The following is a 55,057-nucleotide window of genomic DNA, read 5'->3' on the forward strand; positions in this document are numbered from 1 at the left end:
GCCCGAGCCGCGCCAGCACCTCGGGGTCGGTCAGCGCGTCGGCGTCCGACGTGGGCAGCAGCACCTGCCGGGGCCCGATGGTCGTCCGCCCGTCGGCGAGCGGCACGGGCAGCCCGGAGAGCCGGTCGGGATCGACCCCGGCGAGGCTGTCGTAGAGCCGCTGCCACCAACTGGGCTCCTTCTCCAGGCCGGCCAGCCGGTCCACGGCGTCGGTCAGCGGCACCCGGGCCACGCCCAACGTCCGCAGTTCCACCCGCCGTTCGAGCCCGGCGGGCAGCAGCGTCGGCAGGACCTCCGCGAGCACGCGCACGGTGTCGTCCCCTGCGCCCTCGACGATCTCGGCCTCGCGCGGACGCAGCGCCTCCGGCAGCTCGGAGTCCCGCTCGTCGACCACCGGGAGAACGGCCGGCTGGGCGGGCGGAAGGAACGCGGTCCGGGGCAGCCGCTCCAGGATCGCCGCACGCAGGGTCCCGTCCAGCTCCCCCTTGCCGAGCGGCCCGGGCACCAGGCCGATGATCCCCTCCCCCACCGGCCGCCAGCCGGCGAGGAGTTCGACGTAGGCGTCCGCCGCCCGCTGCACGACGAAGTCGGTCAGCGGACCGGGTGCGGCATGCCGGCGGGTGGTGTCCAGCGGGAGGGAGGCAATGAGCAGCGCGGGCACGCCGAGCGGCTCGTCGCTGGGGGTCGGGGCATGGACGTAGGGACTGGTCCGGGGACGCTCGGGCGCGCCCTCGGCGTCCACCGGCACCGCCCACGTCACCGACCAGAACGGCCGCAACCGCTCCTCGACCGGCCGGTCGGCGAGCAGCTCGGGCGTGAGCGGCCCGTTCGCGGCGACGGTGCGCCAACGGGTGCTCCCGTGAAGGGAGTCCTCCACGACGGTGAGGGCGCCGTCGCTGCCGCGACGCAGCGGGCGGACGGTGTCGGTCTCGATCACGACCTCCGCGAGGCCCGGCAGGGCGAGCAGCAGGGCGTCGTCCACGGCGGCCAGGAGCCGCTCGGTCAGGTCGGCGGCGGCCGCGTCCCGCAGGGGCAGGATGACGGCGGTGTCGTAGGGATCCGGCGCGGTGCCCTCGGCGGCGAAGGGCAGCCGCAGCAGCGGTACGTGCCCGTCCCGGCGCCGAACCTCGTCGCCGAGTCCCGGACTGTGCCGGGCGGTCTCGGCGGCCTGCTCGCGGGCCTCCGCGAGGGACCAGCGCACTCCGCCGTGCCGCCCGACGACGGCGGGCTCGTCGGTGACGGCGAGGACGGCCGCGAAGCCGACGCCGAACCGGCCGACGGAGGGCGTGTCCCGCTTGGCGCTCGCGCGGAGGGTGGACAGCGATTCGACGCCGGCCGCGTCGAGGGGGGCGCCGGTGTTGGCAGCGACGAGGACGCCGTCGCGGAGGGTGAGCCGGAGCCGGCCGGGAACGCCTGCCCGGGCTGCCGCGTCGGCGGCGTTCTGGGCGAGTTCGACGACGAGGCGGTCGCGGTAGCCGCCGAGGACGAGGTCCTCCTCGGCGTTCGCGTCCTCGCGGAAGCGGGCGGGGCTGGTGGCCCAGGCGTCGAGCACGCCCCGCCGCAGGCGCGCGGTGCCGAAGGGGTCCGCTCCCTCGGGGGCCGGCCGCACGAACTTGCTCACGTTCACTCTCCTCGTCGACGTGAGGACGAAGGTACAGCCCGCGCGGTACGGCGATGGAAAGCGGTGGTCGGCGTTCGGGGACACGGGGGTGGACGGTGATGAACGAAGCGCCCCGGTCCGTGGCGGCGGACCGGGGCGCTGTGGCCTGGCGTCAGTGGACGGACCTGGCGGCATCCAGGATGAGGTCGGCGACGGCCTTGGGGTGACTGAGCATCGCGACGTGGGAGGAGCGCGGCACTTCGACGACCTTGCGGGCGTTCGCGCGGCTGTACATCCAGCGCTCGGCGGCCGGCGGGATCGCCTTGTCCTGGCCGGCGACCAGGCCCCAGACCGGGATCGTCTTCCAGGCCGCGGCCTTGGTCGGGAAGGTGAAGGAGTCGGCGTCGAACGGCCGCTGCGTGGCCTGCAGAACGCGGAAGTCGGCGGTGGAGATGTCGGCCGCGAAGGCCGCCTGGCCGTCCTTGCTCAGGTACAGATCGGTTCCGGTCGTGCCGTCGGCCTTCGTGTACGGGACCGGCACGCTCACCGGCAGGACCTCGCTGCCGGGGAACTTGTCGATGAGCTGACCCTGCGTCTCGCCCACGTCGGGCACGAACGCGGCGATGTAGACCAGCGCCTTGACGTTGGCCTTGCCGGCGGCGGCGTTCGTGATGACCGTTCCGCCCATGGAGTGCGCGACCAGCACGACCGGTCCGCTGATGGAGTCCAGCAGACTCGCGACGTAGGGGGCGTCGGTCGGGATGCCCCGCAGCGGGTTGGCCGCGGAGATCGTGGTGTAGCCCTTGTCCTGAAGCTTCGCGATGGTGGCGTTCCAGCAGGACGAGTCGGCGTAGCCGCCGTGCACCAGCACGATCGTGGGCTTCACCTTGGACTTCTCCGTGCCGGTGCCGGCGGGGGCCGTCGCCGCGCCGGCCGTTCCTTCCGAACCGGCGATCAGCGCCGCGGACCCGGCCAACGCCGCTCCGGCGGCCAGTACATGACGGCGCGAAACCTCGGTACTCATGGGACTCCTCAGGCATGGGGTGGGCTCGACCGCACACGGGCCACTCGCTCGATGTGGCCTGTTCTGTGCGGCCTGCGATCGACCCTATGAGGAGCGCTTTCAGGCTGGCATCCGCTATATGACCTAGCCGCGCCCGGAACGCGCGGCTCCGTTAGGAGTGCTCAACTCCGTACAGAAGTGCTCGGCTCCATACGCAAGTGCTCGACTCCGTACGGAAGTGCCCGGCTCCGTTAGGAGTGCCCCAGCTCTTCGCCGTCCTCGTCGGAGACGACCGGCACCGACCCCGAGTCCGCCGCCGGTCGCAGCGGGAAGGGGTCCACCTGGGTCTCGTCGATCACCGGGAGCGCCGGCTGGGGCGGTTTGGGCATGACCGCGGCCTCGGAGTGGCCGCCGCAGCCGTAGGCCAGCGACACCACGCGGCCGTCCGCCGGGGAGAACTCGTTGGCGCAGACGCCGAAGGCCTGGCCCAGCGAGCCGCCGATGGGCTGGAGGAAGCCGCAGCTGACACAGGCGGCGGGGGCGGCCTGTGCCATCGGGGTCTCGGAGCCGAAGGACTCCTCCCAGCGGTCGGCGGCGACGTGCAGGCCGTAGCGCGACAGGACGCGGGCCCGGCGCATGCCGAGCTCCTCGGCGACGGCGGCGATCGAGCCGCGGGTCGGCGCGACGGGCAGGTCGGCCGGGACGCCCTCGGTGAGTTCGATGTCCTCCGCGTCGACCAGCTCGGCCATCTCCTCGGAGACGGCGGAGTCGGGAGCGGGGTCCTCCACGCCGGTGTAGCCGGGCTCCAGCCGCAGGTCCTCGGCGTCGGTCGGCAGCAGATCGCCGGGGCCCATGTCGCCGGGGCGCAGCCGCTCGCTCCACGGCACCCACTCGGGGGCGAGCAGGGCGTCGGGGCCGGGCAGCAGCACGACCTCGTCCAGCGTGACGAGCTTGGCGCGGGAGGCGCGGGCGACCGTCACGGCCCAGCGCCAGCCCCGGTAGCCGAGCTCCTTGCACTCGAAGAAGTGCGTGACGACCCGGTCGCCGTCGGCCTGGAGGCCCGAGTGCTCGCCGACCACGCCGGGCGCGGCGGCCTCCTCGGCGGCGGCGCGGGCGAGGTCGACGGCCTCGGCGCACAGGCGGTCGGTGGTCCGGCTTCGCGTGGTCGCTGCGCTCACAGGTATCGCTTCTCTCCTACGCCGTCACTCGGGTGCGCCGGCCTGAAGGCGGCGGATGCGGACGGAGCGGACCGAAGGACCGCGTCGACGTCCACACCCGATCGCGCTCGGGCGCACCTCATCGTCCATTCTGCGGGATGACAGAGAGGCGCGCGGCCGAGAACGTTCGCCACGACGCGCTACGCACGCTACCTTCTCGCGACCTCTCGGCCTACACCGACGTGATGGTTCATCGCTTCATAAGCGTTCATACGCGCGGTAACCGCACTACCCACAGCTTTCTCGGGGCACTATGACGGGGTGGCAACCGCGAGGACGCCCCACGGAGCCACCGGTGTCGGTGGGGTCAAGGGGAAAGGTCGAGGTGGCGGATCGGGCCGGATCGGCGGACCCGTCCGCGCGGTCGGTCGTGCCCTGCACTTCCCGGTGACCGGCACGGCCCGGGGGATCAGGAAGGCGACCCACGCGCACGGCGCCGGTGAGTCCGGCCTCGGCAAGCTGATCGAACTGCACGGTGTGAACGGCGCGGGCGATGTGATGATCACGGTCGCCCTCGCGTCCACGGTCTTCTTCTCCGTGCCGACCGACGAGGCCCGCGGCCGGGTGGCCCTCTACCTCGCCATCACGATGGCGCCCTTCACGGTCCTCGCCCCGGTCATCGGGCCGCTCCTGGACCGCCTCCCGCACGGCCGGCGGGCCGCGATGGCCGGTTCCATGCTGGCCCGCGCCCTGCTCGCACTGATCATCTCCGGCGCGGTCGCCACCGGCAGCCTGGAGCTGTACCCGGCCGCGCTCGGCGTGCTGGTCGCGTCGAAGGCGTACGGCGTGATCAGAAGCGCCGTGGTGCCCCGGCTGCTGCCACCCCGTATCTCCCTGGTGAAGGCGAACTCACGGGTGACCCTGGGCGGGCTCCTCGCCACCGGCGTGGCCGCGCCCATCGGGGCCGGGCTGCAGGCGATCGGACCGCGCTGGCCGCTCTACGGCGCCTTCGTGATCTACGTCGCCGGTACGTTCCTGTCCTTCACGCTGCCGCCCAAGGTCGACTCGGCCAAGGACGAGGACGTGGCGCTGCTCGCCTCGGACGAGGAGCACCTGCACGGCCCGCATCTGCGGCCGGTCAAGCGCCCGGGGCTGCGCACGGTCGGCAGCGCGGTCACCCACGCGCTCGGCGCCAACGCGGCGCTGCGCTGGCTGTCGGGCTTCCTGACCTTCTTCCTCGCGTTCCTGCTGCGCGAGCATCCGCTGACCGGGTCCAGCGCGGCCGTGTCGCTGGGCATAGTGGCCGTCTCGGCGGGCGTGGGCAACGCGCTCGGTACGGCGTTCGGGGCCTGGCTCAGATCCCGGGCACCGGAGATCATCATCGTGGTGATGCTGGCGTTCGTGCTGGGCGCCGCGATCGTCGCCGCGATCTTCTTCGGCGCGTTCCTGGTGGCCTGCCTCGCCGCGGTCGCCGGGTTCTCGCAGGCACTGTCCAAGCTGTCCCTGGACGCGCTGATCCAGCGGGACGTGCCCGAGACAGTGCGCACCTCCGCGTTCGCGCGCTCCGAGACCATGCTCCAGATGGCCTGGGTCCTGGGCGGCGCGATCGGCATCGTGATGCCCCTGAACGGCACCCTCGGCCTGTGCGTGGCCGCCGCCGTCCTCGCCCTCGGCTGGCTGACCACGACCCGCGGCCTGCTCTCCTCGGCCCGCCACGGCGGCTCCTCCAAGCCCCGCGTGGCGTAACCCACAGGCACGCCGCACCCCACTTGGGAGGCGGCCCGGACCGGCCCGATAACCTTCGCCCCATGACCTCGATGCCTCGCGGCGAAGCCGCCGACATGCTCCGCGCTGTGCGACGCCGTCGCGCCGTCGCCGCCGCCGGCGCGGTATCCGCCGGACTGCTCGTCCTCTCGGCCTGCGACAAGCCCACGCCGCTGTCGACGATCACGGTCGGCCGCTCCTCGGTCAGCGAAGAGGCCACCTGCGGCGGCGAGGGCAAGGCCCTGAAGTCCGCGGACCTCGCCGCGTGCCTGAAGGACGACGACATCAAGTCCATCAGCGTCGACCCCGACGAGACGGTCCGCTTCGGCGTCGACCCCGACGTCGCCGACAAGCGCTGGACGATCCTCATGAACGGCCAGCCGCTCACCGAGGACAGCGACAAGACATACCGCACGATCCCGGGCAGCGTCTTCTTCAACGCCCAGTACGGCGCCCAGGGCAACTCCACCCTGGTCTCCATCAAGGCCGCCGACGGCAAGAAGAACAGCAACACGGTCACCGGTCTGTGGTCGTTCAAGCTGAAGAAGGACGACTGATCACGTCCGCCGCACGCGCGTTCCGCGTCCTCGTGGCCACCGCCGTCCCCGCCGAACGGGACGCGGTGGCACGGGCGTTCACGACCGGCACCACCGCTGACCTGACCGTCGACGTCATCGCCGCAGGCGTCGGCCCGGCCCTCGCCGCAGCCTCCACCGCGACGGCCCTCACCACCGCGGCCCTCGAAGGCGCCCCCTACACCCTGGTCGTCTCCGCGGGCATCGCCGGCGGCTTCCAGCCCGAGGCGCCCGTCGGCTCCCTCGTCGTCGCCGACGAGATCACCGCGGCCGACCTGGGCGCCGAGACCGCCGACGGCTTCGTCCCGGTCACCGACCTCGGCTTCGGCACCGTCACCCACCGCCCCCCGGAATCACTCGTACGAGACCTCACGGCCGCGGCCGGCGCGCGCACCGGAGCCGTACTGACCGTCTCCACGGTGACCGGCACCGCCGCCCGCGCCGCCGAACTGCGCGCCCGCCACCCCAGCGCGCTGGCCGAGGCGATGGAGGGCTTCGGGGTGGCCGAGGCGGCCGCCTCGCACGGCGTGCCCGTCCTGGAAGTACGCGCGGTCTCCAACCCCGTGGGCCCGCGCGACCGCGCCGCCTGGCGCATCGGCGACGCCCTCGCGGCCCTGACCGAGGGCTTCGGGAAGTTCGCGCCCGTCCTGGAGAGTTGGAACCCGTATGACGACCCACACGACCGGTGAGCAGCGGCTGCAGATCGCGTACTCGCCCTGCCCGAACGACACCTTCGTCTTCGACGCCCTCGCGCACGGCCGCGTCCCGGACGCCCCCGCGCTGGACGTGACCTTCGCGGACATCGACATCACCAACGGCATGGCCGAACGCGGCGAGTTGGACGTCCTGAAGGTGTCGTACGCCGTCCTGCCGTACGTCCTCGACGAGTACGCGCTGCTGCCCTGCGGGGGCGCGCTGGGCCGGGGCTGCGGGCCGCTGGTGCTGACCCGTGAGGCGGGCGTCGACCTCACCGGCCGGACGGTCGCGGTGCCGAGCGAGCGGTCGACGGCGTATCTGCTGTTCCGGCTCTGGGCCGCGGACACGATCCCGGGCGGAGTCGGCGAGATCGTCGTGATGCCGTTCCACGAGATCATGCCGGCCGTGCGGGACGGGAAGGTCGACGCGGGGCTCGTCATCCACGAGGCGCGCTTCACGTTCCAGAACTACGGGCTGCACAAGCTCGCGGACATGGGCGAGCACTGGGAGGACACGACCGGGCTGCCGATCCCGTTGGGCGCGATCATCGCGAAGCGTTCACTGGGCGCGGAAAGGCTGGAAACGCTCGCCGAGTCGATCCGCGTCTCGGTCCGCGCCGCGTGGGCCGACCCCGAGGTCTCCCGCCCCTACGTCATGGAACACGCCCAGGAAATGGACCCGTCCGTCGCGGACCAGCACATCGGTCTGTACGTCAACGAATTCACCGCGGACCTCGGCGAGGACGGCTATGCGGCAATCCGGGGCCTGTTGACGCGCGCGGCGGCCGAGGGACTGGTTCCGCCCCTCGGCCCGGACGCGCTGAATTTTCCGTGACGGACGACTTGTCCGTGACTTACGTGGCTTATACGTCGAGTTGGTCGGCGACCGCGCGCAGCAGACCGGCGATCTTCTTGCCGGCCGGCTTGTCCGGATAGCGACCGCGCTCCAGCATCGGCGTGATGTTCTCCAGGAGCGTCGTCAAGTCCTGCACGATGGAGGCCAGTTCGTCGGGCTTCTTGCGGGTCGCCGCCGCGACGGAGGGGGTCGGGTCGAGAACGGTCACCGAAAGGGCCTGGTCGCCGCGTTGGCCTGCGACCACTCCGAACTCCACCCGCTGACCGGGCTTGAGCGTCTCGACTCCGGCGGGGAGGACCGAGGAATGGACGAAGACGTCACCGCCGTCGTCGCGGGAGAGAAAGCCGAAGCCCTTCTCGCTGTTGAACCACTTGACTTTGCCGGTGGGCACGTCTGTCCTCGTCCTCGTACTCGTCGGAAAACTGCTTCTGAAACGGCTCTTGATAGCACTGGGGCGGGTCGTCGGGACCCGCCGGTACCAAGGCTAATGGTCTTCAGGCCGGTGACAAGACGTCGCCCGGTTGTTCCTTCGCGCTGGGAACTACCCTGGTCCGGTGCGTGACAAAACCCAAACGAATTCCGCCGGGCCCGGTGACCGACTGATCCGTGCCGGTGCCATCGTGTTCTTCATCGGTGCGGTGGCCACACTCGTCACAGTGGCTCCGCTCTTCCTCCATGCGAAACCATTTCCGACGTACATGTTCGGACTGAGCATGCTCATGGGCGTCGGCTTCCTCGTCGCCGGTGCCGGAGTGCTCCAGTCGATTGCGGCGGGCCGCCGTCAGGCGCGCGCCGGACGGTAGTTGGCGAGCCACTCGGGGAACTCCGTCAGATCCGCGAGGACCACGTCCGCGCCGGCCGCGGTCAACTCCTCGGCGTCGCACGGCCCGGTCGCCACGGCCACGGACAGGGAACCGGCCGTGCGGGCCCCGCGGACGTCTCCGACGTGGTCACCGACGTAGACGCTCGCGTCGTGCTCCCGCAGCGCCTGGGCCTTCTGCTCGGCCCACAGGTCGCCGACGACCTCGTCGGGGGCCAGGCCGAGGTGCTCCAGGTGCAGCTTCGCGTTGGGCTCGTACTTGGCGGTGACGACGATCGCCCGCCCACCGGCGGCCTGCACGGCGTCGATCGCCTCGCGGGCGCCGGGCATCGCGGGGGTCGCCTCGATGGCGAACGAGGGGTACATCGAACGGTAGAGATCCCCCATGGCCTCTACCTGCTCCGCCGGGAACCAGTGGATCAACTCCTGGGCGAGCGGCGGTCCCAGCCGGGTGATCGTCAGGTCGGCGTCGATGTACGTCCCCGTCCGCTCGGCCAGCGCGAGGAAGCACGCGCGGATGCCGGGCCGGGAGTCGATGAGGGTCATGTCGAGGTCGAAGCCGACGGTGAGGGGGGCGGAGTCGGGGGCGCGGTCGGGGGCGGAGCTAGTGGAGGCCATATCGGCCATTGTGCCCAGGTCGGGGGACGGGGAGACCTCTGGCCGGTGTGACCTACATCTGGTCGGCGGCGGCGGGCGGCGCCTGCCGGTCGACGAACGGCGGGCGGCGCGCCGCGGGGACGGCCGCATCGGCGGACAGGCGCCGGACACCGCGGCCGGGCGTGACGGAGCCACCGATGCCGGCGGGGCGCACCCGCCACCGTTCTGCCGCCGGACGGCTACCGGTTGCGCTGCGAGCGCCAGACCAGGAACAGGGCCGACAGGACCGCAGCGCCCCGGATCACCCAGGGCCAGGTCTCGGCGATCGCGTCGTTCATGTGGTTCTGGGCGATGGGCTCGCCCCAGCGGCCCTCGTTGCGGCCCCAGAGCCAGACGATGCCGGCGGTCAGGGCGAGGGAGGGCATGCCGATGACCGCCCACTTGGACTCGTTGGGGGTGAGGCGGCGGGAGGCGTAGGCGATGACCCAGCCGAGGAGGAGGGCGAAGAGGTTGCCGAGGATCGCGCCGGCCACGAGGAGGGCGGCGGCGAGCAGGAGGAGCGGGTTGCTCCAGCGGGTCGGGGTGCGGGGCAGGAACCGGCGCCGGGCGGCCTTCGGCGCGGGCTCCTCGACGACCTCCTCGACGACCGGTGCCTTCTCCAGGACCGGTTCCTTCGGCTTCTCCTCCTCCTTCGGCGGCGGAGGCTTGAGCAGTTCCGGGATCTCCACACCGCCGACGAACCCCGGCACGCTGTCGTCGAGGGGCGTGCCGCCCACCCGCCACCAGTCGGGCCGCATCGCGCTGTCGCCGAGTTCCTGCGCGCTGGCGAGGTGGGGCGGGGCGGGGGCGTCGGAGGGGTCGGGCGGGGCGGGTTCGGTGGGGCGGGGGCGCGGTACGACGCGGCGCAGGCCCTTGGGGCGCTGCTCGGGTTCGTCGTCGCGCTGCACGGGCACGTGGGCGCGCGGCACCTGGGGTGCCGTCGAACTCGTACCGCCCGCGGCGGTGACGACCTCGTCGGGGCTGCCGAGCCGGTCGATGATCTTGCGGACGGCGGCGGGGCTGTCGACGGTGGCCTTGGCCCGGCTGCGGTCGATCTCGTTGCGCAGCTCGGAGACGAGCCGCATGCGCGTGCCGGACGGCAACTGGCGCTGCTGCGCGACGTCGCCGACGCGGCTCAGATACTCGTAGACGACCTGGTCGCTCTCGATGCCCAACGAAGTCCCTCCGGGATGGGCGCCGTTGAAACCCCGTTGGACGAAGGTACCGCGTGGGGACGGGTTCCGGCCTCGTCCGCAAGAGCCGCAGGAGCCGTGATTGCCCTACCGTAGGTCGGATGAGCGACCCGGCAACACCGCCCCGTTCTCTCGCGGAGGCGCTCCGACACAGGGACGACGTGTCCCTCGGCGCGCTGCTGCGCGCGCGGCCCGATCTCATCACGCCCGTCCCCACGGACCTCACGCAGCTCGCGACCCGGGCCGGTACCCGGGCCTCGGTGGTGCGCGCGCTGGAGCGTCTTGACCGGTTCGCGCTGCAGACCGCGGAGGCGCTGGCGGTGGCGGCGGAGCCGGCCGCGTACGGGGAGTTGCTCGGGCTGATGGCCGGGGACGGGCGGGACGCGGCCGTCGTGGAAGCGTTGCCCCGAGCCCTCGGCACCTTGCGCGAACAGGCCCTGGTGTGGGGTGGCGACGACCGGCTGCGGCTGGTGCGTACGGCCCGTGAGCTGCTGGCGCCCTCGCCGCAGCACCCCTCGCCGACGGGCCTCGGGCCGACGGTCGCGGAGGCGACGGCGGGCATGTCGCCGGGGCGGATCCAGGAGATCGTGGGCGCGGCCGGGCTGCCCTCGACGCACGACGCGGTCTCGGCGGTGGCCGCGCTGACGGGGCTGTACGGCGACCGCGCGCGGATGACGGCGCTGCTGGAGCAGGCGCCTGCGGAGTCGCGGGAGGTGCTGGCGCGGCTGGTGTGGGGGCCGCCCTACGGGCAGGTCACGGCGGATCCGGCACCCCGGCTGCGGTGGCTCCTCGACCGCGGGCTGCTGCTGCCGACGGCGCCCGGCACGGTCGTACTCCCCCGCGAGGTGGCCCTCCATCTGCGCGGCGGTCATGCGCACCGCACCACCGAGCCGCTGCCGCCGGTGGTGGAGCCGACGGCCGCGCACCGTCCACAGGTTGTGGACGCGGCGGCGGCTGGGCAGGCGTACACCGCGCTCGCGACCGTGGCGGAGCTGCTGAAGGACTGGCACGAGGGCGGGCCCGCGGTGCTGCGGGCGGGCGGGCTGAGCGTGCGGGACCTCAAGCGGACCGCCGTCGCCCTCGACCTGCCCGAGCCCGTGGCCGCGTTCTGGGTCGAACTCGCCTACGCGGCCGGGCTGTTGGCGTCCGACGGCGAGGCCGACGAGCGGTACGCGGCGACCCCGGCCTACGACGAGTGGCTGGAGCGGCCGGCCGCCGAGCGGTGGGCCCGGCTCGCGGAGGCGTGGCTGACGGCGACGCGGACATCAGGCCTGGTCGGGGGGCGGGACGCGAAGGACCGTTCGCTGGCGGCGCTGGGGCCCGGCCTCGACCGCTCGGCGGCGCCGGAGGTACGGCACCGGGTGCTGAGCCTGCTGGCCGGGCTGCCGGTGGGCGCCGCGCCGACCGCCGACTCCGTGCTCGCCCGACTGCGTTGGGAACGCCCGCCGCGCGGCGCCCAGACCGGCGACGACCTGCGCGCCCGGCTGGCCCGGTGGGCGCTGTCGGAGGCGGAGATGCTGGGCGTGACGGGCAGGGGCGCGCTCTCGGCACACGGCCGGGCGCTGCTGGGTGCCCCGGCACCGTCGCCGTCGCAGACCCTGCCGGAGGGCCCGGGCGACAAACTCCCCGTCCACCACCACGCCCCGACCGCGACCCCGCCCCTGGAACCCCTCACCCCCGCCGAACAGGCCACCGCCTCGGCCGCCGCGATCCGGCTCCTCACCCCCCTCCTCCCCGAGCCGCTGGACCACGTCCTGCTCCAGGCCGACCTGACCGCGGTGGCGCCGGGGCCGCTGGAGCGCCCGCTGGCGGACATGCTGGACGTGCTCGCGGACGTGGAGTCCAAGGGCGGGGCGACGGTGTACCGCTTCACCCCGGGTTCGGTACGCCGGGCCCTGGACGCCGGGCGGGCGGCCACCGATCTGCACGCGTTCCTGGCCGCGCACTCGCGGACGCCGGTGCCGCAGCCGCTGACGTATCTGATCGACGACGTGGCCCGCAGACACGGCCGGCTGCGGGTGGGGGCGGCCTCGGCGTACGTGCGCTGCGACGACGACGCCGTGCTGAACGAGATCCTCGCCGACAAGCGGGCCGCCGGGCTGCGGCTGCGCCGCCTCGCGCCGACCGTGCTGGCCACCCAGGCCGACCCGGCGGCGCTGCTCGACGGGCTGCGCGCGATGGGCTTCGCGCCGGCCGCCGAATCGGCCGACGGCGATGTCCTGATCACCCGCGCCGACGCCCACCGCACCCCGCCGCGCACGGCCCCCGAGCCGGTCCCCGACGGTCCCCCGACCCCGGACGCCACGCTCCTGTCGGCCGCGATCCGCGCCATCCGCGCGGGCGACCTGGCCTCCACCACCCCGCGCAAACCGTCCGCGGCCCCCGCCTCCTCCGGCGCCCTCCCCCGCACCGGCCCCGCCGAGACCCTCGCCACCATGCAGGCCGCCGTCCTCACCGGCGAGACCCTCTGGATCGGCTACGTCAACGCGGAGGGCTCCGCCAGTCAGCGCGTCATCGCCCCCATCCGCGTCGAGGGCGGCTTCGTCACGGCGTACGACCACACGGCGGACGAGGTACGGACGTATCCGCTGCACCGGGTGACGGGAGTGGCGGAGCTGGCGGACGAGGCGGAGTAGCCGGGCCCGGCGGGGCGGTCAGCAGTCCCTGATCGGGGCGTTCGCCGGGAGGTCGAAGTGGGTGCGGGCCGCGGCTGCCAAGGGGGCGTGCTGCACGGAGTCGGCCGTGGCCGGTTCCGTGGCGAGGCTGAAGTGGGCGTTCAGCCAGTCCCCGTAGCCCTCGCCGTCCGGGGGTTCCTCGCGTGAGGTGACCCGGTACGTGCCGTCGGGGGCCCGTTCCAGGCGGACGACCTGCGGGATCGCGGCGCCGGCGCACTCCAGGAGGGCGCCCGCGCGGGTGCCGTACTCAAGGCACAGGGTGTTCACGCCCGCCCGGACGACACCGTCGTGCTCGTCGAGGTCCAGGGGCTCGGCCCGGCAGAACCAGCGGGCGCCCCGGTACGGGTACCCCGTGCCCGCCGAGTCGGCCACCAGACGGGCCTCGATCGCCGGCCGCACCTCGCCCCACAGCCGCGGGTCCACGTCGGCCGGCCACACCACCCACGCCCCCGTCGCCACCAGCACCCCCGTGGCTCCCAGGCCGGTCCCCCACCTGCGTACCGACATCACCCCACGCTCCTCCCCGGACCGCGCGTTACCCGCGGCTCCCGCCGGTCAAGACAGTCGGCGGGGGCTCGGGGTTGCACCGGGAGCGGATCCGGTGTGAGCCGCGCCCCACCGTGAACAGGGGCCGGTAAGGCACACTGGACGTTTGGCCATGCCGCCGAAGGGATGTACGTACGTGAACGGTCCGCTGATCGTCCAGTCCGACAAGACGCTGCTCCTTGAGGTCGACCACGAGCAGGCCGACGAGTGCCGTCGGGCCATCGCGGCGTTCGCGGAACTGGAACGGGCGCCCGAGCACATCCACACCTACCGGGTGACCCCGCTCGGGCTGTGGAACGCGCGCGCGGCCGGGCACGACGCCGAGCAGGTCGTGGACGCGCTCGTGCAGTACAGCCGCTACCCCGTGCCGCACGCGCTGCTCGTCGACGTCGCCGAGACCATGGACCGGTACGGACGGCTGACCCTCAGCAAGGACCCGGCCCACGGGCTCGTCCTGACCACCACCGACCGCCCGGTCCTCGAAGAGATCCTGCGCTCGAAGCGGATCGCCCCGCTGGTCGGCATCCGGATCGACCCCGACACCGTCGCCGTGCACCCCTCCGAGCGCGGCCAGATCAAGCAGGCGCTGCTGAAGCTGGGCTGGCCCGCCGAGGACCTCGCCGGGTACGTGGACGGCGAGGCGCACCCGATCGAGTTGGACGAGAACGGCTGGGCGCTGCGGCCGTACCAGAAGCAGGCCGTGGAGAACTTCTGGCACGGCGGGAGCGGTGTCGTCGTCCTGCCCTGCGGGGCGGGCAAGACCCTCGTCGGCGCCGGGGCGATGGCCCAGGCGAAGTCCACGACCCTCATCCTCGTCACCAACACCGTCTCCGCCCGGCAGTGGAAGCACGAGCTGGTGAAGCGGACCTCGCTGACCGAGGAGGAGATCGGGGAGTACAGCGGTACGCGCAAGGAGATCCGCCCGGTCACCATCGCCACGTACCAGGTGCTCACGACGAAGCGGAAGGGCGTCTACCCGCACCTCGAACTCTTCGACTCCCGCGACTGGGGTCTGATCCTCTACGACGAGGTGCACCTGCTGCCCGCGCCGGTCTTCAAGTTCACGGCGGATCTTCAGGCGCGGCGCCGGCTGGGCCTGACGGCGACCCTGGTCCGTGAGGACGGGCGTGAGTCGGACGTGTTCTCGCTGATCGGGCCGAAGCGGTTCGACGCGCCGTGGAAGGAGATCGAGGCGCAGGGGTACATCGCGCCCGCCGACTGCGTCGAGGTCCGGGTCAATCTCACCGACTCCGAACGGCTCGCCTACGCGACGGCCGAGACGGAGGAGAAGTACCGGTTCTGTGCGACGACGGAGACCAAGCGGAAGGTCACCGAGGCGATCGTGCGGCGCTTCGCGGGCCAGCAGATCCTCGTCATCGGCCAGTACATCGACCAACTCGACGAACTGGGCGAGCACTTGAACGCCCCCGTCATCAAGGGCGAGACCTCCAACGCGCAGCGCGAGAAGCTCTTCGGCGCCTTCCGTGAGGGCGAGATCAGCGTGCTGGTCGTCTCGAAGGTCGCCAACTTCTCCATCGACCTGCCGGAGGCGACGGTCGCCGTGCAGGTGTCGGGGACCTTCGGGTCGCGGCAGGAGGAGGCGCAGCGGCTCGGCCGGGTGCTTCGCCCCAAGGCCGACGGCCACCAGGCCCACTTCTACTCCGTGGTCGCCCGCGACACCCTCGACCAGGACTTCGCGGCCCATCGGCAGCGGTTCCTGGCGGAGCAGGGGTACGCGTACCGGATCATGGACGCGGACGAGCTGCTGGCGGAGGAGAGCTGAGCGAGCGGCCCGGGAGGGGCTGCCGGGTCACTTGCGGAGGATGCCGGCTTCCTCGCCGTACTCGCCGAGTATCACGACGCTGAAGGCGGCGCCGGCGAAGACCTTGATCGCGCGCAGGGCGTTGCCGACGCGGTGGGGGTGGCTGCCCTCGACGGCCGTGGCACCGCTGGGGCGGGCCTGCCGAGGGGCGGGGGCTGGGGTGAAGGTTGCTGCACTCATGTCTCCATGGTGGCTTTTGGCACATAAGGAGGGCATCGGTCTGGGGGGCGAAGCGCGGTCGTCATCTCGTACGACCCTGGACCGACCCCGTCCCCCACAGAAGGAGGGCGGATCCCCTAGGGGATGGGCGTCTGCCCGACGAGGGATGGGGCGTCCGCACGTTGAGAAGTGAGGCGCCCGCACGTTGAGAAGTGAGGCGCCCGCGCGTCGAGAGGTGAGGCGCCCGCCGATAATCCGTTGGCCTCCGCCTGCGCGCCTGACCTAGAATCTCCGCTCTTGCCCGCCTCCCTTCCCGGAGTGCCGTCGGCCGGACGGAAACCGGTCGGCATCCCGCACAGCCGCGCAGCTCCCCGCGCCGGTCCACACCGCAGGCCCTCGGAGGCACCCCCTTGTCCACGCCCGCCCACGACCCTCTCGACGACCCCCTCTCCCGGGAACGCACCCACCTCGCCTCCTCCCGCGCCGCGCTGCGTGCCATGCGGGAGGACGTCGAGTCGCTGGACATCAGTGACGTCACCGCGAACTGGGTCAACGCCGAGGTGCTGTCCCGCCAGATCGACGACCGCATCAAGGCGCTGGCCGACCTCAGCGACACCCCGCTCTTCTTCGGCCGCCTCGACTACCTGCACGCACCCGGCGCCGACCAGGCCGAGGGCGCGGAGGGCGAGCGCTTCTACATCGGGCGCCGGCACGTGCACGACCACGACGGCGACCCGATGGTCATCGACTGGCGCGCGCCGGTCTCGCAGCCGTTCTACCGGGCGTCCAAGAAGGACCCGCTGGACATCGGGCTGCGCCGCCGCTTCGGGTACACCGGCGGCGACCTCACCGCGTACGAGGACGAGCACCTCTCCGACCCGGCGGAGGCGGCCCGGACCAGCAAGCTGCTCCAGCGGGAGATCGAGCGCCCGCGCGTGGGTCCGATGCGGGACATCGTGGCGACGATCCAGCCCGAGCAGGACGAGATCGTGCGCAGCGGGCTCGGCGGGACGGTGTGCGTGCAGGGCGGTCCGGGGACGGGGAAGACGGCCGTCGGTCTGCACCGGGTCGCGTATCTGCTCTACGCCCACCGCGAGCGGCTCGCCCGCACCGGCACCCTCGTCATCGGGCCGAACCGGTCCTTCCTGCACTACATCGAGCAAGTGCTGCCCGCGCTGGGCGAGTTGAGCGTGCGGCAGGCGACCGTGGACGACCTGGTCGCGGGGGGCGCCGAGGTGCGGGGCACGGACGACGCGGCGGCGGCGGTCATCAAGGGCGACGCGAGGATGGCGGAGGTGCTGCGACGGGCGGTGTACGCGCACGTGACCATGCCGACGGAGCAGGTCGTCGTGGTGCGCGGGTCCCGCAGGTGGCGGGTGCCGGCGTACGAATTCGAGGACATCGTGCGGGAGTTGCTGGACCGGGGGATCCGCTACGGCGCCGCCCGCGAGGCCCTGCCGCAGCGCATCGCGCACGCCGTGCTGGTGCAGATGGAGCGGTCGGGCGAGGCGCCGGACGACCGGGTGCAGGACGCGGTGGCCCGCAACAGCGCGGTCAAGGCGGCGGTGAAGGCCGTATGGCCGCCGGTCGACCCGGCGAAACTCGTGCTGCGGCTGCTCACGGACGCGGACTTCCTCGCCGCGCACTCCGACGGGATCCTCACCGAGGACGAGCGCAAGACGATCCTGTGGGCGAAGCCCGTGCGGTCGGTGAAGGCGGCCAAGTGGGCGCCCGCGGACGCGGTGTTGATCGACGAGGCGACGGATCTCGTGCAGCGCACGCACTCGCTGGGGCATGTGGTGCTGGACGAGGCGCAGGACCTGTCGCCGATGCAGTACCGGGCGGTGGGGCGGCGCTGCACCACCGGTTCCGCGACCGTGCTGGGCGACCTGGCGCAGGGCACCACGCCCTGGGCGACGCGGAGTTGGGACGAGGCGCTGGCCCACCTGGGCAAGACGGAGGGCGTGATCGAGGAGCTGACGGCCGGTTTCCGCGTGCCGACGGACGTCATCACGTACGCCTCCCGGCTGCTCCCGCACATCGCGCCCGGTCTCACCCCGGTGGCGTCGGTCCGGGAGAACCCGGGCTTCTTCGCGCTCCGCCCGGTCGCCGGCACGGCCGAAGTGGTCGCGGCCTGCGAGGAGTTGCTGGCCCACGAGGGCTCGACGGGCCTGATCGCGGCGGACGCGCGCGTCCCGGAGCTGGCCGAGGCGCTGACGGCGGCGGGCCTGACGTACCTCGCCCCGGGTGAGGAGACGACGGCAGAGACCCGTCTCACCCTGGTCCCGGCGTCCCTGGCCAAGGGCCTGGAGTACGACTACGTGGTCCTCGACGAACCGCGGGCCGTGGTCGACGGCGAACCGGACGAACGCACCGGGCTGCGCCGGCTGTACGTGACGCTGACGCGAGCGGTGTCGGGGTTGATCGTGACCCATGCGGGGGCGCTGCCCGCGCAACTCGGCTGAATCGGCGGGGGTTTCGGCGGGTGCGGGCGAGGGCGCGGAGGTCTGCGGGGGCGGGCGGGGGCGCGGAGGTCTGCGGGATTCCAGCGCGGGGGTCTACGGGATTCCCGCGTCGAAACCGGCCCGACGTGCCCCGGCACCGGCCCCGGCGCGCTCAGTTCCCGTCCAGGACAGCCGCTCACTTCCCGTCCAGCCCCGGCATGGGCCCCGCTCACTTCCCGTCCAGCACCGCCCGCCACTCCGCGACCGCCGCCGGCGACACCGGTTCGTCCCAGCCCGCGGGGCGGGCCGCGCCGCCGATGTGGAAGGCGTCGAGGCCGGCGGCGCGCAGGGCGGGCACGTGGTCGAGGCGGAGGCCGCCGCCGACGAGGAGTTGAGGCTCGTAACCGGGCTCCCCGCGGTGCTTCGCCTCGGCGAGCAGCGTGGGCAGGCCCTCGTCGACCCCGGCGGCGGACCCCGCCGTGAGGTAGGTGTCGAGGCCGGGCAGGTCGGCGAGCTGCTTGCGCAGGGCGGCCCGGTCGGCCGCGTGGTCGATGGCCCGGTGGAACGTCCACCGGCACCCGTCCAGCTCCCCGGCCAGCCGCTCCACGACCCCGAGATCCACCCCGCCCCCGGCGTCGAGGAAGCCGAGCACGAACTCCTCGGCGCCGGCGTCCCGCATCTCCAGCGCGATCCGGACCAGCCGCTCGACGTCCTCGGCGGGGCCGGCGGCGAAACCGTCGGTGAGTCGCAGCATCACGCGCAGATCGATGTCGACGGCGGCCCGGATCCCGGCGAAGGTCCGCACCGACGGGGTGAGTCCGTCGGCCGCCATGTCGGTGATCAGTTCGAGGCGGTCCGCGCCTCCGGCCTGGGCGGCGACCGCGTCCTCGACGTCGAGGGCGATCACCTCCAGGACTGCACGCGTGCTCATAGGACCCCTTCCGTCGTGTTGCCCTGGGAGCGGCTACAGGTCTAGTCCAATCTCAGGGTAGCCGGGCGGGCAGGGGACCGCGAGATCGCCCCGTCTCCCTCGTCACGCTTGTCACGTTCGTCACGTGAAGTCGTCGGCGGGGGCGCCTGATTCCGGTCACGGCAAGACCCTGACCGGTCAACGACAGGCCCCTGCCCGGTCACCGGAAGATCTTCAGCTCCCCTTCCTCCGCCCCGGCCAGCTCGTACGACGCCCCCTCCGTCACCGGCCGCCCCGCGTACAGCCGTACGAGCGTGGCGGCCTCGCCGATGTAGCGGGCGGGCGGTCGCGGCGCGGTCACGGCGCCCAGGCGCAGCGGCTCGTCCACGTCGTCGAGGTCGGCGTGCAGCGGGAGGTGCCCCCGCTCCCGGGTGATGCGCACGAGGAGGGTGAGCGCGTCCGGCAGCCCGGCCCCGGCGTACGCCCCCGGCGCCCCGAGGACCTCGCGCACGTCACCGGCGTGCACCCACTCGCCCAGCGCGATCATGTCCAGCGACCCGCCGGCCTTGGCGATCACCGGTCCGGCCTCGGTCATCCCGCGCTCCAGCTCGTCGACGACCTGCGCGTTCGTCCACTCGGCGCGGTCGGCGATGTCCCGGTCGTTGGCCTCGGGCGAGAAGACACCCTGCTCGAACCGGCTCTCCACCACCCGCATCAACGCGGCCGAACAGTGCGCGAGCACCTCCCGCACCGTCCACGCCGGACAGCCGACCGTCGGCAGCGCGAAGTCCGTGTCGGGCCGGGCCCGCAGCAGGGGCACGAGGTCGTCGCGCTCGGTGCTCAGCAGCCGACCGGGGAGTTCGGGGTCCCGTACCTGGTATGGATCAGTCATGGATCCACGCTAGGGGGCGCACCGGCACGGGGTCACTGGGGCGCGGGGAGACAGCGGCGCTGGGGAGATCGCGGGGACCCGGGGACAATGGCGCCATGGCCGACCTCGATGCCCTCCGTCTGCGCTGGTCCCGTGCCCTGGACGGCGCCCGTGCCGCGGGCCCCGACCCGCTCCCCTACGCCGACGACCTGCTGGCCCGCTGGCAGGAACCGCAGCGCCGCTACCACACGCTCACGCACCTCACGGCGGTCCTGGACCGCATCGACGTACTGACGGAGTACGCCAAGGACCCGGACCTCGTACGGCTGGCCGCGTGGTTCCACGACGCGGTGTATCTGCCGGACCGTTCGGAGAACGAGGAGCGGTCGGCGCGGCTCGCGGAGCGCGCGCTGGCCGAGGCGGGGGCGTCGCCGGAGGGGACGGCTGAGGTGGCCCGACTGGTCCGGCTGACCGTGACCCACGCGCCCGAGCCCGCCGACGCGAACGGCGCGGTGCTGTCCGACGCGGACCTCGCGATCCTGGCGGCGCCCCCGTCGGCGTACGCGGCCTACACGGCGGAGGTCCGCGAGGAATACCACTTCGTGCCGAACGAGGCGTTCAGGGAAGGCCGTTCGGCGATCCTCCGCCAACTCCTCGATCTTCCGCAGCTGTTCCGCACCCCGCACGGCCTGCGCGAATGGGAGGCGACGGCCCGCTACAACCTCGCCGCCGAGCTGGAAATGCTGTCGACCACGACGGACCCGGCCACCTAATCTGCGAACCATGCGTGAATGGGGCGTGGAACGGGTGGAAGAAGCCGTCGCGGGCTGTGCGGCGACGCTGCGGATGGCGCTGGACCGGGACTGGGAATCGGTGCCGGCCGGCGGCCTGGAGTGGGACTGTCGGCGCACGGCGTTCCACATCGCCGAGGATCTGATCGCGTACGCCGGGCAGTTGGCGGGGCGCGCGCAGGACGCCTACGTGCCCTTCGAGCTGGTGCCCGAGGAGGACATCGACAACGCGGGCGTCGTGCAGGTCATCGAGACGACGGGCGCCCTGTTCGCCGCCACGCTCCGCACCACCCCGCGCGAGGTCCGCGCCTTCCACCCGTACCCGTTCCGCAGCGCGAACCGCGAGGGCTTCGCCGCGATGGGAATGGCGGAGGTGCTGGTCCACACGTACGACATCGCGGAGGGCCTGGGCCTGCCCTACCAACCCCCGTCCGCACTGGCCGAGTTCGTCGTCACGCGCATCTTCCCGCACGTCCAGCCCGACCCCGACGCGTGGCGCACGCTCCTCCACGCGACCGGCCGCATCGCCCTGCCCGGCCGTTCCCTGCGCACCGAATGGCGCTGGAACAACAACCTGGTCCTGCACTCCGACCGCCTCACCCTCGAAGGCGCCACCCCCGCGGCCGTCGCCGACCTGGCGGCGGGCGGCGACGGCGGCTTCAACTGGGTGGTGGGCGGCCCCTATTCAGGCACCCGGGAAGCGGCCGGAATGATCCTCAAGGCCTACGAAGCCGGCGTGCACCGCCCCGAGTTCGGCCTCTTCGTCCTCATCCGCGAGGACGGCCTCGCGGTCGGCGGCATGGGCTTCCACGGCGTCCCCGACGAGGACGGCCGCGCGGAGGTCGGCTACGACCTCGTCGAAGGCGCCCGCGGCCGCGGCTACGCGACGGAGGCCCTGCGCACCCTCTCCCAGTGGGCCCTGGCCCGCGACGACGTGAACGCCCTCCTCGCCACGATCGACCGGGACAATCTGGCGTCCCAGGCGGTGGTTTCCCGGGTGGGGTACACACGGGTGAGCGCGGACGAGGAGGGGCTGGCTTTCGAGCTGCGCTGACCTGGTTCAGTCCGGTCGGACCCGATTCAGCCCGGTCGGATCTGATTCAGATCGGTCGGACCTGGTTCAGTCCGGTCGCCCCGGAGCCGCCCGTCCCTTCGGTCGGCGCAACCCCGCCCCCGTCAGCAACCGCACCACCTCTCGACTGCTGACCTCCACCGCTCCCGCCCCCACCGCATCCCCGTACCGATGCGACGGCAGGTCGTAGTGGTCCCGTTCGAAGGCTCGCCTCGGGACGCCCAACGCGTCGGCGAACACGTGCAGTTCGTCGTACGAGACGTCGCTGACCAGATGGGACCACATGCGGCCGTGGCCCGGCCAGGTCGGGGGGTCGATGTAGATCGTCACGGGCGCCTCGCGCGGTTCGTCACGGGCGGCCTCATGAGGTGGGCGTCCCGCCCGTCGCCGGGCCCAGGGTGCCGACCGCCGCGACCTTCACGCCCGCCTGGTGGCAGACCCAGTGCGGGTCGGGGCCCAGTTCCGGCTCGACCTCCAGGGCGTGCGGGTCGCCCGCGCCGCACACCGGGCACAGGGGCCAGCGGCCGTACCGTTCCAGCAGGGCGTCCTGGACGTCCTGGGCGATCAGGCCGGCGACGTACTCGACGCCCTCCGGCCACTGCTCGACCCACCAGCGCCGCTGGACGACGGAGTCCTCGACCAGCGACACCACGTCCGCCTCGGCGACCGCGCCCGCGGCCAGATCGGCGAGCACGAGGGCGCGTGCCGCGTGCAACGCCTGCTCCAGGGGGTCTATGGGGGCGACGGGGTCGTCGGGGTCGATCGGATCCATGTCCCCATTGTGCGCACTCTTGACCACCACACCGCGCCGAAAATATCTTTCATACGTGACCCAGGAAGTGAAGGAAATTTTCGCCGACCGAGCCGGGCCCGCCCCCGCCGCTCTCGCCGCCAAGGTCCGCACCCTCGCGCCCTCGATGACCCGCTCCATGCAGCGCGTCGCCGAGGCCGTCGCGAACGACCCCGCCGGCTGCGCGGCCCTGACGGTCACCGGTCTCGCCGAGCTCACCGGCACCAGCGAGGCGACGGTCGTACGCACCGCCCGCATCCTCGGCTACCCCGGCTACCGCGATCTGCGCCTCGCCCTCGCCGGCCTCGCCGCCCAGCAGCAGTCCGGGCGCGCGCCCGCCATCACCACCGACATCGCGGTGGACGACCCCATCGCCGACGTCGTCGCGAAACTCGCCTACGACGAGCAGCAGACCCTCGCGGATACCGCTGCGGGGCTGGACACGGTGCAGTTGGGGGCGGCCGTCACCGCTGCGGCGGCGGCCCGGCGGATCGATGTGTACGGGATCGGTGCGTCCGGGCTCGTCGCTCAGGACCTCACGCAGAAGTTGCTGCGGATAGGGCTCATAGCCCACGCGCACAGTGATCCGCATCTTGCCGTCACCAACGCCGTGCAGCTCCGGGCCGGGGACGTGGCCATCGCCATCACTCACTCCGGGTCCACCGGGGACGTCATCGAGCCGTTGCGGGTCGCCTTCGAGCGGGGCGCGACGACTGTGGCGATCACCGGGCGGCCCAACGGGGCGGTGGCTCAGTACGCGGATCATGTGTTGACGACGTCCACGGCTCGGGAGAGCGAGTTGCGGCCCGCGGCGATGTCCTCTCGGACCAGTCAGCTGCTTGTTGTGGACTGTCTGTTCGTGGGGGTGGCGCAACGGACCTATGAGGCGGCGGCGCCTGCGCTGGCCGCGTCGTACGAAGCGCTGGCTCATCGGCACCGTCGTTAGACCGCACCTTCTCCGTCACCGCACGATTGAAAGAGCCGCACCTCATGACCTCCACCTCCAACCATCGTGATCTGCAAGCCCAGTTGGAGTCCCTGACCACCGAGGCCTTTCGGCCCGATCTCGCCGAGATCGATCAGCTCCCCACCCTCGACATCGCCCGGCTCATGAACGGTGAGGACACGACCGTGCCCGCCGCCGTCGCGCGGCGGCTGCCCGAGATCGCCGCCGCCATCGACGCCATCGCCGAACGCATGACCCGCGGCGGGCGGCTCATCTACGCTGGTGCCGGGACCGCCGGGCGGCTCGGCGTCCTCGACGCCTCCGAGTGTCCGCCCACCTTCAACACCGACCCGGACGAGGTCGTCGGGCTCATCGCGGGTGGGCCGGAGGCCATGGTGACGTCGGTGGAAGGCGCCGAGGACTCCGTCGAGTTCGCTCGGGCCGATCTGGATGCGCTCACCCTCACCCCCGCCGACACCGTCGTCGGCATCTCCGCCTCCGGACGCACCCCGTACGCCATCGCCGCCGTCGAACACGCCCGTGGGCTCGGCGCGTTGACCGTCGGGCTGTCCTGCAACGAGGGCAGTGCGCTCGGCGCCGCCGCCGAGCACGGGATCGAGGTGGTCGTGGGGCCCGAGCTGGTCACCGGGTCGACCCGGCTCAAGGCGGGGACCGCGCAGAAGCTCGTACTCAACATGCTTTCTACGATCACGATGATCCGGTTGGGCAAGACGTACGGGAATCTGATGGTCGACGTCCGCGCCTCGAACGAGAAGCTGCGGGCCCGTTCGCGGCGGATCGTCGCGCTCGCCACCGGTGCCGGGGACGAGGAGATCGAGCGGGCGCTCGCGGCGACCGACGGTGAGGTGAAGAACGCGATCCTGACGATCCTCGCCGGGGTCGACGGCCCGACGGCCACCCGCCTTCTGGAGGAGTCCGGCGGACATCTGCGTGCCGCGCTGGCGGCGGCACCCCGCTGACCAGCACTCTCGGGGAATGCCTACCCCCCGGGATCTCGCCGCCGCGCTCCTCCCCCTCGTCGGCGGAGCGGCCAACGTCACCTCCGTCGCCCATTGCATGACCCGGCTGCGGCTGGGGCTGGACGATCGGTCGCTCGTGGATGAGGACGGGGTGCGGGCGGTACCCGGGGTGCTCGGGGTCGTGGACGACGACACCTATCAGATCGTGCTCGGGCCGGGGGTGGTGGCCCGAGTGACCCCGGAGTTCGAGAAGTTGGCGGGTGGTGGCGGCGAACTGGCCGTACGAGGCACGGAGTTGAAGGAGGAGCGACGGGCGCGCAACGCGACCCCCGCCAAGCTCCTCCTCCGCCGGATCGCGAACATCTTCGTCCCCCTCATCCCCGCCCTGATCGGCTGCGGTGTGCTGGCGGGTCTCAACGGCCTGCTGATCAACATGAGTTGGCTGCCGAGCCTGACCCCGGCCCTGGCCGCCGTGGCCTCCGCGTTCCTCGCCCTCATCTCGGTCTTCGTCGGCTACAACACGGCGAAGGAGTTCGGCGGGACGCCGGTGCTCGGCGGGGCGGTGGCGGCGGTCGTGGTGTACCCCGGGGCGGCGAAGGTGACGGCGTTCGGGGTCGCCCTCTCCCCCGGCCAGGGCGGGGTGCTGGGCGCGCTGGCCGCCGCGTTGCTCGGCACGTACGTCGAGAAGTGGTGCCGCAGCTGGGTCCCCGCGACCCTCGACGTCCTGGTCACTCCTACCCTGACGGTCCTGGTCTCGGGCCTGGCGACGCTCTACGGCCTCATGTACGCGGCCGGCGAGATCTCCACGGCGATCGGCACGGCGGCGAACTGGCTCCTGGCCACCACGGGCCCCTTCGCGGGCCTGATCCTGGGCGGCCTCTTCCTCCCGCTGGTGATGCTGGGCCTCCACCAGGCCCTGATCCCCATCCACACCACCCTCATCCAACAGCAGGGCTACACCGTCCTGTTGCCCATCCTCGCGATGGCGGGCGCGGGCCAGGTCGGTGCGGCGGTCGCGGTCTACTTCCGCCTCCGCCACGACACTTCACTCCGCACGACCATCAAGTCGGCCCTCCCGGCAGGGTTGTTGGGCATCGGCGAGCCGCTCGTCTACGGCGTCTCACTGCCGTTGGGCCGACCGTTCCTGACCGCCTGCGCGGGCGGCGCGGCGGGCGGCGCCTTCGTCGGGTTCTTCGCGATGCTGGGCAACAAGGTGGGGGCGACGGCGATCGGGCCGTCGGGCTGGGCCCTGTTCCCGCTGCTGGCGGGGAACAGGGGGCTGGGGACGACGGCGGCGATCTACGGGGGCGGGTTGCTGACGGGGTACGCGGTGGGGTTCGTGGCGACGTACCTGGTGGGGTTGAGCGGGGTACGGGACGAGGCCGGGGCCGACGCCAGGGCCTCACGGAGCAAGGTCGGATGACGCTCCCGCCCGCCACACCAGCGTGTACCGCCAGAACAACCGCTGCCGCAGCCGGGCCCCGGGCAGGAGTCGGGCGGCCTCGCGGCGGATCTCGGTGAAGGTCATCTCCGGTGGCCGGGTGAGGGCGGTCATGGACACCGGGCGGGAGGCGGCGACCCGTCCCCGGTTCTTGAGCCACCCGACGATGGGATCCAGGAGAACGGAGACGAGGCCGAGCAGACCGTCGACGAGACCCTGTAGGGGCCGAAGGGGCGGCCGGCAGAGGCATCGGCGACCGCGAAGGACACGGGGACGCCGGGCGGGGTCAACTCCCTTGCTCGGGCGATGATTTCGGGGTCCGCGTCGATGCCGTCCACCCCTCCCGTCGCCCGCCCGGCCGGCAACCGTGCCAGGTCACCGCTCCCGCAACCGACGTCCAGCGCGCGGCCGAAGCTTCGGGGCAACTGCCGTAGCAGCCAAGGGTGGTAGTGGGCGTTGTGGCTCCAAGGGTGGGCCGAGTTGAAGGCGTGGAGGGCCTGAGTGAACGTGGGGTCCCCGCCGGTTGCGGCGATGGCCGGAGCGCGGGCGACGGAGGGCTCGATGAGGTTCGCAGTCAGGAAACCCTCATGGGCGTAATCCTGCGCCGTAGACGAGGGGAGGAGCCTCCGCCACTGTTACCTGGCACAAGTCCAGCTACAGCGGAGGGGCGGCGACGAGTGCCTGGAAGTCGCCGAAGGCAACCCCGCCCTCGTCCCCGTCCGCGACTCCAAGAACCTCCTCGGCCCGGAACTCGTCTTCCGGGCGGAGCCGTGGTCCGTGTTCGTCGACAGCCTGACGAACTGAGTCCTTCCGCGCCTCGCTCATGGGTACCCGTACTCATGCCGGGGCGCGCCCCTCGGTCCACCGTGGTGACACCAACCCGGACCGACCCGAAGGACGCCTCGATGCCGCATCCCTCCCGCCCGCGCCGGCTCCTCGCACTCGCCACGGACAACTGGCCGGCCCGGGCCTACCTGGGCGTCGTAGGCGCCTCCGTCGTGGTGATGTTCCTCTCCCCGGAGAGTCCTGTCGCCACGGCCCCCTTGGTACTCACCGCACCCCTCTCCCTGCTGGGCATCGTCGTCCCCTTCGGTCCCGGCACCGAGGGCGGCGGGACGGCACAGGGGCTGGCCGTCGGCTCATGGACGGTGTGGGTCGCGCTGAGCGCGCTGGTGAACGCGGCCGTGATCGGCGCCCTGGCGACGAGGAAAGCCGCAGCGCCCTCCACGAGGCCCCCTGCGACGCGTGCCGCCCGCCTCCGTGCCCTGCTCGCGCCCGCCGTCGACAACTGGCCCGCGCGGGTCTACCTCGCCGCGGTCACCGCCTCGGTGGTTTTCTTCCTCGGCGCCGCGTACGTCCTGCCGGACCCGGGGTTCGCCGGGGTCTGGCCGCTCATCACGACCGCGCCGCTCAGCTTCGTCCCCCTCGCGGTGTCGATACCGGCCGAACTCCCCGATCTCTCCTGGCTGAGCCCACCGCTCTTCGCCGCCGGCTGCGCCATGAGCGGGCTGGTCAACGCCGTACTGCTCGGCCGCCTCGCCCACCGACTCCGAGTGCGCCAAGCACACCCGGCCGTCTGAGCGGAGGAACGGCGAGGTCCACCCCGCCGCCGGCCCGCGGCAAAGCCGACTATCGTCGGCAGCACCATGAACCACGCCCAGCAGACCGCCCTCGGCCGCGCTCTCCGCCTCCTCGGTGAGCACGGCGAGGCGCTCACGTCCGACACGCCCGACGCCCGGCTGCACGAGGTCAAGGCGGACCTCAAGCGTGCCCTCGACCTGCTGGACGACACCGTCAGCGGCGGCGTACCGACCACCCGCTGCCCCGAGCACCCGAACGGCCCGGTCGACGAGAACGCCCACGACCTGTGTCTGCTCTGCGAGACCCGGCGCCGCTCCGCCCGCCGCGCCGAGTTCAACGGACCCGCCATGCCGGCCAGGAGCGCCGACACCACCGCCTCCTCCCGCTACGGCGTCCGCGCCGACCGCCCGCAGCCCCAGGAGCGCTGGCTGCCGGAGCTGTGGAACGGGCAGGAGTGGCAGCTGTGCGGTACGCCACGGCGGGACCGGCACGAGGCCGAGCTGTATCTCACCGCCCAGCGTCGCGCCCCGCGGGCCGCCATGGCGTACCGGCTCGTGCACGAGTTCACCGACTACGAGGTGCTGCGGGTGTGGGGCACACCGGTGAAGGTCGACATCGAGCCCCTGGGCAACCTGTAGGCGCCGCCCGCTACTTGGGCAGCGCCAGCGGCTCGAACTCGTACCCCTCCCAGATGCGGCGCGAGCTCTCCCCCGGGTACGGCACGACCTGCGGGTCCACGTCCAGGACCTGCACCAGGCGCCGTTCGCCGTCGTACGCCGGCCAGCCCGGGTCGCCGCCGCGTGCGAACGCCGTCCACGAGGAGCGGAAGCGGGTGGACAGGGCCCGTGCCTCGGCCGGCACCTCCGCGCCGCCGAACAGCAGGATGCCGAGGTCCGCCGCGTACGTGCCGAAGAGCAGCGGGATGTCCAGGCCGTGGCAGGCGCCGAAGATGCCGTCGGCGCCTGGGGCCGGCCAGGTCAGTTCGTAGACGTGGGCCCGGCCGCCGCCCTTGAGCTGCGCCTCGGCCAGGTGCAGGGTCGGCATGGCGAACAGCCAGTCCGTCCAGACCTGTTCGAAGAGCTCGACGGACGTGGCGTCGGGGTAGGCGGCGCGGTAGGAGCGTTCGCCGTCCGGCCCGGGCGCGTAGTTCCGCAGGGCCCACTCCGCCTGCTCGTCGCCGACCTCGGCCGCGGTTCCGGACAGTTGGGCCAGCACCGCGAACAGGCGGTACTCGTCGCGGTTGTGGCCGGTGAGGAGGTCCACGTCCCGGGCCGCGCCCGCCGCCAGGGCCTCCCAGGGGGCGACGGGGAGCACCTCCCCGTCGACGACCGGCGAGAAGGGGGTCGCCGTCGCGGCCACCTGGCCCCAGCGCTCCCCGTACGCCCGCATCTTCTGGCCCAACGCCTCGCCGGGAGCGGTGAGTTGATGCGGGGCGAGGGTGGCGAGGTCGGCCGCCGTCGGGCGCAGGCCCGCCTCCTCGGCGATGGCCGCGGCGATGTCCCGGGCGAGTTCGTCGGAGAAGAACGTGCCGGGCACGCTCTGCGCGATCGCCCGCGTGAACAGGCCCCGCGCGCTCGGCATCGCCAGCAGCGAGGCCACCGACCCGGCCCCGGCCGACTCCCCGAAGACGGTGACCTGTTCGGGGTCGCCGCCGAACGCCGTGATGTTCTCCCGTACCCACTCCAGGGCGGCCACCTGGTCGAGCAGACCGCGGTTGGCGGGCGCTCCCTCGATGCGGGCGAAACCTTCCATGCCCACGCGGTAGTTGAAGGTGACGACGACCAAGTCACCTTCTCGCGCGATGTGTTGGGCGTCATAGCCGGGGCTGCCGGCGTGGCCCAGCTTGTAGGCGCCACCGTAGATCCAGACCATGACCGGGCGCCGGGCGGCCGGATCCGCGTCCGGGGTCCAGACGTTGACCGTCAGCCAGTCGTCGCCGGTGGGGGCGGCCGCCGGGCCCTTGAAGCCCTGGATGCCGGACTCCTGCGGGGGCGGCGGCCCGAAGGCGTACGCCTCCCGGGTGCCGTCCCAGCTCCGCACGGGCCGCGGCGCCCCGAACCGGCCCTCCCCCACCGGCGGTTCGGCGAACGGGATGCCGCGGAAGACAGCAAGCCCGTCCTCCCACCGCCCACGCACCGCCCCGGCAACGGTCCGCACGACAGTCCCCGCGGGCTCGCTGGTCGTCATCGACTGCTCCTCACTCGGCGAAAGGCCCTCCGCATGCACAAGAACGCTAGCTCAGCAGCGGTGCGGCCGACCCTGTGAGGCCAGTGAGTTCGGTCAGCTCAGGGTCTTCAAGGCCGCCGCGTCGTACGGCTTGAGTTCGTCGAAGCGGCCCGCGAGGACCTTCGACGCCCACTCGGGGTCCTGGAGGAGGGCGCGGCCGACGGCGACCATGTCGTACTCCTCGCGCTCCAGGGCGTCGAGGAGGTCGTCGATGCCCTTGAGCGGGGCGCCCTCGCCCTTGAAGCCCTTGAGGAAGTCGCCGTCGAGGCCGACCGAGCCGACGGTGACGACGGGCTTGCCGGTGAGCTTCTTGGTCCAGCCGGCCAGGTTGAGGTCGGAGCCGTCGAACTCGGGGAGCCAGTAGCGGCGGGTGGAGGCGTGGAAGGCGTCGACGCCGGCCGCCGCGAGGGGCGCCAGGATCGACTCCAGCTCCTCGGGGGTCTCGGCCAGACGGGCCTTGTAGACGTCCTGCTTCCACTGCGAGTAGCGGAAGATGATCGGGAACTCGGGGGACACGGCCTCCCGGACCGACCCCACCAGCTCCGCCGCGAACTTCGTACGGGCGACCGGGTCACCGCCGTAGGAGTCGGTACGGCGGTTGGTGCCCGCCCACAGGAACTGGTCGAGCAGGTAGCCGTGGGCGCCGTGCAGTTCGACCCCGTCGAAGCCGATCCGCTCGGCGGCGACCGCGGCCTCGACGAACGCGTCGATGACGTCGTCCAGGTCGTCCTGCGTCATCGCCCTGCCGGTGGGCTCGGTGGCGCCGATCCGCAGCCCCGAGGGGCCGACCGCGGGGGCGTCGGCGTACGGCGGCTGGCCCTGCTCGCGCACCATGCCGATGTGCCACAGCTGCGGCACGATCCGCCCGCCCGCCGCGTGCACCGCGTCGGCGACCTTCGCCCAGCCCGCCAGCTGCTCCTCGCCGTGGAACCGCGGGATGCGGTCGCTCTGCCCGGCCGACTCGTGCCCGACGTACGTGCCCTCGGTGACGACGAGACCGACGCCCGCTCCGGCGCGGCGCGCGTAGTACGAGGCCACGTTCTCGCCGGGGATGCCGCCCGGGGAGAACTGGCGGGTCATCGGCGCCATCACGATGCGGTTGGGGACCGTCAGGCCGCCCAGGGCGATCGGCCGGGAGAGGATCTCGGCCGCGCGGGAGGCGGCGGGAGAGGCGGACGTCGAGGTGCTGGCGGAGGCGGTCACGTGGGGGAACTCCTTGGGGTACCGGATGGTATGTGCGCGTGCATTGAACGTCGGTCAACGTTCAACACCCACAACGGCGATCTCATTCCGCCCCGCCGCCGCCCCACCCTGTGATCCCGGACACGCCGAAGGGCGGCACCCCCTGCCGGAGCAGGAAGTGCCGCCCTCCGTAAGGACGTTGATCAACCGGAACCGGTCGATCAGAAGTCCATGTCACCGCCCGGCATGCCGCCGCCGGCCGGCGCGGCGGCCTTCTCCGGCTTGTCGGCGATGACGGCCTCGGTGGTGAGGAACAGCGCGGCGATGGACGCGGCGTTCTGCAGAGCGGAACGCGTGACCTTCGCCGGGTCGATGATGCCCTCGGCGATCATGTCGACGTACTCACCGGAGGCCGCGTTCAGACCCCAACCCACGGTCAGGTTGCGGACCTTCTCGACCACGACGCCGCCCTCGAGACCACCGTTGACGGCGATCTGCTTGAGCGGGGCCTCCAGGGCGAGCTTCACGGCGTTGGCGCCGGTCGCCTCGTCACCCGTCAGCTCCAGCTTCTCGAACACCGCGGAGGCCTGCAGCAGGGCCACGCCACCACCGGCGACGATGCCCTCCTCGACGGCCGCCTTGGCGTTGCGCACGGCGTCCTCGATGCGGTGCTTGCGCTCCTTGAGCTCCACCTCGGTCGCGGCACCGGCCTTGATGACGGCGACGCCACCGGCGAGCTTGGCCAGGCGCTCCTGGAGCTTCTCGCGGTCGTAGTCCGAGTCGCTGTTCTCGATCTCGGCGCGGATCTGGTTGACCCGGCCGCCGACCTGGTCCGAGGACCCGGCGCCGTCGACGATGGTGGTCTCGTCCTTGGTGATGACGACCTTGCGGGCACGGCCCAGGAGGTCCAGGGACGCGTTCTCCAGCTTGAGGCCGACCTCCTCGGAGATGACCTCGCCGCCCGTGAGGATGGCGATGTCGCCGAGCATGGCCTTGCGACGGTCACCGAAGCCCGGGGCCTTGACGGCGACGGACTTGAAGGTGCCGCGGATCTTGTTGACGACCAGGGTCGACAGGGCCTCGCCCTCGACGTCCTCGGCGATGATCAGCAGCGGCTTGCCCGACTGCATGACCTTCTCCAGGAGCGGGAGCAGGTCCTTGACGGAGCCGATCTTGGAGTTGGCGATCAGGATGTAGGGGTCGTCCAGCGACGCCTCCATCCGCTCCATGTCGGTGGCGAAGTACGCCGAGATGTAGCCCTTGTCGAAGCGCATACCCTCGGTGAGCTCCAGCTCCAGACCGAAGGTCTGGGACTCCTCGACGGTGATGACGCCTTCCTTGCCGACCTTGTCCATCGCCTCGGCGATGAGCTCGCCGATCTGGGTGTCGGCGGCGGAGATGGAGGCCGTGGAGGCGATCTGCTCCTTGGTCTCGACATCCTTGGCCTGCTCAAGGAGGGCACCGGAGACGGCCTCGACGGCCTTCTCGATACCGCGCTTGAGGGCCATCGGGTTGGCGCCCGCGGCTACGTTGCGCAGACCCTCCTTGACGAGGGCCTGGGCGAGCACGGTCGCGGTGGTCGTACCGTCACCGGCGACGTCGTCCGTCTTCTTGGCGACTTCCTTGACCAGCTCGGCGCCGATCTTCTCGTACGGGTCCTCGAGCTCGATCTCCTTGGCGATGGAGACACCATCGTTGGTGATCGTGGGGGCGCCCCACTTCTTCTCGAGGACGACGTTGCGGCCCTTGGGGCCGAGCGTCACCTTCACGGCGTCCGCGAGCTGGTTCATGCCGCGCTCGAGGCCGCGCCGCGCCTCCTCGTCGAACGCGATGATCTTGGCCATGTGAAGTGGTCCCTCCAGGACTGGGGGTGATTCCTTCGGACCGCGCCCGCGCCCGCGACGGACGGCTCGCATGCCCCGTGGTTCCTTGCCCCACCTGGCCTGCGGGCCTCACCGACCCGGTCCTTCTTGTCACTCTCACCTTCAGAGTGCTAACGCCAATGATTAGCACTCGCCCCCTGCGAGTGCAAGCGGCTCTCGGGGATCGGGCAGGCGCCGGGAGGCCCCGCGGCGCACCCCGGCGGCACCCCACGCACGGCGAGGGGCCCGCACCCTGCCGGATGCGGACCCCTCGCCATGTGAAATGTTCAGGCGGTGACGCGAACCATGTCGGCCTGCGGGCCCTTCTGACCCTGCGAGATCTCGAACTCGACCCGCTGGCCCTCTTCCAGGGTGCGGTAGCCGTCCATCTGAATGGCGCTGTAATGGACGAAGACGTCCGCACCACCGTCGACCGCGATGAAGCCGTACCCCTTCTCCGCGTTGAACCACTTGACGGTGCCCTGAGCCATGCCTAACTCCCCTATTACTGGCCCTTGCACAGATCCACACTTCGCGGATCCGGGTCAGACCTCACCCCCCACGGATTGGGGGCGTGCGCCGGAACGCGTCGACCGCGGCCGAATGTATCCGTCCAACTGCCGTCTGCAACAGGTCAATCCGACGAGAATTCAGGGCAAGACCGGTCGGGAATCTGGCGAGAATTCATTAGAATTCAGGGCAAGTCGGGCCCCACAAAAGGCGCAAAACACACAAAAAACCTGCTTACTTTGGCTACTTCTTGTCGCCCGTGCAGCAGGTTTCCGGGGAGGCCGACCCGTGGATCGGCGGCGCGTTCCCCAACTGTACCTCGCTCAACCCCACTGAATTGCCCCCTCCGCTTCTCTCACGGAGGGGGCAATCGGATGAACTCTTCGTAATCGCTGTTACCGAAGGTAATTATCGGCCGCGATCAACCACGTTCAGCCACCGGCGACGGCGGGGATGATCGAGACGCCGGCCCCGTCCGGGGTCGCCGTCTCCAGACCCTGCTCGAACCGCACGTCGTCGTCGTTCACGTACACATTGACGAACCGCCGCAGCTTGCCCTGATCGTCCAGCACACGCGCGGCGATACCGGCGTGGTTCTTCTCCAGATCAGCGATGACCTCACCGAGGGTCGCCCCTTCGGCCGTCACCTCGGCCTCGCCACCCGTGTAGGGCCGCAGGATGGTCGGGATACGGACGGAAACGCTCATGATGCGAGGCCTGCCTCTCGGAAGGAGTCGAGGTTCGGACGGATGGTGGCGGTCAAACCGGTGCCGGCCACCGCGTCCAGGGTCTTCAGGCCGTCGCCGGTGTTCAGCACGACCGTGGTCTTGGTCGGGTCGAGGAGACCGTTCTCGATCAGCTTCTTCGCGACGCCGACCGTCACGCCACCGGCCGTCTCCGCGAAAATACCCTCGGTGCGGGCCAGCAGCTTGATCGCGTCGACCACCTGCTCGTCGTTCACGTCCTCCACCGCACCGCCCGTCCGGCGCGCGATGTCCAGGACGTACGGCCCGTCCGCCGGGTTGCCGATGGCCAGGGACTTGGCGATGGTGTTCGGCTTCTGGGGGCGGACCACGTCGTGACCCGCCTTGTAGGCGACGGACACCGGCGAGCACCCCTCGGCCTGGGCGCCGAAGATCTTGTACGGCTTGTCCTCGACGAGCCCGAGCTTGATCAGCTCCTGCAGACCCTTGTCGATCTTCGTGAGCTGCGAGCCGGAGGCGATCGGCACCACGAGCTGATCGGGCAGCTGCCAGCCGAGCTGCTCGCAGATCTCGTACGCCAGGGTCTTGGAACCCTCCGCGTAGTACGGCCGCAGGTTGACGTTGACGAAGCCCCAGCCCTCGCCGGCCGGGTCGCCGATCAGCTCGGAGCAGAACCGGTTCACGTCGTCGTAGTTGCCCTCGATGCCGACGAGCTCGCCGCCGTAGATCGCGGCCATGACGACCTTGCCCTGCTCCAGGTCGTGCGGGATGAACACGCAGGAGCGGAAACCGGCGCGGGCCGCGGCGGCACCGACGGCGCCCGCGAGGTTGCCGGTGGAGGAGCAGGAGAGGGTCGTGAAGTTGAAGGCGCGCGCGGCCTCGATGGCCTGGGCCACGACACGGTCCTTGAAGGAGTGCGTCGGGTTGCCCGAGTCGTCCTTCACGAAGAGCTTGCCGGCGTCGACGCCCAGCTCGCGCGCGAGGTTGTCGGCCTGGACGAGCTTGGTCCAGCCGGGGTTGATGTTCGGCTTGGTCGCCACGTCCGCGGGGACCGGCAGCAGCGGCGCGTAACGCCAGATGTTCGCGGGACCCGCTTCGATCCGCTTGCGGAGTTCCTCGGTGTCGTAGGCCGAGAAGTCGTACGCGATCTCGAGCGGGCCGAAACACTCCTCGCACGCGAAGACCGGTCCGAGCGGTACCCGGTGGCCGCACTCACGGCACGAGAGCGCCGCGGCCGGGCCGAGGTCTACGGTGGAGTCGGTGGTGCTTGCAACAGTCTGCACAGCCATGGAGGCGAGGCCCTTTCTCCTCATCTTCCTCGCGACGCATCTCGCCACGAGACGGATTTGGCACCTTCCCTAGCCGGGAGCCTCGCGTAATGATCAACATTGATCTACGAGACCGGCTGGAGGGTTGCCGGGGCTTCATCGGGCCGTATCCCTCTGCCCCTCTGGATGAGCGGTATGCGGTTGTATGAGCGGTTGTGGGCGCCTCCGACCCCCGACATGCGATGGTCATCAGCGTTGTTCAAGACTGTAACCGAAGGCCAGGACAGTTGAGCTAGCCGTCCGAACCGCGAGATGGATCACACAAGATCCACTCGCCGAGAGAACGCAGAGGAGCCGCGCACTGTGCTGAACGAAGTCGAGCGTTGGCTGAGCACCCGCTCCTGGTCCGTGACCGATCGCCCGCTCCACCAGATTCTGGCCGCGAAGCACCGCACGGGCCAGTCGGTCAGTGTCGTGCTGCCCGCGCTCAACGAGGAGGAGACCGTCGGCGACATCGTCGCCGTCATCCGCCACGACCTCATGCAGCAGGTCCCGCTCGTCGACGAGATCGTCGTCGTCGACTCGGGATCCACCGACCGCACGTCCGAGGTCGCCGCGGCGGCCGGCGCGCGGGTCGTCCACCGCGACGACATCCTGCCGCACCTCCCGCCCGTGCCCGGCAAGGGCGAGGTGCTGTGGCGCTCGCTCCTGGTCACCACCGGGGACATCGTCTGTTTCATCGACGCCGACCTGAAGGAGTTCTCCTCGGACTTCGTCTCCGGCATCGTCGGCCCGCTGCTGACCGACCCCGGCGTCGACCTCGTCAAGGCGATGTACGACCGCCCCCTCGGCGGCGCTGCGGGCCAGGGCGGCCGGGTCACCGAACTCATGGCCCGCCCCCTGCTGAACATGCACTGGCCGCAGCTGGCCGGCTTCGTGCAGCCGCTGGGCGGCGAGTACGCGGCCCGCCGCAGCCTGCTGGAACAGCTCCCGTTCCCGGTCGGGTACGGCGTCGAGCTGGGCATGCTGGTCGACGCCCTGCACCTGGTGGGCCTCGACGCGCTGGCCCAGGTGGACGTCGGCGTGCGCAAGCACCGGCACCAGGACGGGCAGGCGCTGGGCCGGATGTCCGCCGCGATCTACCGCACCGCGCAGCTCCGGCTGGCCCGCGGGCACCTGATCCGCCCCTCGCTGACTCAGTTCGAACGGGGCGCGGACGGTTTCGAGCCGCGCACCTACTCCGTGGACACGGAGGAGCGGCCGCCGATGGTGGAGATCGCGGAGTACGCGCAGCGGAAGGTCGCCTGACGTCGGCGGCGGTCGCCCGATGACGTCGGGAGTCGCCTGACGACAGCAGGTCACCCGCCGTATACGGCCTGCTCGCGCGTGCGCTCACATGTTTGAGCGTTTCCCGGCCGGGCTAGGTTGTGGCGTATGGCTTCCACGGCTTCCACCGCTTCTACGGCTTCCGCGCAGGGCGCTGCCCAGGTACTGGTCGCGTCCAACCGCGGCCCGGTCTCCTACGACGTCCAGGACGACGGCTCGCTGGCCGCCCGGCGCGGTGGCGGCGGGCTGGTCTCCGGTCTGTCGGCGATCGGGCCTGACGCGGGCGCGCTGTGGGTGTGCTCGGCGCTGTCCGACGGCGACCGCGAGGCCGTGCGGCGCGGGGTCGGCGAGGACGGTGTGCGGATGCTGGACATCCCGGCCGACGTGCACGCGGACGCGTACAACGGCATCGCCAACTCGGTGCTGTGGTTCGTGCACCACATGCTGTACCAGACGCCGCTGGAGCCGGTCTTCGACGCGGAGTTCCGGCGCCAGTGGGCGTCGTACGAGACGTACAACCGCGCTTTCGCCGAGGCGCTGGCCGAAGAGGCGGCCGAGGGTGCGGCCGTGCTGGTGCAGGACTACCACCTGTGTCTGGTGCCCGGGATGCTCCGCGAGCTCCGTCCCGACCTGCGGATCGGGCACTTCTCGCACACGCCGTGGGCGCCGGTGGACTACTTCCAGATGCTGCCCGACGACATCCGGGCGCGGCTGATGGAGGGCATGCTCGGGGCGGACCGGGTGGGGTTCCTGACCTGGCGGTGGGCGACGGCGTTCCAGAACTGCGCGGGCGCGGTCGACACGGATCGCTGGCTCTCCACGTGGCCGTCGGGCGCCCCGCGGGCCATCGAGCACCTGGGGACGGACGGGACCACCCACCAGGAGCGGATCACCCGCCGGACGCTCATCGGGGTCCACAGCCTCGGTGCCGACGCCGAGTTCCTGCACGCCCGCTCGCACGAGGCGGACGTCGAGGAGCGGATGGCGGCACTGCGCGAGGAGATCGGCGCGGGCCGCCGGACCATCGTCCGGGTGGACCGCACCGAACTCTCGAAGAACATCGTGCGCGGGCTGCTGGCGTACCGGCAGCTGCTCGACGACCGCCCCGAGTGGCGCGAGCGGGTCGTGCACGTGGCATTCGCCTACCCCTCGCGGCAGGACCTCGCCGTGTACCGGGACTACACCGCCGAGGTGCAGCGGGTCGCGGACGAGATCAACTCCCTTTACGGGACGCCCGGTTGGACCCCGGTCGTCCTCCATGTGAAGGACGACTTCGCCCGCTCGCTGGCCGCCTACCGGCTCGCCGACGTGGCCCTCGTCAACCCCATCCGCGACGGCATGAACCTCGTCGCCAAGGAGGTGCCCGTCGTCTCGGACGAGGGGTGCGCGCTGGTCCTGTCCCGGGAGGCGGGGGCGTACCAGGAGCTGGGCAAGGACGCGATCGTGGTGAATCCGTACGACGTGATCGGCACGGCGCGGGCACTGCACGAGGCGTTGTCGATGCCGGTGGAGGAGCGGGCGGAGCGGACGAAGAGGCTGTCCGCGGCGGCGACGGCGCTGCCGCCCGCGCAGTGGTTCCTGGAGCAGTTGGAAGCACTGCGCGACCAGGCCGGCTGAGCCGTCAGGCCGGCTGGGCCGTCAGTCCAGCCGAGCCGCCAGCGCCCGCAGCAGTCGTACGACCCCCTCGGGACCGTCCACCACCACGTCCGCCCGTTCCCTGAGTTCCGTCACCTCGTCGCTGCCGCTGCAGACCAGGAGGCCGGGGACGCCGTCGGAGCGGAGTTTGTCGACGGCGGCGAAGGCGGGGAGGTCGCCGAGGTCGTCGCCGGCGAAGAGGACGGCCTCGGCGGAGTGGGCGCGGGCGTGGTCGAGGAGGGCGACGCCCTTGTCCATGCCCGGGGGGCGCAACTCCAGGACCAAGCGGCCGGGTTCGACGACGAGGCCGTGGCGGGTGGCGAGGTCGGTGAGGGGTTCGCGCAGGGCCTCGAAGGCGGCCTGGGGGTCGGCGGCGCGCCGGGTGTGGACGGCGACCGCGCGGCCCTTCTCCTCGATCCAGGTGCCCTGCCAGGCGCCGATGCCGTCGAGGAACCCGGGCAGCTCGGCGCGGACGGCGGCCACGCCGGGGTGCGCGGCGGGGGCGGTGACCTCGCCGGTGGCCGCGTCCCAGCGCTCGGCGCCGTAGTGGCCGAGGACGACCAGGTGCTCAAGGCCCGGCACGCCCGCGAAGCCGCCGTGCCGGACCGCGACGCCGGCCGGGCGGCCGGTGATCACGGCGACCGAGGCGATCTTCGGGGCGAGGGCGGCCAGCGCGGTCACCGCGTCGGGGTGGGCGCGGGCCTGTTCGGGGTCCGGCACGATCGGGGCGAGAGTGCCGTCGAAGTCGAGGCCGACGACCGTCCCGGCCGGCCGCCGCAGGATCGCGGCGAGCCCGTCGCGTCCCGCCTGCGTGGCCGGGGTCGGCAGGGGTTCCATGGAGTGCGTCGAGTCCGTGTCCGTAGGGATGCCCATACGGTGACCCTAACCGGGCGGGGCCGGGCGCACCCGTGGCTCAGGGGAGCGCGCGGCCGGGCACCGTGCCTTGTCCCGGCGGGTGCCGGCGCCCACTCCGGCCGGATTCCGCACCCTGTCTCGGCGGGCTTCGCACCCTGTCCGGGCAGGCCCCGCGCCCACTCCGGGCAGATCCCGCGCCCTGTCCAGGCGAGCCCCGCGTCCGCTCAGCGCTCCGACCGGCGCCGGTCCCTCACCCGTCTCAGCCTGTTCACCGTGACCGGGTCGTGGGCGAGGGCACGCTCGTCGTCCAGGAGGGCGTTGAGCAACTGGTAGTAGCGGACCGGGGCCAGGCCCAGCTCCTCCCGTATCGCCCGCTCCTTGGCGCCGGGGCCCGCGAACCCCCGGCGCTCCAGGGCGAGGACGGCCCGCTCACGCTCCCCCAGCTGCTCGTGCTCCATGACCTCAACGGTAGGCCCCGCCACTGACAACGCGGGCCTCCCCCGAAGTCACCGGCCGTTGCCGGCCGCCTTCCGTCACCGGTCTTCCTTCACCGCCGTCGTCTCCAGTCGGCCCAGGACCGTCGACGGGCTGGCGCCGGGGGCGACCGCCTTGCCTATGCCCTCCTTGACGGCCGCGCTGACCGTGGACCAGGAGGTCTTGCCGACCGGGTACAGCTCGGACTGGGGCAGCTCCTGGAGGAACGGCTTGAGGTCGGTGTCCTGGTCGGCCGTGGCCATCACCTGGGAGGCGGAGTTGGTGACCGGCAGCAGGTCGTACTCGCGGGAGAAGGCGAGCACGTTCTTCTCGCTGTAGACGAAGTCGAGGAAGTCGCCGACCTGTTCGGCGTGGCCGCCCTGCTTGAACGCCGTCATCCAGTCGGCGACGCCCATGGAGTACTTGGTCTGCCCGTTCACCCCGGGCATCGGCACCATGCCGAACTTCACGCCCTTCTTCTCGGCGATCTTCATCAGCGAGGGGTGCCCGTTGAGCATGCCGACGTCACCGGACGCGAAGGCGGCGAACGCGGCGGCGCGGTTGAGCTCGCCGGGCGCGACGGGACCGGTCAGGCCCTTGTCGACCAGGTCGTCCTTGAGCCAGGTGAAGGTGTCGACGTTCTCGGCGGAGTCGAGGGCGTAGGTCCCGAAACTGTCGGTGTAGCCGCCCCCGCCGCTGAGCACCCACTGCATGGTCTCGGCCTGCGCCTCCTCGGGCCCCAGCGGCAGGGCGTACGGGTAGGTCACGCCCCGCTCCTTGAGGACCGCCGCGTCGGCGGCGAGCTGGGCCCAGGTCTTCGGCGCGGTGAGACCGGCCTCCTTGAAGAGGGTCTTGTTGTAGAAGAGCAGCCGCGTGGAGGCGGCGAACGGCATGCCGTACTGCACGTCCTTGACCTGGCCGGCGGTGGAGAACTGCGCCGCGAAGTCGGCCTGCGTACGGATGGAGAGCAGATCGTCGGCCTGGTAGAGCAGACCGGCGTCCGCGTAGTCGGCGTACGCGCCGATCTGCGCCATGTCGGGGGCCTTGCCGGCGTCGACCTGTTCCTTGACCTTGCGGTCGACGTCGTTCCAGGAGTAGACGCTGACCTCGACCTTCACATCGGGATGTGCGCGCTCGTACTCCTCGACCAACTGGCCCCAGTACTTCTTCGAGCTGTTGGCGGCCGAGTCGCCGTACTCCGCGGCGACCAGTCTCAGGGTGACGTCCCCGGAGTCTCCCGTCAGGCCACAGCCGGCGAGTACCGCCGTCATGCCCAGCGCGGAGCCCACCGCGATCGTTCCTGTCCTGCGCCCCTGGCGCTCTTGCCGCCGCTGCACTGCTGTTGCTCCCACCCTGCTGTCTCACCGTTCAATAAAAGGACCCAATAGGTCTACACCACGTAAGTGGACTAGACCTCTCATGGGTCGGGGCGTCACACTGTCCCCTGTGAGACATGTCATCGCCCTCGACGTGGGCGGCACCGGGATGAAGGCCGCCCTGGTCGGCGCGGACGGCGCACTGCTCCACCGGGCCCGCCGGGCGACCGGGCGCGAGCGCGGTCCCGACGCGGTCGTCGAGGGCATCCTCGACTTCGCCGCCGAACTGCGCGCGTACGGCATCGAGCACTTGGGCGAGCCCGCCGCCGCGGCCGGTCTCGCCGTCCCCGGCATAGTCGACGAGTCGGCCGGCATCGCCGCCTACTCCGCCAACCTCGGCTGGCGGGACGTACCCCTGCGCGATCTGCTGGCCGCGCGGCTCGGCGGGGTCCCGGTCGCCCTCGGCCACGACGTGCGCACCGGCGGGCTCGCCGAGGGCCGGATCGGGGCGGGCCAGGGCGCCGACCGCTTCCTCTTCGTCCCCCTCGGCACCGGCATCGCGGGCGCCATCGGCATCGCGGGCCGCGTCGAGGCGGGCGCCCACGGCTTCGCCGGCGAGATCGGCCACATCGTCGTACGCCCCGGCGGCACCCCCTGTCCCTGCGGCCAGGTCGGCTGCCTGGAGCGGTACGCGTCGGCGGCGGCGGTCAGCGAGGCGTGGGCGGCGGCCACGGGGGACGGGGAAGCGGACGCGGCGGACTGCGCGAAGGCGGTAGAGGCCGGGGACTCGCGGGCGCGTGCCGTCTGGCAGGAGGCCGTGGACGCCCTGGCCGACGGCCTGGTCACCGCGCTCACCCTGCTGGACCCGCGCACGCTCATCATCGGTGGCGGTCTCGCCGAGGCGGGGGAAACCTTGTTCACACCCCTGCGGGACGCCGTCCGGCAACGGGTCACCTTCCAGAAGCTGCCGAGCATCGTCCCCGCCGCCCTGGGCGACACCGCCGGCTGCCTGGGCGCCGGGCTTTTGGCCTGGGATCTCCTCAACCACACCGACCGTACGGAGGTAACCGCCTGATGGCAGCTGACCCAGGGGCGCGGGGAACTGCGCGACCAGCCACGACGCACCCGCGGCCCGCAGCGACCGGAGGCACCACGGTGCTGGCCGGTGCCGACGTGGTCCTCCCCACCGGAACGGTCAGGGCCGGCCGCGTGATCGTCGACGGCACGCGAATCGCCGGCGCCGCCCCAGAGAACGCCCAGGTCATCGACGTCACCGGCCACTGGCTGGTCCCCGGCTTCGTCGACATCCACAACCACGGCGGCGGCGGAGCGTCATTCACCTCCGGCACAGTCGACGACGTCCTCAAGGGCATCCACACCCACCGCCTGCACGGCACGACGACCCTGGTCGCCTCCACCGTCACCGGCGACATGGACTTCCTCGCCCAACGCGCCGGAATCCTCTCCGAGTTGGCCGAGCAGGGCGATATCGCCGGGATCCACTTCGAGGGCCCGTTCATCTCGCCGTGCCGCAAGGGCGCCCACTCCGAGGAACTCCTGCGCGACCCCGACCCGGCGGACGTGCGCAAGCTGATCGACGCGGCGCGCGGCCAGGCGAAGATGGTCACGCTCGCCACCGAACTGCCCGGCGGCCTCGACTCCGTACGCCTGCTCGCCGAGCACGGCGTCATCGCGGCGATCGGTCACACGGACGCGACGTACGAGCAGACGGTGGAGGCGATCGACGCGGGCGCGACCGTGGCCACGCACCTGTTCAACGCGATGCCGCCGCTCGGCCACCGCGAGCCCGGTCCGATCGTCGCGCTCCTCGAAGACCCGCGTATCACCGTCGAGTTGATCAACGACGGCACGCATCTCCACCCGGCCTCCCTGGAGTTGGCGTTCCATCACGCGGGAGCGGACCGGGTGGCGTTCATCACGGACGCGATGGACGCGGCGGGCTTCGGCGACGGCCGTTACATGCTCGGCCCGTTGGAGGTCGAGGTCAGCGAGGGCGTGGCACGGCTGGTGGAGGGCGGTTCGATCGCGGGGTCGACGCTCACGCTGGACCGGGCGTTCAAGCGGGCGGTGACGATCGACCGGCTGTCCGTCGAGGACACGGTCGCCGCGCTCTCCGCCAACCCGGCCCGGCTGCTGGGTGCTTACGGCGAGATCGGCTCCCTGGAGCCCGGCAAGTACGCCGACCTGGTCCTTCTCGACCGTCATTTCGACCTCAAGGGCGTCATGCGGCGCGGCGAATGGGTGGTCGATCCCCAACTGGGGTGATCTGTCCCGCTGTTGAGGTGGCGGCCGCCCTGGAAGACTGGGCGGCCGCCGTCCAATGCGCGCCTTCCCGGGGGGGAGGTCGGCCCAGGTGATCCTCACGGTCACGCTGAACACCGCTCTCGACATCACGTACCGCGTGCGGGGTCTGCGCCCGCACGCCTCCCACCGGGTCACCGAGGTGATCGAACGGCCGGGCGGCAAGGGCCTGAACGTGGCCCGCGTGCTCGCGGCCCTCGGCCACGAGGTGACGGTGACCGGCTTCACGGGCGGCGCCACCGGACGGGTCGTGCAGGAGCAACTGACCGCCACCGCGGGGGTCGTGGACGCGCTGGTGCCGGTGACCGGGGCGACCCGCCGCACGATCGCCGTCGTCGACCAGGAGACCGGTGACACGACCCAGCTCAACGAGCCGGGTCCGACGGTCACTTCGGCCGAGTGGTCCGCCTTCCAGGAGGCCTACGAGGATCTGCTCGTACCGGCGTCGGCGGTGGCGCTGTGCGGGAGTCTGCCGCCGGGGGTGCCGGTGGGGGCATATGCCGGGCTGGTGCGGACCGCGCGGGCGGCCGGGGTGCCTGTCCTGCTCGACACCAGCGGGGAGCCGCTGCGCCGCGGGGTCGCCGCCCGCCCCGACATCGTCAAGCCGAACGCCGAGGAACTGGCCGAACTCACCGGCTCCCACGAGCCGTTGCGTGCCACGCAGGACGCCCGCAGGCGGGGTGCCGGGGCCGTCGTCGCCTCACTGGGCGCGCAGGGGCTCCTTGCGGTCGCTCCGGAGGGACGCTGGCGGGCCGTCCCACCCGCCCGGATACCCGGCAACCCGACCGGCGCCGGCGACTCGGCGGTCGCGGGCCTGCTGTCGGGCCTGGTCGAACAACTCCCCTGGCCGGACCGGCTGACCCGCGCGATCGCGCTGTCTGCGGCGACCGTACTGGCCCCGGTGGCGGGCGAGTTCGACCGGTCGGCGTACGAGGAGTTGCTGGGGCGGGTGGCGGTCACGAAGGAGGCTTCCGTGGCATGACCGCTGCACGGTGACCCGCTACTGGTCGACGTTCTCCGTCACGGAGAACTGGTCGAGCAGGGCGTTGCACTTGTTGCCCTGCTGGCAGGAGAGCTGGATCGTGTTGGTGCCCTTGTTCAGGGAGACCTGGGCCCAGGTGGTCTGCCAGTTCTTCTCGAAGTCCTTGCCGACTCCGCCGAAGTTCTTCATGTTCAGCGGCCGGTCGCTGGTCTTGCCGTTGATCGTCAGCGTCCCGTCGGCATCCTGGTCGGCGATGGTGTAGCGGACGTAGACCCGGTAAGTGCCGGACTTCGGGATGCCGTTGACCGTCCAGGTGACGGAGGCGCCGACCTGGTTGAAGCCCTGTACGTAGACACCGCCGTCGGACTTGGCGCCCTTCACGTCGGACGCGGTGCTGGTGCCGCCGTCCAGACGCAGCGTCTTCGCGTCGCTCTCCGGAAGGTCGGCCGCCGCTGCCGACGAGGTCGACGCGCTCGGCTCCGAGCTCTGGGACGTGGACGGAGTCGCCGACGCGTCGCCGCCCGCCTTGTCGTCCGAGGAGTCGCCGTTCATCATCGCGACGCCGATGCCGATGACGACCGCGGCGACCACCGCGATCGCGCCGATCAGCAGCCCCTTGGTGTTGGGCCCGCGGCCCCGACCACCGCCACCGTCGCTGCGGAACGGCTGCTGCGGGCCGGTGGGTGCGCCGCCACCCGGGAAGGTCTCCGGCGCCGCGTAGTGCGAGTTCGGCTGCTGGTAGGCACCCGGCTGCTGCGGGACCTGGGCGTACGGGGCGGTCGCGGCGGCCGGGGCCTGCTGCTGGCCGCCGTACTGCCGCTGACCGACGGCCCGCTGCCGGTTGACCGAGTTCGGGTAGCCATAACCACCGCCGGAGGGCGGTTGGGCTCCCTTGGCCTGTCCGTCGGCGTAGAGGTAGCCGAACGGGTCGTCGTCCTCGGGCGTACTGGCGCCGTTGTTGCCGGACGTCATCCCTAGGTACTCCTCAGCGGTGCGGGTCGGATGCGATACGTGGAGTCAGAATGGCGAGCCTACCCGCTCCGGATGACCCAAACGGGTGACTCGGATCGCATCGACCGGCGGACCTGACCCCTGACCTGGAGATCATCCGGCCCGTCTGTGCTGTTTGGGACGAGATCGTTTCTCTACGTACATCCGCTCGTCAGCGGACTTCAACACCTCGTCCGCGGTCATCCCGCAGTGCGCCCACCCGATGCCGAAGCTGGCGCCCACGCGCATGGCGCGGCCGTCGACGCGGATGGGCTGGATGATCTCGTTGCGCAGGCGTACGGCCAGGTCCTGGGCGTCGGCGCGGCCGAGGCCGTCGGCGAGGACGACGAACTCGTCGCCGCCGAGCCGGGCCACGGTGTCCCCGTCGCGCACGCCCCGGGACAGCCGCCGGGCGACCTCGATGAGAACCGCGTCACCCGAGTTGTGCCCGAACCGGTCGTTGATCGACTTGAAGCCGTCGAGGTCGCAGAAGAGGACCGCGAGCCCCTTGCTGCCGTCGTCGCGGTCGCCCTCGCCCTCGGGGGCGACGGTGTGCACGTGGTGGTCGAAGCCGTCGAGGCCGCCGAAGCTGTCGAGTGCGCCGGAGCCGCCGATGACTTCGAGGCCGCCGCCGGGCCGGTAGTCGAAGCCGTGGCCGTTGGCGTCGTAGGCCGGGTGACCGTAGGCCGCGTCCAGGGTCTCCAGGGCGCCGGGCGTGGTCGCGCGCTGGCAGAGCCGGCTGGAGAGGCGGGAGCGCAGCTCGGCGGAGTTCGGCAGGCCGGTGAGGGAGTCGTGGGAGGCGCGGTGGGCGAGCTGCAGCTCGCGGCGCTTGCGCTCCTCTATCTCCTCGACGTGGGTGAGCAGGAAGCGCGGGCCGTCGGCGGCGTCCGCGACGACCGAGTTGCGCAGGCTGACCCAGACGTAGGTGCCGTCACGGCGGCCGAGTCTCAGCTCGGCGCGGCCGCCCTCGGCGGAGGTTCTCAGCAGCGTGCCGATGTCCTCGGGGTGGACCAGGTCGGAGAAGGCGTAGCGGCGCATCGCGGAGGCGGGGCGGCCGAGCAGGCGGCACAGGGCGTCGTTCGTGCGCAGTATTCGGCCGTGCTGGTCGCCGCCCATCTCGGCGATGGCCATGCCCGAGGGGGCGTACTCGAAGGCCTGCCGGAAGCTCTCCTCGCTGGCCCGCAGCGCCTGCTGCTCCCTTTCGAGCCTGACCAGAGCGCGCTGCATATTGGCGCGAAGTCGTGCGTTGCTGATCGCTATCGCGGCCTGGAACGCGTACATCTGGAGCGCTTCGCGACCCCAGGCGCCCGGCCGGCGGCCGTTGCGCGGGCGGTCCACGGAGAGCACGCCGATCAGTTCGCCGCACGCGCCGCCGTTCACGCCCGGCGTGTAAAGGGGCGCGAAGAGCCGGTCGGAGGGGTGCCACTCGTCCTCGAAGCGGGGCGCGGGTCCGTCCGTGTACCACTGCGGTACGTCGTCGTCGTCGAGGATCCAGCCCTCGGTGTGCGGGATGAAGACCAGGTCGCCCCAGTGCTCACCCATGCCGAGCCGACGGTCCCAGGAGTCGCGCGAGCCGACGCGGCCGGTGATCAGCGCCTCGGCCGCGGGGTTGCCCGCGAAGGCGGCGACCACGAGGTCGCCGTCGGGGCGGACCAGGTTGACGCACGCGAGCTCGTAGCCGAGGCCGTTGACGACGCCGTCGGCCACGGTCTGGAGTGTGTCGGCCAGGCTGCGCGCGGTGTTCATGTCCGCCATGACCTGGTGCAGTTGTCGCAGGGACGCGAGGCGGACGTAGGGCTCCGACTCGGTTTCCATGATCGCCCTCCCCCCGAGTCCTCGCAGCGAATCAAGGGTGCTCATCGGCGTATCGTTCTGGCAGCTTTCCCCGCCACTGAATCACAGCGCGCTGCCCACTCGGTACACAGGGTCAACAATTAGTACCCCTTGTGACTCAAGTCACAGCTAAACATGAACAATTGAGTGGGGATTCTGCGTTTTCCCTGTGCGTTCGCTGAACGCAATCTTTGTACGTATGTGAAGGCCTCTGTCACTCATCCGGCGCTGGTCCGACATTGGTCCTAGGACCTGCCTCGGACCGGGGCCCGATGCCCCGCCGCAGGGAGGACATTAGCGTTCCGTACGTGCCGAACACTCCCCCCGCCACGTCCCCGCCCGTCCCGCTGCCCGCCGCCCGGCATCCTGAGGGCGTGAGCAATGACGAGTTCCGCGCCGCCATGTCCCGGCTGACCGCGGGCGTGGTGCTGGTGACCGCACAGGAGCCCTCGCTGGACCCCGACGACCCGTCGGCGCCGCCCGGCGAGGACGTCGGCATGACGGCCACGGCGTTCCTCTCGGTGTCCCTGGACCCGCCCCTGGTCCTGGTCAGCGTGCGCGAGGGCTCCCGCATGGACGACCTGCTCGCGGAGCAGCCCCTGTGGGCGGTCTCGGTCCTCTCCGAGAGCCAGCGCCACATCGCGGGCCGGTTCGCCATGAAGGGCCGCATCAGCGACCGCCTCCTCTTCGAGGACATCCCCTACAGCCGCGGCAAGGCCACCGACGCCCCTCTGGTGGGCGGCGCGCTGGCCACCCTGGAGTGCCGCACGGAACAGCTGATCACGTCCGGCGACCACACCCTGGTGATCGGCCGCGTCCTGACGGCGTCGGTACCGAGCGCGGACGGGGGCCCACTGGCGTACTTCCGGGGCCGGTACCGGCAGTTGGGCTGAGCCCCGGCCTGCGGGAAAATCCGTGGCACGCGCGCGTAGTGCCTGCCTAGGGTGCGCGCATGGCGACGACGACCCCATGGCTGCACCTCGAAGAGATCACCCCGCGCACCTTCGAGGCCGCGACCGGCATCCGGGTCCGCCCGGAGCAGGAGTTCGCCGTCTCGCCGGTCCTGCAGTCCCTCGCCGAGGCGTACGTGCGTCCCGCCGGGGTCGCCTGGCCGCGGCTGATCGTCGACGGCGAGCGCCCGGTCGGGTTCCTGATGGCCTTCTTCGACATCGACTGGCACACCGACGGCAGCCTCTTCCGCTCCGGCCTGTGGCGCCTGAACATCGCCGCCGACGAACAGGGCCGCGGATACGGCCGGTTCGCCGTGGAGTCCGTCGCCGCCGAGATCCGCCGCCGGGGCGGCAAGGAGCTCTACGTCACCTGGCACCCCGGCGAGCACGGCCCGGAGAACTTCTACCTCCGCCTCGGCTTCCGCCCCAACGGGGAGCTCTCCGAGGGGGAGACGGTGGGCGTGCTGGACCTCGACTAGCGCCGGGTCCGTCTTTCGCCGGGCAGGTCACACGTACCGCCCCGGCCTGCGGGCCGCGTGACGTTGTCAGCCGGGATGCACTGTCCCGTGCTGCCGGCGGTACTCGCGCGGAGTGAGGCCGTAGGCGTTGCGGAAGGTCTGGCTGAAGTGCGCGGGGCTGGAGAATCCCCATCGCGCCGCGATCGCCTGAATAGGGCGCGAAGCCAACTGGACATCAGCGAGATCGCGCCGGCACTGCTCAAGGCGACGCCCGCGGATCCAGCCGGCGACGGTCTGCCCCTCGTGCTGGAAGAGCCTGTGCAGATAGCGCAGGGAGATGTGATGGGCGGCGGCGATCGCGTCCGGGGTGAGGTGCGGATCACCGAGATTGTCCTGGACGAAGACGTGGATCCGGGCCGTCAGCGCACGCTGGCGAGTGTGGGGCGCCACCGTTCTCGGGGCGTCGAGCGCGTCTGCCAGTGCCGTGGACAGTACGTCGAGGGTAAGGGTGGACAGCCGGGAGGTCTGCGCCGGACTGAGGCCGGACAGCTGCCGGGCAAGCTGCCGCAGGAACTGCGACGACAGCGCGCCGATGCCCTGGTCACCCGGGATGCGTACGGCGCTGAGCCGTTGCACGTCCTGGTCGCGCAGCGCCAACAGGGAGCGCGGGAAGCGCAGTAGGAGCAACTGCTGGCTGCCCGGAACGTCCGGCGCGAACTCGGAGACGTAGGGGCGTGAGGGGTCGAAGAGGATGAGGTCTCCGACTCCGAACTCCGCGCACCGCTGCGCCTGGGTGATCCGCCCGCGGCCGCGCAGGATGCAGCCCACCTTGAGTACTTCGGGATCGGTCCGGCGAATCAGCTTGGGCGTGCGGTGGACACCGTGCGCCGCCGTGGTCATCAGCGTTGTCTGCACGGAGCCGACATCGCACACGCCGACCTGGGCTCTGAAACCCGTCTCCACCTGAGGGTCGCACCGTAAGTCATAGGGCACCCAGAGCCTCGAACTGACCTCACGCCAGAAGTCGAAAGCCTCTCCCGGCGACACATCGGCCGTGCTGACTACGTCCATAGCCCGTCATGGTGCTGTCGTCAGGAGTGCGATACCAGCCATCGTCCGGACAAGCTCACCGACGGTGGGCGGCCCTCATCCTCGCGGACTTGCGGGCCGACGGAGCCGGACGTCGAGGCGGGCGACCAGGTCGGGGGCGGTCACGATGTCGATCACGGCGATCCGGTTCCGTACGAAGGTGAAGGTCAGCGCGCGGTCGAGGTGGTCGTCGACGAACGCGGCGACGCCCGGGACGCCGTCGACCAGCGCGGGACGGGAGACGCCCGCGTACCGTCCGTACGTCGCCGCGCCCTTGGCCACCGCCGTCGCGCCCGAGGTGACGCCGGTGTCGGCGCGGGCGATGACGTCGGGGTCGAGCAGTTCGACCAGGGCCGCGAAGTCGCCCTCCCGGGTGGCCGCCAGGAACGCGTCCACGACCTGCCACTGCCGCGCCCGGTCGGCGCCGGGGGCCTCGGCGCCCCGCACCCGGCGCCGGGCCCGGCTGGCCAACTGCCGCGCCGCCACCGGGGAGCGCCCCACGACGGTCCCGACCTCCTCGTACGACACCCCGAACAGATCGTGCAGCACGAACGCGAGCCGCTCGGGCGGGGACAGCGTCTCCAGTACGACGAGCAGCGCGACGCCCACCGAGTCGGCGAGCAGCGTGTCCTGTTCGGGATCGGCGGCGTCCACGGCCGGCACGCGCGCGTGGGTCTCCAGCGGCTCCTCCGCGCGGGACCTGCGCGAGCGCAGCATGTCCAGGCAGACCCGGCCGACGACGGTCGTCAGCCAGCCCCCGAGGTTCTCCACCTGCCGGGCATCGGTCCGCACGAGCCGGAACCACGCCTCCTGCACCGCGTCATCGGCCTCGGCGAACGAGCCGAGCATGCGGTGGGCGACGGCACGGAGACGGCTTCGGTGCGACTCGAATCGCAGCGCGAGGAATTCGGTTTCGTTCGCGTCCATGGCCACAGCCCCTTGCCCGTCGTCGTCCGGTGTCCGCCGTCGACGGCATGACGAAGGGCGGAGGGGGGATGTGACAACTACAGGACACAGGCCGTTCTACGAATACGGGCCACAAGTAAGGAGTACGGGCAAGACGTGCGAGCCGGGGCTCAGCCCCAGCCCTTCCCCTGTCGTCCCCGCTTCGTGTCGGAGCGCTGCTTCTTCTCGCGCAGCCGGCGTTCGTTGATCCCGCGCGGGATACGGGTCGCCCGGCGCGGCTTGGGCGGCGGCGCGGTGGCCTCGGCGAGCAGCGCGGCCAGCCGTACGGCCGCGGTCTCGCGGTTGCGCCACTGGGACCGGTGCTCGGAGGAACGGACGCTGATCACGCCGTCGACGAGCCGGCCGGCCAGCCGCTCCAGCGCGCGTGCCTTCCACACCTCGGGCAGCGACTCGGTCTTGGCCAGGTCGAAGCGGAGCTCCACCTGGGAGTCGGTGGTATTGACGTGCTGCCCGCCGGGCCCGGAGGAGCGCGAGAAACGCCAGATGAGCTCGGCCTCGGGGAGCGAGACGGAGCCGCGGATGGCATAGGGACCGGACATGACTCCATGGTCGCGGGTCTGTCCGGTCCACGTCACCCCGTTTTCACGGGCGAGCCGCCGAACGGTTGGTAAAAAAGGTAAAGGGGTGCGGAACCTTGGGGACCCCCCGCGGCGTTCATACGGGTGACGGTAGCTTCGTCCACAGTGCGAAGCCCGTACGACGTAACGAGGGAAGGGACTCCCAACAATGGCTGTAAGCCTGTCCAAGGGTGGCAACGTCTCGCTCACCAAGGAGGCCCCGGGCCTGACGGCCGTCACCGTGGGCCTCGGCTGGGACGTCCGCACCACCACCGGCACGGACTTCGACCTCGACGCCTCGGCGATCGCGGTCAACCCGCAGGGCAAGGTCTACTCGGACGGTCACTTCGTCTTCTTCAACAACAAGCAGACGCCTGACCAGACCATCGTCCACACCGGCGACAACCGCACGGGTGAGGGCGAGGGCGACGACGAGGCGATCAACGTCAATCTGGCGGGCCTCCCGGCCGACGTCGAGAAGATCGTCTTCCCGGTCTCCATCTACGACGCCGAGAACCGCTCGCAGAACTTCGGCCAGGTCCGCAACGCCTACATCCGCATCGTCAACCAGGCGGGCGGCGCCGAGATCGCCCGCTACGACCTCTCGGAGGACGCGGCCACGGAGACGGCGATGGTCTTCGGCGAGCTGTACCGCAACGGCGCCGAGTGGAAGTTCCGCGCGGTAGGCCAGGGCTACGCCTCGGGCCTGGTGGGCATCGCCCAGGACTTCGGCGTGAGCGTCTGAGCTACCGCCAGCTGAACTGGAGCCCCCTGGTCGCCATGACCGGGGGCTCCGGCGTTTTCGCTGCTTGGACAACGTCCGCATCCACCGGGCCTGATGTGTCAGAAGAAATGCAGGAGTTCGGTGAGGGAGGTGATGGAGGGCACGTCCGAGACGGCCGAGTCCCGGCACAGCGCACGTCCTGCATAGCCGAGTCGGATCGCCGCGGCGACCAGGTCCGGATCGTCATCGACGAACAGACACTGAGCAGGAGCGAGGTCCAGCGCGGCGCTGGCGTGGTGGTACATGCGCGGGTCCGGCTTGTTGCAGCCGAGGACGGCGGAGATTGCATACGCCTCGAAGAACCGGCGGATCCCGAGTCCGGCGTGGAGGTCGGGCAAACCGGCCCAGGAGTCGGACACCACGGCCATCCGCACCCCCCGCCGGCTCAGCTCCTCCAGGGTTTCCACGACGTCCGGGTACGTCTCCAGGAACACGGTCGGGGCGACTTCGCGGCCCAAGTCGGCGAGAAGTCGCGAGGTCGGGTCCACGCCGAGGTGGCGGAGCATCACCCGGTGGTAATCCTCGTAGTCAGGCGTCGATGACGAGGTGGCGAAGAAGTGGTCGCCCGCACTGATGGCCGCCGCGAACTGTTCCGGTGTGATCGACGGGGCGTGGGCGAGGACGGTCTGCTCGAAGTCCGCTCGCGGGTTCCAACGACCGCCGATCGGCCGCATCAGCACGCCGCCCGAGTCGAAGAGAACAGCACGGAGATGGTCGGGAGAGGCCGACGGTGTCGTCACCCGCCCAGTCTGTTGACCGGACGCCCACTGGTCGACCCCTCTTCGAGCCGGACACTCACCGGATCTCGACGAACCGTGCTCCGGTGCGACGGGACGTCTTTCCCAAAGAACACATGGTGGAAAGAACCCTCACCGACCCTCGCCGTGCGTTTCCCAGAAACAACCTGGCGCGCTACCGGGACACCGAAAACGCGGCCTCACGAATTCCCGGAGCCCGCTCTATTGGACTCTATGTGGCTCTATGGGGCGACGAACGTTTTGATCACCGCGCGGAAGCGTTCGACCTCGGCTCGGTCTCGTAGGAATTCTCGGAATCCGGTCAGTGAAGTGTTGTATTCGGTGATCGGATTCCAGCCGCCGGGAGGTGTGACGTCGCGGCGGGTCGGCCATTGGAAGCCCGTGCTCTGGCGTTCCGCCGTCAGTTGCCAGGCGATATAGAGCTTCGCGGCCGCGGGGTGGTTCGCCTTGCGGAAGATCGCCGCAGTTTGGGGCCAGCTCATGAACTGGTCCGTCCTCGGGACGACGTAGCGAAGGGGCTGGCCCGGGGTGGGGACGAACGGGGCGAGGCTGGAGAGGCTCACCGTGCGCTGGCCGCTGACCATCGACGCGATGGCCACGCCTCCGTTCGCGACGATGAGTGGGTTCTGGTCCATGAACTGCTCCATGTAGCGGAGCCCGTATTTCTGTGTCACCAGGTAGAACGCGAACAGGATGGCGTCTTCCGAGGTGGGGTCCGGGACCACGATCTTGTCGCGGAACGCGGTCGTCAGAAAGTCACCGGCGTCTCTGGGCGCCTCGGCCTCGGTGACGAGGTCGCTGTTGCTGACGCGGCCGAAGGAACGGCCCAGGAGGCCGATATAGGCGTAGTCGGAGTCCCGGTACTGCGAGAACACCGCTTGGGCGCCCGGCGGCCGGTACGGCAGGAGCGCGTTCTGGGACTTCCAGTGGTCGAAGTCGTACAGCGTCTGGAGCTGGGCGACGTCCGGCTCCAGGCCGCCGAGGGTCAACTGCCGGTTGATCAGGGCGCTTTGCACCGGGCTGTAGCGGACGGTGAAGACGGCGTCGATCCCGGGAAACGCGGTGACGAACGCCTGCCGGGTCCCGGCCTCCTGGTTGGGGGAGCTACCGCCCGCCCACACGACCAGCTTGCCGCCCTCGTCGAGCGCGTCCTGGTACAGCTGCTGCAGGTAATCGGCCGAATCACCGCTCACCGTCGCGGCCGGCGCCGCGAACGCTCTGTTCTGCGCGATCGCCGAAACGCTCACGCCTGCCGCGCCGACCGCGGCGTATTTGAGGATGCCACGTCGGCCAATAGCACCTGTCACCGAATCAGAGATATTCAATGTGCCCTCCATTGGATTGGGCCACGCCAATTCTTTGACGTTCTTTGACGTGAAACCCTGCCACGGCATCGCCGGCCTGAGAGCGGATGACAGGTTATTGACAGCGGACCTGTTCAGCTCTGCCCTTTCGGGCAGAGATATCAATATTCCATAAAGACAGGACGACCTTCCAAGGGGCGCCGGAGCCGATAAGTTGCCGCCCATGGACCTCACTCCCCTCCCCCTCACCCCCGATCACGACATCCCGGCGCCCCTCCTCACCGAGCTCACCGCTCTCTACGCCTCCAACCGGGAGTTCCACGCGCTGAGCGGGGACTTCCCGGATCCGGACGACATCCGGCCCGAGCAGGTCGCGGTCGCGTTGGCGGACGAGTTGGCGAACCCGGACGTGGAGGTGCTGCTGGCGCGGAGTGCGGGGCGGCTGGTCGGGGTGGCGATCACGCTCGACCGGCACCCCGACCCGGCCGATCCCGACCCGTGGATCGGGCTGCTGCTCATCGACGCGGGGGCTCAACGGAAGGGGTACGGGCGGCAGTTGGCCGGTCTCGTCGAGGAGCGGTTCCGGGCGGCCGGGCGGGATGCCCTGCGGCTGGCCGTACTTGATGCCAATCCCGACGGGCTCGCCTTCTGGCAGGCCCTCGGCTACGAGGTGATCGGACATCGGCCCGACCTCCAACTCGCCCGGCCCTGCTCGGTGTTGCGCAAGGAGTTGGGCGGTGGAGGGCTCGCGTGAGCCTCACGGGTGGGCCGGCTTGCCGTCTCCGTACAGCCAGGTCTTCCAGATTCCGGTGAAGTCCTTGTCCGGCGCCTGCTTCTCGACGTACGCCGTGAAGTCCGCCGTGTCCGCGTTGCCGTGGCGGTGGGTGGCCGCCCAGCCCTGGACGATGTCGTAGAAGGTGTCGTCGCCGACAGTCTGGCGGATCTTGTGGAGGACCATCGCGCCGCGCAGGTAGACGGGGGTGTCGGAGACGTGGCCGGGGCCGCTCGGGCGTGCGGGCGGGAAGGCCCACAGGTCCTCGTAGTCGTCCTCGCCGTGCGCGTAGAGGTGGTGGAAGGTCTGCTCCGCCGTGTCGCCGTCGTGGTCCTCGTCCCACAGCCACTCCGCGTACGTGGCGAAGCCCTCGTTCAGCCACATGTCCCGCCAGGTCTTCGGGGTGACGGAGTCGCCGTACCACTGGTGGGCCAGTTCGTGGACGAGGGTCTCGGTGTCGGGGGCGCCGGGGAAGATCGGGCGGTTCTGGGTCTCCAGGGCGTACTCGGCGTCGTCCGGGCGGTCGACGATCGCGCCGGTGGAGGAGAAGGGGTACGGGCCGAAGTTGTAGCGCGCCCAGTCCATGATCTCGGGGAGTCGGGCCAGC

Annotated in this window: 55 protein-coding genes, 1 pseudogene and 1 riboswitch (1 of these 57 cut by a window edge); of the genes and pseudogenes, 25 read left to right on the forward strand and 31 right to left on the reverse strand. The window is 71.5% G+C overall.

Translation table 11 applies throughout. The features are described from left to right. The 3 genes from ACWDR3_RS04030 to ACWDR3_RS04040 form a co-directional block, all read right to left on the reverse strand. The coding region (locus ACWDR3_RS04030; RefSeq protein WP_450350595.1) for a sacsin N-terminal ATP-binding-like domain-containing protein at positions 1-1,621 on the reverse strand (1,621 nt) is incomplete at its 3' end. A 151-nt stretch (positions 1,622-1,772) separates the two neighbouring features. Beyond that, positions 1,773-2,624: an alpha/beta fold hydrolase gene (locus ACWDR3_RS04035; RefSeq protein ID WP_450350597.1), complete on the reverse strand. Its 852-nt coding sequence runs from the start codon at positions 2,622-2,624 to the stop codon at positions 1,773-1,775. A 230-nt stretch (positions 2,625-2,854) separates the two neighbouring features. Continuing rightward, the gene (locus ACWDR3_RS04040) at positions 2,855-3,781 is read right to left on the reverse strand and encodes a DUF3027 domain-containing protein (RefSeq protein WP_450350599.1); all 927 of its coding nucleotides are present in this window, start codon (positions 3,779-3,781) and stop codon (positions 2,855-2,857) included. Between the two features lie 300 nt (positions 3,782-4,081). Between ACWDR3_RS04040 and ACWDR3_RS04045 the strand changes: the two genes are divergently transcribed. From ACWDR3_RS04045 to ACWDR3_RS04060, 4 genes are all read left to right on the forward strand, one after another. Further along, positions 4,082-5,506 (forward strand): MFS transporter, encoded by a 1,425-nt coding sequence (locus ACWDR3_RS04045; protein ID WP_450350601.1) that lies wholly within the window; start codon positions 4,082-4,084, stop codon positions 5,504-5,506. A gap of 62 nt (positions 5,507-5,568) precedes the next feature. After that, positions 5,569-6,081, forward strand: a complete 513-nt coding sequence (locus ACWDR3_RS04050) for a DUF2771 domain-containing protein (protein ID WP_450350602.1) — start codon at positions 5,569-5,571, stop codon at positions 6,079-6,081. After that, a complete protein-coding gene (locus ACWDR3_RS04055; protein ID WP_450350604.1) occupies positions 6,051-6,788 on the forward strand; it encodes a futalosine hydrolase in 738 nt (245 codons plus the stop codon). The genes ACWDR3_RS04050 and ACWDR3_RS04055 overlap by 31 nt, the downstream gene beginning before the upstream one ends. Beyond that, positions 6,766-7,629, forward strand: a complete 864-nt coding sequence (locus tag ACWDR3_RS04060) for a 1,4-dihydroxy-6-naphthoate synthase (protein ID WP_450350605.1) — start codon at positions 6,766-6,768, stop codon at positions 7,627-7,629. The genes ACWDR3_RS04055 and ACWDR3_RS04060 overlap by 23 nt, the downstream gene beginning before the upstream one ends. A 28-nt stretch (positions 7,630-7,657) precedes the next feature. Here ACWDR3_RS04060 and ACWDR3_RS04065 read toward each other — a convergent pair whose 3' ends face one another. After that, on the reverse strand, positions 7,658-8,041 hold the full coding sequence (locus ACWDR3_RS04065; protein ID WP_124004059.1) for a cold-shock protein: 384 nt from the start codon (positions 8,039-8,041) through the stop codon (positions 7,658-7,660). 163 nt (positions 8,042-8,204) lie between these two features. On the opposite strand from ACWDR3_RS04065, the gene ACWDR3_RS04070 reads away from it, so the two are divergent. Next, positions 8,205-8,453 carry a hypothetical protein gene (locus ACWDR3_RS04070; RefSeq protein WP_124004060.1) on the forward strand — a complete coding sequence of 83 codons (249 nt, stop codon included), beginning with the start codon at positions 8,205-8,207 and terminating at the stop codon, positions 8,451-8,453. Here the strand turns inward: ACWDR3_RS04070 and ACWDR3_RS04075 are convergent. Genes ACWDR3_RS04075 through ACWDR3_RS04085 form a run of 3 tightly spaced genes read right to left on the reverse strand, consistent with a single transcriptional unit; the run spans position 8,432 to position 10,281 of the window. After that, complete coding sequence (locus tag ACWDR3_RS04075; protein ID WP_450350606.1) at positions 8,432-9,088, reverse strand: HAD family hydrolase; 657 nt, start codon at positions 9,086-9,088, stop codon at positions 8,432-8,434. The two genes, ACWDR3_RS04070 and ACWDR3_RS04075, sit on opposite strands and share 22 nt — an antisense overlap. A gap of 52 nt (positions 9,089-9,140) precedes the next feature. Further along, positions 9,141-9,281, reverse strand: coding sequence for a hypothetical protein (locus ACWDR3_RS04080; RefSeq protein WP_450350607.1), 141 nt, complete (start codon positions 9,279-9,281; stop codon positions 9,141-9,143). A 25-nt stretch (positions 9,282-9,306) separates the two neighbouring features. Then, a complete protein-coding gene (locus ACWDR3_RS04085) occupies positions 9,307-10,281 on the reverse strand; it encodes a hypothetical protein (RefSeq protein WP_450350609.1) in 975 nt (324 codons plus the stop codon). 119 nt (positions 10,282-10,400) lie between these two features. Here ACWDR3_RS04085 and ACWDR3_RS04090 point away from each other — a divergent pair, with 119 nt between their 5' ends. Continuing rightward, positions 10,401-12,935, forward strand: coding sequence for a helicase-associated domain-containing protein (locus tag ACWDR3_RS04090; protein ID WP_450350610.1), 2,535 nt, complete (start codon positions 10,401-10,403; stop codon positions 12,933-12,935). Between the two features lie 18 nt (positions 12,936-12,953). Here the strand turns inward: ACWDR3_RS04090 and ACWDR3_RS04095 are convergent, their stop codons facing one another. Beyond that, a complete protein-coding gene (locus ACWDR3_RS04095) occupies positions 12,954-13,481 on the reverse strand; it encodes a hypothetical protein (RefSeq protein ID WP_450350611.1) in 528 nt (175 codons plus the stop codon). A gap of 175 nt (positions 13,482-13,656) precedes the next feature. Between ACWDR3_RS04095 and ACWDR3_RS04100 the strand changes: the two genes are divergently transcribed. Then, positions 13,657-15,303 (forward strand): DNA repair helicase XPB, encoded by a 1,647-nt coding sequence (locus ACWDR3_RS04100; RefSeq protein WP_450350825.1) that lies wholly within the window; start codon positions 13,657-13,659, stop codon positions 15,301-15,303. A gap of 27 nt (positions 15,304-15,330) precedes the next feature. Here the strand turns inward: ACWDR3_RS04100 and ACWDR3_RS04105 are convergent, their stop codons facing one another. Further along, positions 15,331-15,522 carry a hypothetical protein gene (locus tag ACWDR3_RS04105; protein ID WP_124004065.1) on the reverse strand — a complete coding sequence of 64 codons (192 nt, stop codon included), beginning with the start codon at positions 15,520-15,522 and terminating at the stop codon, positions 15,331-15,333. Positions 15,523-15,911: 389 nt separating this feature from the next. Here ACWDR3_RS04105 and ACWDR3_RS04110 point away from each other — a divergent pair, with 389 nt between their 5' ends. Then, the gene (locus tag ACWDR3_RS04110) at positions 15,912-17,966 is read left to right on the forward strand and encodes a HelD family protein (protein ID WP_450350613.1); all 2,055 of its coding nucleotides are present in this window, start codon (positions 15,912-15,914) and stop codon (positions 17,964-17,966) included. A gap of 208 nt (positions 17,967-18,174) precedes the next feature. Here ACWDR3_RS04110 and ACWDR3_RS04115 read toward each other — a convergent pair whose 3' ends face one another. Continuing rightward, on the reverse strand, positions 18,175-18,876 hold the full coding sequence (locus ACWDR3_RS04115) for a copper homeostasis protein CutC (RefSeq protein WP_450350615.1): 702 nt from the start codon (positions 18,874-18,876) through the stop codon (positions 18,175-18,177). Between the two features lie 199 nt (positions 18,877-19,075). Next, positions 19,076-19,747, reverse strand: a complete 672-nt coding sequence (locus tag ACWDR3_RS04120; RefSeq protein WP_450350616.1) for a maleylpyruvate isomerase family mycothiol-dependent enzyme — start codon at positions 19,745-19,747, stop codon at positions 19,076-19,078. Positions 19,748-19,842: 95 nt separating this feature from the next. On the opposite strand from ACWDR3_RS04120, the gene ACWDR3_RS04125 reads away from it, so the two are divergent. Together ACWDR3_RS04125 and ACWDR3_RS04130 are read left to right on the forward strand one after the other, a co-directional pair. After that, the gene (locus ACWDR3_RS04125; RefSeq protein WP_450350618.1) at positions 19,843-20,499 is read left to right on the forward strand and encodes an HD domain-containing protein; all 657 of its coding nucleotides are present in this window, start codon (positions 19,843-19,845) and stop codon (positions 20,497-20,499) included. Between the two features lie 10 nt (positions 20,500-20,509). Continuing rightward, the gene (locus ACWDR3_RS04130; protein ID WP_450350619.1) at positions 20,510-21,571 is read left to right on the forward strand and encodes a GNAT family N-acetyltransferase; all 1,062 of its coding nucleotides are present in this window, start codon (positions 20,510-20,512) and stop codon (positions 21,569-21,571) included. A gap of 66 nt (positions 21,572-21,637) precedes the next feature. On the opposite strand, the gene ACWDR3_RS04135 is transcribed toward ACWDR3_RS04130, so the two are convergent. Both ACWDR3_RS04135 and ACWDR3_RS04140 read right to left on the reverse strand, forming a co-directional pair. Continuing rightward, a complete protein-coding gene (locus tag ACWDR3_RS04135) occupies positions 21,638-21,919 on the reverse strand; it encodes a DUF4031 domain-containing protein (protein ID WP_450350621.1) in 282 nt (93 codons plus the stop codon). Positions 21,920-21,950: 31 nt separating this feature from the next. Further along, positions 21,951-22,361: a hypothetical protein gene (locus ACWDR3_RS04140; protein ID WP_450350623.1), complete on the reverse strand. Its 411-nt coding sequence runs from the start codon at positions 22,359-22,361 to the stop codon at positions 21,951-21,953. 55 nt (positions 22,362-22,416) lie between these two features. Here ACWDR3_RS04140 and ACWDR3_RS04145 point away from each other — a divergent pair, with 55 nt between their 5' ends. The 3 genes from ACWDR3_RS04145 to ACWDR3_RS04155 are packed head-to-tail and all read left to right on the forward strand — an operon-like array spanning position 22,417 to position 25,728. Next, positions 22,417-23,325, forward strand: coding sequence for a MurR/RpiR family transcriptional regulator (locus ACWDR3_RS04145; RefSeq protein WP_402359148.1), 909 nt, complete (start codon positions 22,417-22,419; stop codon positions 23,323-23,325). A 44-nt stretch (positions 23,326-23,369) separates the two neighbouring features. After that, the gene (gene murQ, locus ACWDR3_RS04150) at positions 23,370-24,305 is read left to right on the forward strand and encodes an N-acetylmuramic acid 6-phosphate etherase (protein WP_450350624.1); all 936 of its coding nucleotides are present in this window, start codon (positions 23,370-23,372) and stop codon (positions 24,303-24,305) included. A 16-nt stretch (positions 24,306-24,321) separates the two neighbouring features. Further along, complete coding sequence (locus ACWDR3_RS04155) at positions 24,322-25,728, forward strand: PTS transporter subunit EIIC (RefSeq protein WP_450350626.1); 1,407 nt, start codon at positions 24,322-24,324, stop codon at positions 25,726-25,728. On the opposite strand, the pseudogene ACWDR3_RS04160 reads toward ACWDR3_RS04155, so the two are convergent. Next, positions 25,708-26,279: pseudogene (locus ACWDR3_RS04160) on the reverse strand (class I SAM-dependent methyltransferase). The gene ACWDR3_RS04155 and the pseudogene ACWDR3_RS04160 sit on opposite strands and share 21 nt — an antisense overlap. A gap of 148 nt (positions 26,280-26,427) precedes the next feature. On the opposite strand from ACWDR3_RS04160, the gene ACWDR3_RS04165 reads away from it, so the two are divergent. From ACWDR3_RS04165 to ACWDR3_RS04175, 3 genes are all read left to right on the forward strand, one after another. Continuing rightward, on the forward strand, positions 26,428-26,550 hold the full coding sequence (locus tag ACWDR3_RS04165; RefSeq protein WP_450350827.1) for a DUF397 domain-containing protein: 123 nt from the start codon (positions 26,428-26,430) through the stop codon (positions 26,548-26,550). 101 nt (positions 26,551-26,651) lie between these two features. Then, positions 26,652-27,326, forward strand: a complete 675-nt coding sequence (locus tag ACWDR3_RS04170) for an SCO4225 family membrane protein (protein WP_450350628.1) — start codon at positions 26,652-26,654, stop codon at positions 27,324-27,326. Between the two features lie 66 nt (positions 27,327-27,392). Next, positions 27,393-27,965: a hypothetical protein gene (locus ACWDR3_RS04175; RefSeq protein ID WP_450350629.1), complete on the forward strand. Its 573-nt coding sequence runs from the start codon at positions 27,393-27,395 to the stop codon at positions 27,963-27,965. A gap of 10 nt (positions 27,966-27,975) precedes the next feature. Here the strand turns inward: ACWDR3_RS04175 and ACWDR3_RS04180 are convergent, their stop codons facing one another. From ACWDR3_RS04180 to thrC, 6 genes are all read right to left on the reverse strand, one after another. After that, entirely contained in the window at positions 27,976-29,514 is a 1,539-nt protein-coding gene (locus ACWDR3_RS04180; protein WP_450350630.1) for a carboxylesterase/lipase family protein, read from the reverse strand. Positions 29,515-29,607: 93 nt separating this feature from the next. After that, positions 29,608-30,756, reverse strand: a complete 1,149-nt coding sequence (locus ACWDR3_RS04185) for an NADH:flavin oxidoreductase (protein ID WP_450350631.1) — start codon at positions 30,754-30,756, stop codon at positions 29,608-29,610. Between the two features lie 200 nt (positions 30,757-30,956). Continuing rightward, on the reverse strand, positions 30,957-32,579 hold the full coding sequence (gene groL / locus ACWDR3_RS04190) for a chaperonin GroEL (protein ID WP_450350632.1): 1,623 nt from the start codon (positions 32,577-32,579) through the stop codon (positions 30,957-30,959). Positions 32,580-32,884: 305 nt separating this feature from the next. Continuing rightward, complete coding sequence (locus ACWDR3_RS04195; RefSeq protein WP_004986573.1) at positions 32,885-33,088, reverse strand: cold-shock protein; 204 nt, start codon at positions 33,086-33,088, stop codon at positions 32,885-32,887. A gap of 450 nt (positions 33,089-33,538) precedes the next feature. Beyond that, complete coding sequence (locus tag ACWDR3_RS04200; protein WP_450350634.1) at positions 33,539-33,814, reverse strand: MoaD/ThiS family protein; 276 nt, start codon at positions 33,812-33,814, stop codon at positions 33,539-33,541. Next, positions 33,811-35,100 carry a threonine synthase gene (thrC, locus tag ACWDR3_RS04205; RefSeq protein WP_450350636.1) on the reverse strand — a complete coding sequence of 430 codons (1,290 nt, stop codon included), beginning with the start codon at positions 35,098-35,100 and terminating at the stop codon, positions 33,811-33,813. Before thrC ends, ACWDR3_RS04200 begins: the two co-directional genes overlap by 4 nt. A gap of 17 nt (positions 35,101-35,117) precedes the next feature. Then, positions 35,118-35,272, reverse strand: a riboswitch (SAM riboswitch). 170 nt (positions 35,273-35,442) lie between these two features. Between thrC and ACWDR3_RS04210 the strand changes: the two genes are divergently transcribed. After that, positions 35,443-36,387, forward strand: a complete 945-nt coding sequence (locus tag ACWDR3_RS04210) for a glucosyl-3-phosphoglycerate synthase (protein WP_450350638.1) — start codon at positions 35,443-35,445, stop codon at positions 36,385-36,387. Positions 36,388-36,513: 126 nt separating this feature from the next. Beyond that, positions 36,514-38,022, forward strand: coding sequence for an alpha,alpha-trehalose-phosphate synthase (UDP-forming) (locus ACWDR3_RS04215; protein ID WP_450350640.1), 1,509 nt, complete (start codon positions 36,514-36,516; stop codon positions 38,020-38,022). 21 nt (positions 38,023-38,043) lie between these two features. Here ACWDR3_RS04215 and otsB read toward each other — a convergent pair whose 3' ends face one another. The 3 genes from otsB to ACWDR3_RS04230 all read right to left on the reverse strand — a co-directional run bounded on the left by otsB (position 38,044) and on the right by ACWDR3_RS04230 (position 40,640). Continuing rightward, the gene (gene otsB, locus ACWDR3_RS04220) at positions 38,044-38,913 is read right to left on the reverse strand and encodes a trehalose-phosphatase (RefSeq protein WP_450350641.1); all 870 of its coding nucleotides are present in this window, start codon (positions 38,911-38,913) and stop codon (positions 38,044-38,046) included. Between the two features lie 206 nt (positions 38,914-39,119). Next, a complete protein-coding gene (locus tag ACWDR3_RS04225) occupies positions 39,120-39,353 on the reverse strand; it encodes a DUF3263 domain-containing protein (protein WP_450350643.1) in 234 nt (77 codons plus the stop codon). 75 nt (positions 39,354-39,428) lie between these two features. Further along, the gene (locus ACWDR3_RS04230) at positions 39,429-40,640 is read right to left on the reverse strand and encodes an ABC transporter substrate-binding protein (RefSeq protein WP_450350828.1); all 1,212 of its coding nucleotides are present in this window, start codon (positions 40,638-40,640) and stop codon (positions 39,429-39,431) included. A 175-nt stretch (positions 40,641-40,815) separates the two neighbouring features. Here ACWDR3_RS04230 and ACWDR3_RS04235 point away from each other — a divergent pair, with 175 nt between their 5' ends. From ACWDR3_RS04235 to ACWDR3_RS04245, 3 genes are all read left to right on the forward strand, one after another. After that, the gene (locus ACWDR3_RS04235; protein WP_450350644.1) at positions 40,816-41,760 is read left to right on the forward strand and encodes an ROK family protein; all 945 of its coding nucleotides are present in this window, start codon (positions 40,816-40,818) and stop codon (positions 41,758-41,760) included. Continuing rightward, positions 41,760-42,971, forward strand: coding sequence for an N-acetylglucosamine-6-phosphate deacetylase (gene nagA, locus ACWDR3_RS04240; protein WP_450350645.1), 1,212 nt, complete (start codon positions 41,760-41,762; stop codon positions 42,969-42,971). The genes ACWDR3_RS04235 and nagA overlap by 1 nt, the downstream gene beginning before the upstream one ends. An 88-nt stretch (positions 42,972-43,059) precedes the next feature. Then, a complete protein-coding gene (locus ACWDR3_RS04245; protein ID WP_450350647.1) occupies positions 43,060-43,989 on the forward strand; it encodes a 1-phosphofructokinase family hexose kinase in 930 nt (309 codons plus the stop codon). 18 nt (positions 43,990-44,007) lie between these two features. Here ACWDR3_RS04245 and ACWDR3_RS04250 read toward each other — a convergent pair whose 3' ends face one another. Both ACWDR3_RS04250 and cdgB read right to left on the reverse strand, forming a co-directional pair. Next, a complete protein-coding gene (locus ACWDR3_RS04250) occupies positions 44,008-44,961 on the reverse strand; it encodes a carbohydrate-binding protein (RefSeq protein ID WP_450350649.1) in 954 nt (317 codons plus the stop codon). A gap of 132 nt (positions 44,962-45,093) precedes the next feature. Next, on the reverse strand, positions 45,094-46,794 hold the full coding sequence (cdgB, locus tag ACWDR3_RS04255; RefSeq protein ID WP_450350650.1) for a diguanylate cyclase CdgB: 1,701 nt from the start codon (positions 46,792-46,794) through the stop codon (positions 45,094-45,096). Between the two features lie 326 nt (positions 46,795-47,120). Here cdgB and ACWDR3_RS04260 point away from each other — a divergent pair, with 326 nt between their 5' ends. Together ACWDR3_RS04260 and ACWDR3_RS04265 are read left to right on the forward strand one after the other, a co-directional pair. Beyond that, positions 47,121-47,705 carry a flavin reductase family protein gene (locus ACWDR3_RS04260; RefSeq protein WP_450350652.1) on the forward strand — a complete coding sequence of 195 codons (585 nt, stop codon included), beginning with the start codon at positions 47,121-47,123 and terminating at the stop codon, positions 47,703-47,705. A gap of 59 nt (positions 47,706-47,764) precedes the next feature. Continuing rightward, a complete protein-coding gene (locus ACWDR3_RS04265; RefSeq protein ID WP_450350654.1) occupies positions 47,765-48,241 on the forward strand; it encodes a GNAT family N-acetyltransferase in 477 nt (158 codons plus the stop codon). A 66-nt stretch (positions 48,242-48,307) separates the two neighbouring features. Here ACWDR3_RS04265 and ACWDR3_RS04270 read toward each other — a convergent pair whose 3' ends face one another. The 3 genes from ACWDR3_RS04270 to arfB all read right to left on the reverse strand — a co-directional run bounded on the left by ACWDR3_RS04270 (position 48,308) and on the right by arfB (position 50,814). Continuing rightward, a complete protein-coding gene (locus tag ACWDR3_RS04270) occupies positions 48,308-49,291 on the reverse strand; it encodes a helix-turn-helix domain-containing protein (protein ID WP_450350655.1) in 984 nt (327 codons plus the stop codon). Positions 49,292-49,366: 75 nt separating this feature from the next. Further along, a complete protein-coding gene (locus ACWDR3_RS04275; protein ID WP_450350656.1) occupies positions 49,367-50,236 on the reverse strand; it encodes a sigma-70 family RNA polymerase sigma factor in 870 nt (289 codons plus the stop codon). A 149-nt stretch (positions 50,237-50,385) separates the two neighbouring features. Continuing rightward, on the reverse strand, positions 50,386-50,814 hold the full coding sequence (gene arfB / locus ACWDR3_RS04280; RefSeq protein ID WP_123996708.1) for an alternative ribosome rescue aminoacyl-tRNA hydrolase ArfB: 429 nt from the start codon (positions 50,812-50,814) through the stop codon (positions 50,386-50,388). A 187-nt stretch (positions 50,815-51,001) separates the two neighbouring features. On the opposite strand from arfB, the gene ACWDR3_RS04285 reads away from it, so the two are divergent. Beyond that, on the forward strand, positions 51,002-51,577 hold the full coding sequence (locus ACWDR3_RS04285; protein ID WP_123996707.1) for a TerD family protein: 576 nt from the start codon (positions 51,002-51,004) through the stop codon (positions 51,575-51,577). A 98-nt stretch (positions 51,578-51,675) separates the two neighbouring features. Here ACWDR3_RS04285 and ACWDR3_RS04290 read toward each other — a convergent pair whose 3' ends face one another. Then, a complete protein-coding gene (locus ACWDR3_RS04290) occupies positions 51,676-52,356 on the reverse strand; it encodes an HAD family hydrolase (RefSeq protein WP_450350657.1) in 681 nt (226 codons plus the stop codon). A gap of 239 nt (positions 52,357-52,595) precedes the next feature. Next, positions 52,596-53,711 carry an ABC transporter substrate-binding protein gene (locus tag ACWDR3_RS04295; RefSeq protein ID WP_450350659.1) on the reverse strand — a complete coding sequence of 372 codons (1,116 nt, stop codon included), beginning with the start codon at positions 53,709-53,711 and terminating at the stop codon, positions 52,596-52,598. A 190-nt stretch (positions 53,712-53,901) separates the two neighbouring features. Here ACWDR3_RS04295 and ACWDR3_RS04300 point away from each other — a divergent pair, with 190 nt between their 5' ends. Continuing rightward, positions 53,902-54,432, forward strand: coding sequence for an N-acetyltransferase family protein (locus ACWDR3_RS04300; protein WP_450350660.1), 531 nt, complete (start codon positions 53,902-53,904; stop codon positions 54,430-54,432). 3 nt (positions 54,433-54,435) lie between these two features. Here ACWDR3_RS04300 and ACWDR3_RS04305 read toward each other — a convergent pair whose 3' ends face one another. Continuing rightward, positions 54,436-55,057: the 3' portion of a M1 family metallopeptidase gene (locus ACWDR3_RS04305; protein ID WP_450350661.1), read on the reverse strand. It continues 800 nt past the right edge of the window; the window shows 622 of its 1,422 coding nt (coding positions 801-1,422); its start codon lies beyond the right edge, outside the window; it ends in the stop codon at positions 54,436-54,438.

Source organism: Streptomyces sp. NPDC001002 (assembly GCF_053599215.1).

Excerpts from the sequence above, each read along its gene's own strand:
- ACWDR3_RS04035 (WP_450350597.1), bottom strand. The coding sequence starts at position 2,624 with ATGAGTACCGAGGTTTCGCGCCGTCATGTACTGGCCGCCGGAGCGGCG.
- ACWDR3_RS04050 (WP_450350602.1), top strand. The coding sequence starts at position 5,569 with ATGACCTCGATGCCTCGCGGCGAAGCCGCCGACATGCTCCGCGCTGTG.
- ACWDR3_RS04060 (WP_450350605.1), top strand. The coding sequence starts at position 6,766 with ATGACGACCCACACGACCGGTGAGCAGCGGCTGCAGATCGCGTACTCG.
- ACWDR3_RS04075 (WP_450350606.1), bottom strand. The coding sequence starts at position 9,088 with ATGGCCTCCACTAGCTCCGCCCCCGACCGCGCCCCCGACTCCGCCCCC.
- ACWDR3_RS04090 (WP_450350610.1), top strand. The coding sequence starts at position 10,401 with ATGAGCGACCCGGCAACACCGCCCCGTTCTCTCGCGGAGGCGCTCCGA.
- ACWDR3_RS04095 (WP_450350611.1), bottom strand. The coding sequence starts at position 13,481 with ATGTCGGTACGCAGGTGGGGGACCGGCCTGGGAGCCACGGGGGTGCTG.
- ACWDR3_RS04105 (WP_124004065.1), bottom strand. The coding sequence starts at position 15,522 with ATGAGTGCAGCAACCTTCACCCCAGCCCCCGCCCCTCGGCAGGCCCGC.
- ACWDR3_RS04115 (WP_450350615.1), bottom strand. The coding sequence starts at position 18,876 with ATGAGCACGCGTGCAGTCCTGGAGGTGATCGCCCTCGACGTCGAGGAC.
- ACWDR3_RS04120 (WP_450350616.1), bottom strand. The coding sequence starts at position 19,747 with ATGACTGATCCATACCAGGTACGGGACCCCGAACTCCCCGGTCGGCTG.
- ACWDR3_RS04125 (WP_450350618.1), top strand. The coding sequence starts at position 19,843 with ATGGCCGACCTCGATGCCCTCCGTCTGCGCTGGTCCCGTGCCCTGGAC.
- ACWDR3_RS04130 (WP_450350619.1), top strand. The coding sequence starts at position 20,510 with ATGCGTGAATGGGGCGTGGAACGGGTGGAAGAAGCCGTCGCGGGCTGT.
- ACWDR3_RS04140 (WP_450350623.1), bottom strand. The coding sequence starts at position 22,361 with ATGGATCCGATCGACCCCGACGACCCCGTCGCCCCCATAGACCCCCTG.
- murQ (WP_450350624.1), top strand. The coding sequence starts at position 23,370 with ATGACCTCCACCTCCAACCATCGTGATCTGCAAGCCCAGTTGGAGTCC.
- ACWDR3_RS04155 (WP_450350626.1), top strand. The coding sequence starts at position 24,322 with ATGCCTACCCCCCGGGATCTCGCCGCCGCGCTCCTCCCCCTCGTCGGC.
- ACWDR3_RS04170 (WP_450350628.1), top strand. The coding sequence starts at position 26,652 with ATGCCGCATCCCTCCCGCCCGCGCCGGCTCCTCGCACTCGCCACGGAC.
- ACWDR3_RS04175 (WP_450350629.1), top strand. The coding sequence starts at position 27,393 with ATGAACCACGCCCAGCAGACCGCCCTCGGCCGCGCTCTCCGCCTCCTC.
- ACWDR3_RS04180 (WP_450350630.1), bottom strand. The coding sequence starts at position 29,514 with ATGACGACCAGCGAGCCCGCGGGGACTGTCGTGCGGACCGTTGCCGGG.
- groL (WP_450350632.1), bottom strand. The coding sequence starts at position 32,579 with ATGGCCAAGATCATCGCGTTCGACGAGGAGGCGCGGCGCGGCCTCGAG.
- ACWDR3_RS04195 (WP_004986573.1), bottom strand. The coding sequence starts at position 33,088 with ATGGCTCAGGGCACCGTCAAGTGGTTCAACGCGGAGAAGGGGTACGGC.
- ACWDR3_RS04200 (WP_450350634.1), bottom strand. The coding sequence starts at position 33,814 with ATGAGCGTTTCCGTCCGTATCCCGACCATCCTGCGGCCCTACACGGGT.
- thrC (WP_450350636.1), bottom strand. The coding sequence starts at position 35,100 with ATGGCTGTGCAGACTGTTGCAAGCACCACCGACTCCACCGTAGACCTC.
- ACWDR3_RS04215 (WP_450350640.1), top strand. The coding sequence starts at position 36,514 with ATGGCTTCCACGGCTTCCACCGCTTCTACGGCTTCCGCGCAGGGCGCT.
- otsB (WP_450350641.1), bottom strand. The coding sequence starts at position 38,913 with ATGGGCATCCCTACGGACACGGACTCGACGCACTCCATGGAACCCCTG.
- ACWDR3_RS04225 (WP_450350643.1), bottom strand. The coding sequence starts at position 39,353 with ATGGAGCACGAGCAGCTGGGGGAGCGTGAGCGGGCCGTCCTCGCCCTG.
- ACWDR3_RS04230 (WP_450350828.1), bottom strand. The coding sequence starts at position 40,640 with ATGACGGCGGTACTCGCCGGCTGTGGCCTGACGGGAGACTCCGGGGAC.
- nagA (WP_450350645.1), top strand. The coding sequence starts at position 41,760 with ATGGCAGCTGACCCAGGGGCGCGGGGAACTGCGCGACCAGCCACGACG.
- ACWDR3_RS04250 (WP_450350649.1), bottom strand. The coding sequence starts at position 44,961 with ATGACGTCCGGCAACAACGGCGCCAGTACGCCCGAGGACGACGACCCG.
- cdgB (WP_450350650.1), bottom strand. The coding sequence starts at position 46,794 with ATGGAAACCGAGTCGGAGCCCTACGTCCGCCTCGCGTCCCTGCGACAA.
- ACWDR3_RS04265 (WP_450350654.1), top strand. The coding sequence starts at position 47,765 with ATGGCGACGACGACCCCATGGCTGCACCTCGAAGAGATCACCCCGCGC.
- ACWDR3_RS04270 (WP_450350655.1), bottom strand. The coding sequence starts at position 49,291 with ATGGACGTAGTCAGCACGGCCGATGTGTCGCCGGGAGAGGCTTTCGAC.
- ACWDR3_RS04275 (WP_450350656.1), bottom strand. The coding sequence starts at position 50,236 with ATGGACGCGAACGAAACCGAATTCCTCGCGCTGCGATTCGAGTCGCAC.
- arfB (WP_123996708.1), bottom strand. The coding sequence starts at position 50,814 with ATGTCCGGTCCCTATGCCATCCGCGGCTCCGTCTCGCTCCCCGAGGCC.
- ACWDR3_RS04285 (WP_123996707.1), top strand. The coding sequence starts at position 51,002 with ATGGCTGTAAGCCTGTCCAAGGGTGGCAACGTCTCGCTCACCAAGGAG.
- ACWDR3_RS04295 (WP_450350659.1), bottom strand. The coding sequence starts at position 53,711 with ATGGAGGGCACATTGAATATCTCTGATTCGGTGACAGGTGCTATTGGC.
- ACWDR3_RS04300 (WP_450350660.1), top strand. The coding sequence starts at position 53,902 with ATGGACCTCACTCCCCTCCCCCTCACCCCCGATCACGACATCCCGGCG.